The following is a 57,671-nucleotide window of genomic DNA, read 5'->3' as shown; positions in this document are numbered from 1 at the left end:
CCGAAGCGGGCCAGTCGAATCCGACAGCGAAGGGAAACAGCAAGGTCAGAGCCAAAGGAGCGGCTAGACGGATGAGTGGACGTGAATACATGGGCGTTCTCGGCAGAGTCACGGTTGCTGTATCGGCAATACCCCCGTTGTCTTTAGCGACGATCGCCATATCGTCTTGCCCATGCGCTTGCGGCCGGCGCACGCTAGCGCCCGTTATAGGCGCCTGAAACCGCCTTGTTTGCGCTACTCAGCGCAGCACGCGGTCCACCGCTTCGCTCATCGCGCGTTTGGCGAACAGGAAGTCCCACAAGCTGCCCCCCATCTGCCGCCACAGGACCGCCGAGCGCACTGCCGCCAGCAACAGTGCGCGGATTTCCGCGACCACGCCTGCCTGGCCAAGGTAATGCGGGTTGCCCTGCACCATGACTTTGGGGCGCAGGTGGCTGATGGTCTGCGCGTACAGCCCGCCCAGCGAACTGAGTACATCCGGATGAGCGCTGTCGTTCAGGTTCTGCGCCTGGCGTGCGGCTGCCTCGATGCCGTTGGACACCGTCGACACGGTGGTGGTGTCGCGCACGAAACGGCGCTCCAGTTGCAGCACCGCCAGCGCCAGGCGCGGCAGCACGTCGTCCTGAGCCTGGTTGCGGAAGTAGTTGTGCAACAGGCGCAGACCGGGCGCCACCGCCTCAGCCGAGCCGTAAACGGCCTCTGGCGAGGCCGCGTCCACCCGGAACACGCTGTCCATGGCGGTGCGCACCGTCGCCGCTTCCGAATGCCCGGTTTCGGCGATCCGCCGCACCTGCTGCAACGCCTGGGCGACGCCGGCAAGCGCCAGCACGCGGTATTCCATGGAAACACTCATCAAGCCACACCCTCAGAGGAAAAAGAAGATCCCGCCAACTGGCGTTCCAGCGGCGCATCGGTGGCGGCAATGACCGCACCGCCCAGGCATTCCTCGCCGTCGTACAGCACCAGCGACTGCCCAGGCGTTACCGCCCGCTGCGGCCGCTCGAACCGCACCTGCACGCTGCCATCGTCCTGCACGTCCACCGTGCACGGCTCGTCCGGCTGCCGGTAGCGTGTCTGCGCAGTGCAACTGAAGCGGCGCGCAGGCGGTGCGTCGGTCACCCAGTGGGCTTGCTCGGACTGCAGCCAGCGCGATTGCAGCAAGGGGCTGTCGCGGTCCTGATCCACGTACAGCACGTTGCTGGCCACATCCTTGCCCACCACGTACCAGGGCGCTGCTGCTCGGCCACGCACGCCGCCGATGTTCAGGCCTTCGCGCTGACCCAGGGTGAAATAGAACACCCCCGGATGGTCGGCAATGCGCTGCCCCTGCGGGTCGCGGATCTCACCGGTGCGGGCGGGCAGGTAGCGCCCCAGAAATTCGCGGAAGTCGCGCTCGCCGATGAAGCAGATCCCGGTGGAATCCTTTTTGGCGTGGGTCGGCAGACCGGCGTCCTGGGCGATACGGCGCAGTGTGCTCTTTTCCAGATCGCCGATCGGGAACAAGGTCGCGGCCAGTTGGGTCTGCCCCAGTTGGTGCAGGAAATAGCTCTGGTCCTTGCCACGGTCCGCCCCACGCAGCAGCCGCCAGCGTCCGCCGCTGTGGGCCACCTGCGCGTAATGGCCGGTGGCGATGCGTTCGGCGCCCAGCGCCTGGGCAGCGTCCAGGAAATGCTTGAACTTGACCTCGCGGTTGCACAACACATCCGGGTTGGGTGTGCGTCCGGCGGCATATTCGGCCAGAAAGTGCTCGAACACGCCGCTCCAGTATTCGCCGGAAAAATCGCGAAAGTGGAATGGGATACCCAGCACGCCGCACACCGCCACCGCATCGCGACGGTCGTCTTCGGCGCGGCAATCGCCACTGCCGTCGTCGGCCCAATTCTGCATGAACAGCCCAGCGATCGCCTCGCCTTGCTGCGCCAGTTTCCACGCCGCCACCGACGAATCCACGCCACCCGACACGCCCACCACGATACGCGGCGTACTCATGCGACGTGCTGCACCAACGCCAGCGGGTAACGCTGCCCAGCCAGAAAGTCGGCAACCACCTGCCACACCAACGGGCTACGCAGCCGCTCGGGCGCGTCGCGCAATTCATCCGGTGTCATCCATAGCGCGCGCACCACACCGGTATCCAGGCGGCGCTCCGGGTGATGGGTCACCGCCTCGCCAACGAAGGCGAAGCGCAGGAAGCACTGGCCGCTCGGCGCCACCCACTGGTAGGTGCCGATGAAGTGGGTCAGCCGCACGTCCCAGCCGGTCTCTTCCAGGGTTTCGCGCACGGCCGCGTCCAGCAGGCTTTCGTCGGGCTCCAGATGGCCTGCGGGCTGGTTCAACAACAGCTTGCCGGCGATGGTTTCTTCCACCTGCAGAAATCGGCCGTCGCGCACCACCACCGTGGCCACGGTGACATCCGGGTGCCAGCGCTGTTCGGGCGTGCTCATCGGTCGAGCGCCTGGGCGGGCGACAGGCCGGCCATTGCATCGGTCACCGCATCGGTGCACGGGCGGGCGGCGCAACACCGCAGTGCAGGCAGGCGCACGCGGGCATGCAGGGATGCAGCAGCAGACGGCGCCTGTCGCAGCGCGATCGGGGTATCGGTCATCAAGGGCCAGCCGGGGAATCGGAGACAAATTGTGCGGGCCGCGGCGCAAATCGTCCAATGCGCGCGGCGATGAACCGTATAATGGCCGGATGCCCCGGAAGACATCTCACGAACACGATCATGGCCTCACGGTCGAAGCCAGCAAGCCTGAAGTGGCGCCACCGCCGCGGTATCAGGTGCTGCTGCTGAACGACGACTACACCCCGATGGACTTCGTGGTGACCGTGCTGCAGCAGTTTTTCAACCTCGATCTGGAGCGGGCCACCCAGGTCATGCTGCACGTCCATACCCGTGGACGCGGCGTTTGCGGGGTCTACAGCCGCGAAGTGGCCGAGTCCAAGGTGGCGCAGGTCAACGAGTTTTCGCGCATGAACCAGCATCCGCTGCTGTGCACGATGGAACAGACCTGAGCTGGCAGCGGGATCATTCCAGCAGCGCAACAGTGTGGCTGCAATCACGTGCTAACGCCGTCTGAACATGCCTATCCGATAGGGTTGTGGAAAATCCCAACAAAAGCCGCATATTGTTGGCAACAGCCGTTCGGAGTTACCAATGTTCAGCAAAGACCTAGAGCAAACCATCGGCCAGTGCTACAAGCGAGCACGCGAGGCGCGTCATGAGTTCATGACCGTCGAGCACCTGCTGCTCTCGCTGCTGGACAACCCTTCCGCGCAAGCCGTGCTCAAGGCCTGCGGCGCGGATCAGCTGCGGCTGCACAACGACCTGGAACAGGCGATCGAGGCCTCGGTCTCGCGTCTGGCCGAAGACGATGGCCGCGACACTCAGCCGACACTGGGCTTCCAGCGTGTGCTGCAGCGCGCGGTCTACCACGTGCAGTCCTCGGGCAAGAAAGAGGTCACCGGCGCGAACGTGCTGGTCGCCATCTTCGGCGAAAAGGATTCCCACGCGGTGTATTTCCTGAATCAGCAGGACATCACCCGTCTGGATATCGTCAATTACCTGTCCCACGGCATCGCCAAGCTGGGCGAAGACGGCGAGCAGCCGTCCGCGTCCGACGGCGAGCCCAAGAGCGAGGGCGGGGAGGGCGAGGCCAAGGGCGATGCGCTGGCCGAGTACGCCACCAACCTCAACGAGCAGGCGCGCAACGGCAAGATCGACCCGCTGGTCGGCCGCGCCGATGAGATCGAGCGCACCATCCAGGTCCTGTGCCGCCGCCGCAAGAACAACCCGCTGTACGTGGGCGAGGCGGGTGTGGGCAAGACTGCGATTGCCGAGGGCCTGGCCAAGCGCATCGTCGACAACGACGTGCCGGAAGTACTCGCCGACGCGGTGATCTTCTCGCTGGACCTAGGCGCGCTGGTCGCCGGTACCAAGTACCGCGGCGACTTCGAAAAGCGCCTGAAGGGCGTGCTGACCGCGTTGAAGAAGGTGCCCAATGCGGTGCTGTTCATCGACGAGATCCACACCATCATCGGCGCCGGGTCGGCCTCGGGCGGCACCATGGACGCCTCCAACCTGATCAAGCCGGCGCTGGCGTCGGGCGAGCTGCGCTGCATCGGCTCGACCACGTTCCAGGAATACCGCGGCATCTTCGAAAAAGACCGGGCGTTGGCACGGCGCTTCCAGAAGATCGACATCGTCGAGCCGACCGTCGGTGAAACCTTCGAGATCCTGCAGGGCCTCAAGCCCAGGTACGAGGCGCACCACGGCGTGACCTACGCCGACGATGCGTTGCAGGCGGCGGTGGACCTGTCGGTCAAGCACATCGGCGACCGTCTGTTGCCGGACAAGGCCATCGATGTGATGGACGAGGCCGGCGCGCGTCAGCGACTGCTGCCGGAGGGCGTGCGCAAGGAGCTGATCGACATCGAGGAGATCGAGACAATTGTCGCCAAGATGGCGCGCATTCCGGCCAAGCAGGTCAGCGCCACCGACAAGGACGTGCTGCAGCATCTGGAGCGCAACCTCAAGATGGTGATCTTCGGGCAAAACCCGGCGATCGAGACGCTGGCCGGCTCGATCAAGCTGGCACGCTCTGGTCTGGCCAACCCGGAAAAGCCGATCGGCAACTTCCTGTTCGCTGGCCCCACCGGTGTGGGCAAGACCGAGGTGACCAAGCAGTTGGCGTTGCAGTTGGGCATCGAACTGGTGCGTTTCGACATGTCCGAGTACATGGAAGCGCATTCGATCAGCCGCCTGATCGGTGCGCCTCCGGGCTACGTCGGCTTCGATCAGGGTGGTTTGCTGACCGAGAAAATCGTCAAGACGCCGCACTGCGTGCTGTTGCTGGACGAGGTGGAAAAGGCGCATCCGGACATCTTCAACATCCTGTTGCAGGTTATGGACCGCGGCATCCTCACCGACACCAACGGGCGCGAAGCCAACTTCAAGAACGTGATCCTGGTGATGACCACCAACGCCGGTGCCACGCAGGCATCGCGTCGCTCGATCGGCTTCACCAAGCAGGATCATTCCACCGACGCGATGGAGTCGATCCGCCGCGGGTTCACGCCTGAGTTCCGCAACCGTCTGGATGCGATCGTGCAGTTCCAGGCGCTGGGCTTCGACCACATCCTGCGCGTGGTGGACAAGTTCATCATCGAGCTGGAAATGTTGCTGCAGGAAAAGCACGTCTCGCTGTCGGCCACCCCGACCGCGCGCGACTGGCTGGCCCAGCACGGCTTCGATCCGCTGATGGGCGCACGCCCGATGTCGCGCGTGATCCAGGAGAAGATCAAGCGTCCGCTCGCCGACGAGCTGCTGTTCGGCAAGTTGGTAGAGGGCGGGCGGGTCAATATCGACGTCAAGGATGGCGAGCTGGTTGTGGAGGCGCATCCGGAGCCGGAGCGCTTGCTGCCAGCAACCGTCGACTGATCGACGCAGTTGATTCATGCGTTCTGGAATAAAAAAGCCGCTCGAATGAGCGGCTTTTTTTATGTCCGGGAGGGGGTTGCTCGATGCTGTCTGTGCGAGCAGCCAGTTAGCTCCCAACGCCCCACAAGCCGTCGAGCGCACCCCGCATCTGCTGAACCCCGCAATGCGCTATGGCGAGTAAGAAAACGGCGAGGGTGCTGCTGTATCGGCGCATGTCCGAGTTTGACGTGCGAATGCCAGCGCGCGCGTGGTCGATGCGGGCTCGTGGATACGCCCGTCAGCGGATTGCAGCCCGCGCCACATCGTGATGAGTCGCAGCACTGCCACCAGCAACGTGCCAAATCACAGGCACGACAAAAAGCGGCCATTGGCCGCCTTGCGTCTCAGCACCAGAACCGCTTACTTCATGCGGTAGGTAATACGGCCTTTGGTCAGGTCGTACGGAGTCATCTCAACCTTGACCCGATCGCCGGTCAGGATGCGGATGTAGTTCTTGCGCATACGGCCGGAGATGTGGGCGATGATTTCATGCCCGTTTTCCAGCTTGACCCGGAACGTGGTGTTGGGAAGCGTCTCGCTGACGCTGCCTTCGAATTCAATGGAGTCGTCTTTCGACATGTAATCCTGGCAATCAAAGCTGGCCCGGAGGGGCCGTAAGGGACGGCATTTTACGCTCCATCTCCCCGTGGTGCAAATTTTATGTTAAGCGGGCTTCACCCAGCGCCGTGACGGGCCGCTCGCCGTAGCGTTCGGACCAGCTGCCGGCCGGTTCCACCAGGGCAATCTGGCGCTGCACGTGTTGCACAAACTCCGGGCGTGGCATGTGCTGCGCACCCAGGCTGAGCAGGTGCGGGTTTTCCACCTGCGCATCGAGCAGCGGCCAGCCGCGCGCATGCAGGTCGGCGGCCAGGGCGGCTAACGCAACTTTCGAGCCGCCGCTGACTGCGCTGAACATGCTTTCCCCGAAGAACATCCTGCCGACTGCCACGCCGTAGATGCCGCCGACCAGACGCGCGCCATCGAACACTTCCAGCGAGTGTGCGTGGCCGCGATGGTGTAACTCCAGATATGCCGCCTGCATCTGCGCGGTGATCCAGGTGCCGTCCTGTCCGGGACGCGGGCTGGACGCGCAGGTGGCAATGACCTGTGCAAATGCGGTATCGGCACGCAGGGTCCAGTTGCAGTTGCGCAGCTGCCGTTTGAAGCGCGACGACAGGCGCACGCTATCGGTGCGGAACACCATGCGCGGGTCCGGGCTCCACCACAGGATCGGCTGCCCTTCCGAAAACCAAGGAAAGATGCCCTGCGCGTACGCGTTGAGCAGGCGTTGCGGGTGCAGGTCGCCGCCGAGGGCGAGCAGGCCGTCGGGGTCGCGTAAAGCATGTTCGACCGGAGGAAACGGACTGGCGGGGTCCGGTGACAGCAAGTGGGGCAGGGCGCGCGACATGGGTTGAGTCTAGCGGTGCGGCATGCGGGTGGCGCGCATTGGGTCAGTCGCGAAACGGGCTGTGGTCTGCCAGTTCGAGCGCGTGCCGCGCGACGGCCTCGCGCTCGTCGGCGCACCATTGCGCCAGTGGTTCGCGGAAGCCGGGGTCGGCGATCCAGTGACGGCTACGCACCACGGTCGGCAGAAAGCCGCGCGCAATCTTGTGCTCGCCCTGCGCGCCGGGCTCGAAGCGACTCAGGCCTTCGCGCAGGCAGTATTCGATGCCTTGGTAGTAGCAGGTTTCGAAGTGCAGCCCGGGCAGGGCTTCGCCGCCCCAGTAACGGCCGTAGAGCGTGTCGTGGCCGCGCAGGCACAGCGCACCGGCAATCGGTTGCCCGTCGAGGTCGGCCAAGAACATCACCAGCTGGCGCGGCAGGTGCTGCGCCAGGTGGCGCAGAAATTCGGGAGTCAGTGCCGGCGAATTGCCGTACTCGTTGAAGGTCTTGAGATAGAACCCGTACATGGCGTCCAGGTCGGCCTCGCTTGCCTCATCGCCATGCACCACGCGCAGCTGTATGCCAGCGCGCTGCACCTTGGCGCGTTCCTGGCGGATGTTCTTGCGGCGCTTGTGGTCCATCGCGGCCAGAAACGTTTCGAAGTCGCTCCAGCCGCTGGCGTTGTGCCAGTGGTACTGCAGATCGTGACGCTGCAGCCACTCGGCATCGAACGCGGTGTCTTCGTCGGCCAGATGAAAATTCACGTGCGCCGAGGACAAGCTGCTGCGCTCCACCAGCTCGCGCATCGCGGCCAGCAAGTGCCCACGCCACTTGGGCGCACCGAGCAGGCGCGGGCCGGTGACGGGCGAGTAGGGCACGCCGCACAGCCACTTCGGGAAATACTCCTGCCCGTAGCGCGCATACGCATGCGCCCAGGCATGGTCGAACACGAACTCGCCGTGCGAATTGTTTTTCAGGTAACCCGGCGCGGCGGCGACCAGCGCGTCGCCGGTCCACAAGGTCAGGTGCAGCGGATTCCAGCCCCAATCCGGGCGCAGGCAGCCTTCGCGTTCCAGTCCTTGCAGAAATGCATCGCTGACGAAGGGGTGGCTGCCGTCGTGCAACGCATCCCAGGCACCGGCAGGAAGCTCGTCCAGCCGGCAGCACCAACGGGCCGTCACGCTCATGCGCGCGGCCCGTTGGTGCTGCTGTCCGCGCGGCGCGGCCGGCGGTCAGCAGCCATCTCAGGCGCTCTTGTCGAGGTAACGCTCGGCATCCAGCGCGGCCATGCAGCCGAAACCGGCCGAGGTGATGGCCTGGCGGTAGTGCTGGTCGGCCACGTCGCCGGCGGCGAACACGCCGGCCACCGAGGTCTCGGTCGCTGCGCCGTTCAGGCCGGAGCGGATTTCCAGGTAGCCGTTGTTCATGGCCAGCTGGCCGTCGAACAGCTGCGTATTAGGGTGGTGGCCGATGGCAACGAAGAAGCCGTGCGCGTCGATGTCGCGGGTGCTGCCGTCGAGGGTGGACTTGACCCGCACGCCGGTCACGCCGGCATCGTTGCCCAGCACTTCGTCGATGGCGTGGTGCCAGACGGTTTCGATCTTGCCGGCGGCGACCTTGGCGAACAGCTTGTCCTGCATGATCTTTTCCGCGCGCAGGGTGTCTCGGCGGTGCACCAGGTACACCTTGCGCGCGATGTTGGACAGGTACAGCGCTTCTTCGACCGCGGTGTTGCCGCCGCCGACCACCACCACGTCCTGGTCCTTGTAGAAGAAGCCGTCGCAGGTGGCGCAGGCGGAGACGCCGCGGCCCTTGAAGGCCTCTTCGCTGGGGATGCCCAGGTACTTGGCGGTGGCGCCGGTGGCGATGATCAGCCCGTCGCAGGTGTACTCGGCGCTATCGCCGATCAGCCGGAACGGCCGCTGCGACAGATCGGCAGTGTGGATGTGGTCGAAGATGACCTCGGTCTCAAAGCGCTCGGCATGCGCCTGCATGCGGTTCATCAAGTCCGGGCCCATCAGGCCGTGGGGGTCGCCCGGCCAGTTGTCCACCTCGGTGGTGGTCATCAGCTGGCCGCCCTGCTGCAGGCCGGTGATCACCACCGGCTTGAGATTGGCGCGGGCGGCGTAGACCGCGGCGGTCCAGCCGGCCGGGCCGGAGCCGAGGATCAGCAGGCGGGAATGCTTGGCGGGACTGGCAGATGAGGCGCTCATGTATACTCGCGGTCTAGGAGTGGTAGGGACGGCGCTGATGAATTGCGCCCCCGTGGCGGCATAGAGTGGCGGTCCCCACCCGGTGAATCAAGGCGGCGCGATGGAACTGCTTGAACCGCAGATGGCATGGTCCGCCCGCAATGCATGTTCGACGCCGCCTTGTGCGGCGTTTTTCGTTGGCGGCCGGGCGCCCCGGCAGCCGGTGCTCATTCAACTGCTGAAACCGTGGCCTCAGTCGTTTATTATCAACCACTAACAGCATTTTTCTAAGGTCTGGCTACAGGTGGCAAAGCAGGTTCCCGAACGCAGCAAGCCCGCAGAGGGCAAATCGTCGTCGCGCAAGACGGCGGTGGCGGATAATCCGCGTCGGCAAAAGCTCTGGCGTGATCTGGCATTGATCGCGGTGGCGCCGTTGTTGCTGTATCTGCTGGCCAGCCTGTTCACCTATTCGGCAACCGATCCTGGCTGGTCGCGCACCGGCAATCTGGTCGCGCCGATCCACAACATGGGCGGCAGATTCGGCGCGATGGCGGCAGATGTGTTGTTGCAGCTGTTCGGTTATGTCGCCTTCCTGTTGCCGGTGATCCTGGGCGCGGTGGCCTGGATCGCGCTGATCGGCGAGCGCGAGGAGCAGAGTCAGAGCGATCTGGGGCCGGCGCTGCGGCTGGTCGGCATGGTGGGCTTTCTGATCTCTTCGACCGGCTTTTTGCATCTGCGTCTGTTCCAGGGCGAGGTCGCCGAGGCCGGTGGCATTCTCGGCAAGCTGGTCAGCGGGTCGCTCAGCTCGGGCTTTGGTGCGCTGGGCGCCAATCTGTTTGTGATAGTGCTGCTGCTGGTATCGATCACATTGGCGACCGGGTTGTCGTGGTTTGTGGTGATGGAGCGCATCGGTCAGTGGGTGCTGGCGCTGGGCCCGTTGATGCAGCGCAAGACCCATCAGGCGACCGAGTGGCAGCAAACCCGCGTGATGCGCGAAGAACGCGAGGAAGTGCGCAAGGTCGATGCGGTCAAGCAGGCCAAGCGCGAGCCGGTCAAGATCGAGCCGCCGCCGGCACCGGTGGTGGAAAAGAGCGAGCGCGCCAAGCGCGACACCCAGATCCCGATGTTCCAGGGCGTGAGCACCGACGGCTCGGATCTGCCGCCGCTGGCATTGCTGGACGACCCCAAGCCGCAGGCCAAGGGCTATTCGGAAGAGACGCTGGAAACGCTGTCGCGGCAGATCGAATTCAAGCTCAAGGATTTCCGCATCGAGGCGCAGGTGGTCGGGGCCTATCCCGGTCCGGTGATCACCCGCTTCGAGATCGAGCCGGCGCCGGGCATCAAGGTCAGCCAGATCAGCTCGCTGGACAAGGACATCGCGCGCGGCCTGTCGGTCAAGTCGGTGCGTGTGGTGGACGTGATTCCGGGCAAGTCGGTGGTGGGTCTGGAGATCCCCAACGTCACCCGCGAGATGATCTTCCTGTCCGAGCTGCTGCGTTCCAAGGAATACGACAAGTCGGCCAGTCCACTGACGCTTGCGCTGGGCAAGGACATTGCCGGGCGCCCGACCGTGGCCGATCTGGCGCGCATGCCGCACTTGCTGGTGGCCGGTACTACCGGCTCGGGCAAGTCGGTGGCGGTCAATGCGATGGTGCTGAGCCTGTTGTTCAAGGCCTCGCACAAGGAACTGCGGATGTTGATGATCGACCCGAAGATGCTCGAATTGAGCGTCTATCAGGGCATCCCGCATCTGTTGGCGCCGGTGGTCACCGACATGAAGGAGGCTGCCAACGGCCTGCGCTGGTGCGTGGCGGAGATGGAACGCCGTTACAAGCTGATGAGCGCGGTGGGCGTACGCAACCTGGCCGGCTTCAACAAGAAGATCAAGGACGCCATCGACGCCGGCCAGCCGATGATGGACCCGCTGTTCAAACCGAATCCGGAGCTGGGCGAGGCGCCGCGGCCGCTTGAGACGCTGCCGTTCATCGTCATCTTCATCGACGAATTCGCCGACATGATGATGATCGTCGGCAAGAAGGTCGAAGAGCTCATCGCACGCCTGGCGCAGAAGGCGCGTGCGGCCGGTATCCACTTGATCCTTGCTACGCAGCGGCCGTCGGTGGACGTGATCACCGGTCTGATCAAGGCCAATATCCCGACCCGCGTGGCGTTCCAGGTCAGCTCCAAGATCGACTCGCGCACCATCCTGGACCAGTCCGGCGCCGAGGCGCTGCTGGGCAATGGCGACATGCTGTATCTGCCGCCGGGCACCGCGCTGCCGGACCGTGTGCACGGCGCCTTCGTCAGCGACGAAGAAGTGCATCGCGTGGTCGAACACCTGAAAGCCAGTGGGCCGGTCTCCTATGTCGAAGGCGTGCTGGACGAAGTGCAGACCATGGGCGATGGCACCGTGGTGGGCGCAACCGGCTTGCCGGAGAGCAGTGGCGGCGGTGGGGATGAATCCGACCCGCTGTATGACGAGGCACTGCGCATCGTCACCGAAACCCGGCGCGCATCGATTTCCGGTGTGCAGCGTCGCCTGAAGATCGGCTACAACCGCGCTGCGCGCTTGATCGAGGCGATGGAAGCGGCCGGTGTGGTCAGCCAGCCCGAGCACAACGGCGATCGCACCGTGCTGGCGCCGCCGCCGCCCAAGTAAGCGCGGCGGCTCTCGTCGCTGCGCAGTGCGGTGCGGTGGCACGCGGCTGCGGCAGTCGCTGCGCGGTACGGTGGCACGCGGCGCAGCGAGAGGGCGAAGGGCCATTGCCTGGATTCGGCGTGTGCAGGATGCGTTTCGATTTCCGTCCATTGACGTACACGCGCCGGCGCAAGACGCCGTATTGCGCGTCTGCGTGGACTGCGGCGTGTGAGTTGCCCCAACGAGCGCTGCCGCACGTATCAATGCGGCATTGTTGGAAGTCGATACCTGTCATTGCCGGGCACACCGGCTACCCTATCGGACAACGGCCGCTCCGGCCCGTCGTGATCGAGACCCATGCTGCGTCGTCCTGTGTTGTTGCTCGTATTGTTGATCTGCGCCCCACTGCTCGCCCAGGCGCAACAGCGCCCCGCGCCTGCCGCGGCGGCGACGCGGACCCAGGCCGATACCAACTACAGCTTTGTGCGCTACCGCGCCGACTACGAAGTGCGCGCCGATGCCAGCAGTGTGGAAACCGACGAGTACGAAATCCTGCTCAAGACCAAGTCGGCGGTGGAGCAGTTCAGCCAGGTGCGGTTGAGCTATAGCGAAAAGATGGAGACGCTCGACGTGCTGGATGCGTACACCGTCACCGCCGAAGGGCTGCGCCAGGACGTGGCGGCTGACAAGATCTACACCCAGGAAAGCTATTCCAGCGCGTCGGCGGCGATGTACGCCGACCGCAAGGTCAAGGTGGTGGTGTTCCCGAACCTGGCGCCGGGTGCGCGTATCGTCTATCGCGTGCGACGCGCACAGAACACGCCGTACTTCCCAGGTTATTTCAGTCTGTGGGAAACCTTCAGCGTGTTCGCGCAATACGACGATGCAGTGGTCACCTTGGTTGCGCCCAAGTCGCTGCCGATGCATCTGTCCGCACGTGGTTTGCAGGGCAGCACCAAGCCGGTGGTGCGTGGCGATCAGGCGCGCTGGGAATGGCGCTACCAGCGCGCCACGCCGATGAAGAACCAGAACTGGAGTGCGGCGACCTGGGAATTCAGCCCCACGCTGATGGCCAGCACCTTCGACAGCTGGTCGCAGATGGGCCTGGCGTATCACGTCAAGGGTGGGCGCGCCGCTACGGTCACACCCGCGATCCAGGCATTGGCCGACCAGGTGACCAAGGGAATCGATGAGCCGCGTGCGCAGGCGGCGGCGTTGTATGCCTGGGTCGCGCGCAATATCCGCTACGTGGCGGTGTACCTGGGCAATGGCGGTCTGGAGCCCAACAGTGCCGACAGCATCCTGGCCAACCACTATGGCGACTGCAAGGATCACACCGTGATTCTGGAAGCGCTGCTGGCGGCCAAGGGCATCGCCAGCACGCCGGTGCTGATCGGCGCGGAGGGCGGGCCGACATTGCCGGCAATCCCGGTGCTCGGGCGCTTCAATCACGCCATCACCTACATCCCGGCGTTCGATCTTTACGTCGATTCGACCAACCCCTACGCGCGCTTCGGCCAGCTGCCGGCCGGCGATCTTGGCGCGCCGGTGGTGCATACGCGCGATGGCAAGGTCACCCAGACCCCGCCGAACGATCGCAAGGTCAACCGCTACGTCGCCCGGACCGAGTACCGCTTCACGCCGCAGGGCGGATTGCAGGGCCTGACGACCCTGGACAGCGGGCAGACCGGCGAAGTGGGCTTGCGCGCGATGTTCGTGCAACTCAATGCGCAGAACCGTAACCGTATCGAGGAATCGATCATTGCCCAGTCCGGTTTCGTCGGGACCGGCGATCTGCTGATTCAGGGCGATCCGCTGGATCTGGAAACGCCATTCAACTATCGCTACAGCTTCCAGGCCAACGATGCGGTGGATTTTTCGGTGGTCGGCGGCATGACCTTGCCGGACATGCCGGGGGCCGAATCGACGCGCGGGATCTACGCCACCACCTCGGCCGAAGACAATCTGACTCCGTTCTACTGCAACGACAGCGTGCGTGAGGAAACCTACGTGGTGACCTTCCCCGAGACGGTGCCGATCATTGCCATCCCGCGTAGCAGCAAGTTTCGCAATGCGGCTGGCGAATACGTGGTGGACTGGTCGCGCCAGGCGCAAACGGTCACTGCGGTCCATCGTCTGCAACGTGCGGCGGTGCATGGGCCGCAGGCCTTATGCCAGCCGCAGGATTACCGTGCATTTCGCGAGTTGTATCAGCAGGTGCGACGCGGCTTTCGTGGGCAGATCGTTTACGGCGATCTGTCCAAGGTGCAGACCAATGATTGAGGCAACCCGCTGCCGCTTCATGAACGCGTCCGTGCAATAGCGCTCGCCCATTCATCTATGAAGCTTCAGAATTGGCGTACTCCTTTCTGGAAGACCGCGATGCATCGCCAGCTCCGTTATGCCGTCCTCGCCACCGCTCTGTTCGCCGGCACCGCGTTTGCCGGTGCGCGCCAGGAGCTGGACACGTTCACCCGCGGCCTGAAGGGCCTGGATGGGCAGTTCGATCAGCAGGTTGCCGATGCCAACGGCCGGGTCAAGGAGCGTTCGAGCGGGCGGGTGGCATTGTCGGCACCGCGTCAGTTCCGTTGGGAATACGCCAAGCCTTACAAGCAATTGATCGTGGCCGACGGCAAGAAGGTGTGGGTGTTCGACCCCGACCTGGAGCAGGTCACCGTGCGCGCGCAGGGCAACGAAGAGCAGAACAGCCCGCTGGTGGCATTGATCGACCCCGCGCGTCTGGACAAGCAATACGACGTCAGCGAAGAAGCCGCGCCGCGTGACGGCCTGCAGTGGCTGTCGTTGACGCCCAAGGTCGACACCGAAGCCAGCTTCCAGATGGCCTCGCTCGGCTTCGGCAAGGACGGCCTGGCCAAGATGGAAGTGGTCGATGCGGTGGGTCAGCGCACCGCGATCAGCTTCAGCGGCTGGAAGCGCAACCCCGCGTTTGCGGCCGACACCTTCCGCTACACCCCGGCCAAGGGAGTGGATGTGGTGGGCGACGCGCAGTAAGGTCATGCCCGATTGAGGGCGACCGATTCATTCGGGGCGCGAGGCTGCACGTTGCAGCTTGCCAGCAGATGCGTTGAGGCAATATTGCAGACGCCTTCCTACGGGGAGGCGTCTTGCGTTGTGCCTCCTGTGATCCAGCTGCGCTCGCCAACCCGCATCGTCGCTGCGGTGGCCTTCCGGAACGTGAGAGATCTGCCGCTTTCGCGCGGCAGCTCACCGCTGCAATGCGATAACGCCCCGTCGCGATAGAATGGGGCGTGGCACGAACCAGATCCACCATCGATAGCACCGCCGATCTGCTTAGCGTGGACGCAGACCATCTGCGCCCGCTCGCAGAGCGCATGCGTCCGCGGACGCTGGACGAAATGGTGGGCCAAAAACGCTTGTTGACGCCCGACAGCGCACTACGCCGCGCGGTGGAATCGGGGCGCGTGCATTCGATGATCCTGTGGGGCCCGCCAGGATGCGGCAAGACCACGCTTGCCTTGCTGCTGGCGCACTACGCGGATGCCGAGTTCAAGGCGATTTCCGCCGTGTTGTCGGGGCTGCCCGAAGTCCGCCAAGTGCTGGCCGAGGCCGCGCAACGGTTTGCCAGCGGCCGACGCACGGTGTTGTTCGTCGATGAGGTGCATCGCTTCAACAAGGCGCAGCAGGATGCATTTTTGCCGCACATCGAGCGTGGCACCATCCTGTTCGTCGGCGCGACCACGGAAAATCCGTCGTTCGAGTTGAACTCCGCATTGCTGTCGCGTTGCCGCGTGCACGTGCTCGAATCGGTGTCGCCGCAGGACATTGTTGAAGCGCTGCAACGCGCATTGCACGATTCCGAGCGCGGGCTGGGACAGGAGACCATCCAGGTCAGCGACGCGTCGCTGCTGGAAATCGCCAGCGCCGCCGATGGCGATGTGCGGCGTGCGTTGACCCTGCTGGAAATTGCCGCCGAGCTGGCAGGCGGCGAGGGCGGGGAGATCACGCCGCAGACGCTGCTGCAGGTGCTGGCCGACCGCACCCGCCGTTTCGACAAGAACGGCGAACAGTTCTACGACCAGATCTCGGCGCTGCATAAATCGGTGCGCAGCTCCAATCCGGATGCAGCGTTGTACTGGCTCACCCGCATGCTCGACGGCGGCTGCGACCCGGCGTATCTGGCGCGGCGGTTGACCCGCATGGCGATCGAGGATATCGGTCTGGCCGACCCGCGCGCGCAGAGCATGGCACTGGAAGCCTGGGATATTTACGAGCGCCTGGGCAGCCCGGAAGGCGAGCTGGCGTTTGCACAGTTGGTGCTGTACCTGGCCAGCACCGCTAAATCCAACGCCGGCTACGCTGCCTTCAATCAAGCCAGGGCCGAGGTGCGCGCCACCGGCACGCAAGAGGTGCCGCTGCACCTGCGTAATGCGCCGACCAAGCTGATGAAGACGCTCGGTTACGGCCAGGACTATCAATACGACCACGATGCCGAGGGCGGCATCGCGCTCGACCAGACCGGCTTTCCGGACGCGATGGGCGAGCAGGTGTATTACAAGCCGGTGCCGCGTGGACTGGAAATCAAGCTCAAGGAAAAGCTCGACCGGCTGCGCGAGGCGCGTGCGCAGGCGCGGGCTGACAAGGCTGGAAAGCCCACGGCATAATCGGCGATACGGGAGATGGCATTCCTCCTTGAACCGCACGCAGTCTGCGCGCTGATGATGCCTGTCCACCCCCGCCGGGGCGGCAGGCCTGTGCCCCGGCATCGCTTCTCGACTCAGGATTGATGATGCCGAACGCGCATACGTTTTTTTCGAAGACCCCACTGGGCGGTTGCGGAGTACGTGCATGAACGCACCGGTGTGGTGGCAGCAATTATTGTTGGCGATGACCGGCGGCGCATTGGGCTCCGGGCTGCGTTTTACGATCGGTGCAGCGCTGCTGCAGCGCTTTGGCGCCGGCTTCCCGTGGGGAACGTTGACGGTCAATCTGCTTGGTTCGTTCCTGGCTGGAGTGCTGCTGGTCTGGCTGGACGCGCGCGGTCCGTCGAGTTGGCCGCTGCGGGCGCTGCTGATCGTCGGCGTGATGGGCGGGCTGACCACCTTTTCGTCGCTGATGATGGAGTGTCTGGTGTTTGCGCGCACCGATCGCTCCACGATGATCGGCGTGTATCTGGCGGTGACGCTGGTGGCCGGGCTGGCGCTGATGTTTGCCGGTGCGCGTGCAGGCCAGTGGCTGGTGGCACGCTAGACCGCTACGTTGTCTGCAAGATTTTTATAGCCGTTGAACTGTGAGGGCGTCGGTTTCTGCCAGCGGCGCTGCGCATTGCGCGCGGCGATCCTGTCGGGATGTGCTGCCTGGTTCGTACTGTAGTTCCCGCGATCGCGCCAACAGCGGCCGCTCAACGTGCGCACGGGCAGCCTAAGCGCTGCGTTCACCGGGTGCATCGACTGGGGCAAGCGAATCCGCATGCGATGCAGATCCGGCCGACGGCGGTTTTCAGCCGCCCAGAAAGAAGGCGTGCTCGCGCACGCCTTCGGTCGGCTCTTCCTCGCGTTCGCGAGATCGGCGCGGTGGCCGATCCCGAATGAAAACGACTTACAGCGCTTCGATAATGCCCGCCGCACCCATGCCGGTGCCGATGCACATGGTGACCATGCCGTACTTTTGCTGACGACGACGTAGGCCGTGCACCAGCGTGGCCGCACGGATCGCGCCGGTCGCACCGAGCGGATGACCGAGTGCGATCGCGCCACCCAGCGGATTGACCTTGGACGGGTCCAGCCCGCTGTCGCGGATCACCGCCAACGCCTGTGCGGCGAAGGCTTCGTTGAGTTCGATCCAGTCGATCTGGTCCTTGGTCAGGCCGGCCTGCTTGAGTGCCTTGGGAATTGCCGCGATCGGGCCGATGCCCATCACTTCCGGGCGCACGCCTGCCACCGAGAAGCTGACAAACCGCGCAAGCGGGGTCAGCCCGTAATCCTTGATCGCCTGCTCGGAGGCCAGTAGCACCGCGCCGGCACCGTCGCTCATCTGCGAGGAGTTGCCCGCAGTGACGCTGCCGCCGAACTGCCCGTTACGGAACACCGGACGCAGCTTGGCCAGGCCTTCCAGCGAACTGTCCGGACGCGGGCCTTCATCGGTGTCGACCAGGCGCTTGCGCAGCGCGATGACGTTGCCGGCCAGGTCGGGCTGGTGCGAGAGGATTTCGTACGGGGTGATTTCATCGCGGAACTCGCCTGCGGCAATGGCTGCAATCGCCTTCTGATGCGAGGCCAACGCGAACGCGTCCTGATCTTCGCGCGAGACCTTCCATTCTTCGGCGACCTTCTCAGCGGTGATGCCCATGCCATAGGCAATGGCCACGTGGTCGTCGGCGAAGACGTTCGGCGACATCGCCACCTTGTTGCCCATCATCGGCACCATCGACATCGACTCGGTGCCGCCGGCCAACATCAGGTCGGCATTGCCCAGGCGGATCTGGTCGGCCGCCATCGCCACGGCTTGGATGCCCGACGAACAAAAACGGTTGATGGTCTGACCAGCCACGGTGTTGGGCAGGCCAGCCAGCAGCACGCCGATGCGCGCCACGTTCATGCCTTGCTCGCCCTCGGGCATCGCGCAGCCGATAATGGCGTCGTCGATCCGCGACAGATCGATGCCCGGCGCCTGCGCCACGACCGCGCGCAGCACGTGCGCCAGCATGTCGTCGGGACGGGTGTTGCGGAACACGCCCTTCGGCGCCTTGCCGACCGGCGTACGGGTGGCGGCAACGATGTAGGCTTCTTGAATCTGCTTGCTCATTTGGCTATCTCCGATGGCCGGGAATCGAGAATGGGGAATCGGGAATCGCAAGTGCGGATTCGCCTGAGTTCGCCATCTTCATCGCCCGGCAGAATTAATGGGGAGAAGCGGGAAATCGGTGGGGCTTTTACCCATTCACGATTCCCCACTCCCGATTCTCAGTTCCTCAACGGCTTGCCCGTCTTGAGCATGTGGCCGATGCGCGCCTGGGTTTTTTCCTGCTGGGCCAGTTCAACGAAGTGCTTGCGCTCCAGCTTGAGGAGCCATTCTTCGTCCACCAGCGCGCCGCGATCGACTTCGCCGCCGCACATCACCGTGGCGATACGGGTGGCGATTTCATAGTCGTACTCGCTGATGAAGCGGCCTTCCAGCATGTTGACCAGCAGCATCTTGAAGGTGGCGATACCCACATCGCCGGCGACCTGGATGCGACGTGCCGGCAGCGGGGCGCGGTAGCCGCCTTCCGCCAGTGCACGTGCTTCGGCCTTGGCGATGTGCAGCGCCTCGTAGCTGTTGAACACGATCTTGTCGGTGGCGCGCAACAGGCCCAGTTCCTGGGCGTTGACCGCCGAGTTGGAGACCTTGGCCATCGCGATGGTTTCGAAGGTCTTCTTCAGTTCAGCGAACACGTCGCCGCCCGGACCTGCGGCGATCGAGGCGCGCACCGCGATCTCCTTCAACCCGCCGCCGGCCGGCAGCAGGCCGACGCCGGCTTCGACCAGGCCGATATAGCTTTCCAGCGATGCGACGGTCTTGGCGCTATGCATCTGGAACTCGCAACCACCGCCCAGTGCCAGGCCGCGCACGGCCGAAATCACCGGCACCTGCGCATACTTGATGCGCTGGCTGGTGGCCTGGAAGTTGGCGACCAACGCTTCGAACGCGTCCACCTTGCCGGCCTGCAACAGGCCCAGCGCGCCGGCCAGATCGGCACCGGCGGAGAAGGGCTCCTTCTGCTGCCAGATCACCAGACCGGCGAAGTCCTTCTCGGCGCGGCCAACCACGTCCTGCAAGCCGTTGAGCACATGGTCGGACACGGTGTTCATCTTGGTCTTGAAGCTCACCACCGCGATGTCGTCGCCGTCATGCCACATGCGCACGCCGTCGTTTTCGAACACGGTCTCGCCCGGCGAGAATTGCTCGCCCAACAGCGGATCGGGGAAGCGCTGGCGCTTGTAGACCGGCAGTGCCGAGCGCGGCAGCTTGGCGTCGTGCGCCGGGCTGTACGAGCCTTCGGCACCATGCACGCCGTCGCGGCCATCGAACACCCAATTCGGCAACGGCGCGCTGCTCATGCTCTTGCCGTTGGAGATGTCTTCGGCAATCCACTGCGCCACCTGCTTCCAGCCAGCGGCCTGCCAGGTTTCGAACGGCCCCAGCGACCAGCCGTAGCCCCAGCGGATCGCCAGATCCACATCGCGCGCGGTCTCGGCGATGTCGGCCAGGTGATAGGCGCTGTAGTGGAACAGGTCGCGGAACGTGGCCCACAGGAACTGCGCCTGCGGGTGCTGGCTCTCACGCAACTTGGCGAACTTCTCGGCCGGGTTCTTGATCTTGAGGATCTCGACCACTTCCGGTGCGGCAGTGCGATCAGCGGCGCGGTAATCCTGTTTCTGCAGGTCCAGCACCACGATGTCCTTGCCGACCTTGCGGAAGATACCGGCGCCGACCTTCTGGCCGAGCGCACCCTTGGCGATCAGTGCGTCCAGCCACTTCGGCGACTTGAAATACTGGTGCCACGGGTCGTCCGGTAGCGTGTCGCCCATGGTCTTGATCACGTGCGCCATGGTGTCCAGGCCGACGACGTCCGAGGTGCGGTAGGTCGCCGACTTCGGGCGGCCGACCAGCGGGCCGGTCAGGCCGTCCACTTCATCAAAGCCCAGGCCGAACTCCTGCGTGTGATAGATGGTGGACAGGATCGAGAACACACCAATGCGGTTGCCGATGAAGTTCGGGGTGTCCTTGGCGTACACCACACCCTTGCCGAGCGTGGTGACCAGGAACGCTTCCAGGCCTTCCAGCACGGCCTTGTCGGTGCCCTTGGCCGGAATCAGCTCGGCCAGGTGCATGTAGCGCGGCGGGTTGAAGAAATGCACGCCGCAGAAACGGTGGCGCAACTGCTCGGGCAGCACGTCGGACAGCTTGTTGATGCCCAGGCCCGACGTATTGGAGGCAAGTACGGCGTGATCGGCCACATACGGGGCGATCTTCTTGTAAAGGTCCTGCTTCCAGTCCATCCGCTCGGCGATCGCTTCGATGATCAGGTCGCAATCGCGCAACTGTTCCAGGCCGCTCTCGTAGTTGGCCGGCGTGATCGCCTCGGCCAGCGCCTTGCTGGCGAGCGGGGCAGGGCTGAGCTTGCCGAGATTGGCGATGGCCTTGAGCACGACGCCGTCGGCCGGACCTTCCTTGGCAGGCAGGTCGAACAGGACGGTGTCGACGCCGGCATTGGTGAGATGCGCGGCGATCTGCGCGCCCATGACGCCGGCACCGAGCACGGCGGCACGACGAACTAGCAACGGATTGGACATAGCAATTAGCCTCTTGTGGAGCGTTTACGGTGTGGAATGAGCGCGGAAACCAGGTTCCGCGAAACGAATGAGTTCGCGCGCGGCACGCGCACGATGGTCGGCCTCGCTGACGCCCGCCGGGCGCTTGATCAGCCCGAAGTCGGCCATGGCATAGGTGAGCGCACCGGCTAGAAAATCCAGCCGCCAATACAGCTCTTCCTTGCTCAGGCCCGGCACGCAGCCGGCGATGGCCTTGCCGAATTCGCGCAGGACATGGCCGTAATGGTCGGACAGGAATTTGCGCAGGTTGTCGTTCTTTTCCGCGTAGGCGCGTGCGATCACCCGCACGAAGGCGCCGCCGTTCTGGCGGTCCTGTGCCATCGCCAGCGCCGGCTCGACGAAGGCGGCCAGCACCGCGGTGAGCTCGCCCGGCTGCAATTTCTTTGCCGCCTCCAGCTGTTGCAGGCGCGCAGCGGTCATTTCGTCCATGCGACGGCGGAACACCTCGTTGACCAGGTTTTCCTTGGAGCCGAAGTGGTAGTTGACCGCGGCGATGTTGACGTCGGCCTGGGTGGTCAGCTGCCGCAGCGAGGTGCCGGCAAACCCGTGCTGGGCGAACAGCTCCTCGGCGGCACCGAGGATGCGGTCCTTGGTGGAGAAGTGGGCGGGCTTGGGCATGCGCTGGGGTCGGACTCAATCAAACGATTGTTTGAGTCTACGGGTTTGGTTGCGGGCAGGTCATGCGGCAATGCAGCACGATTCAGGGGGCGGTGTGCAAACACGGTGGCGAAGAGATAGAATTGGCTATCGCAAAGAAGCCTAAGCCCGCGTTTTGACGCGGGTTTTTTTCATGATAACCTCGGGTCTTTAGTGGCCCGCCCAACGGAGAACTTCCCATGGCGCTGGAGCGCACCCTGTCCATCATCAAGCCCGACGCCGTCGCCAAGAACGTCATCGGTGAAATCTACAGCCGCTTCGAGAAGGCTGGCCTGAAGGTCGTGGCCGCCAAGTACAAGCAGCTGTCGCGTCGCGAAGCCGAAGGCTTCTACGCCGTGCACCGCGAGCGTCCGTTCTTCAACGCGCTGGTCGAGTTCATGATCTCCGGCCCGGTGATGATCCAGGCGCTGGAAGGCGAAAACGCCGTTGCAGCACACCGCGACCTGCTGGGCGCGACCAATCCCAAGGACGCTGCGCCGGGTACCATCCGCGCCGACTTCGCCGATTCGATCGATGCCAATGCCGCGCACGGCTCGGATTCGGTCGAGAACGCTGCTAACGAAGTCGCTTATTTCTTTGCCGCCACCGAAGTGGTCTCGCGCTGAGGCCGAGAGAGTCGAATCGTGAATGAGGTTGTGATCCCATCCGTGTTGCAGGACGTTCCCGTCCGTTCCCCGGAACTGCGCAAGCAGAACTTGCTCGACCTCGATCGCGAGGGACTGGAGCGCTTCTTTGCCGACACGCTCGGCGAAGCGCGTTACCGCGCCCATCAGGTGATGAAGTGGATTCACCACCGCTACGTCACCGATTTCGACCAGATGACCGACCTCGGCAAGGCATTGCGTGCGAAGTTGCACCAGCATGCCGAGGTACTGGTTCCAAATGTCGTCTTCGACAAGCCGTCTACCGACGGAACCCACAAATGGCTGCTGGCCATGGGCACCGACGGCAAGAACGCCATCGAAACGGTCTACATCCCCGACAAGGGCCGCGGCACGCTGTGCGTGTCCTCCCAGGTCGGCTGCGGGTTGAACTGCACGTTCTGTTCGACCGCCACCCAGGGCTTCAATCGCAACCTCACCACTGCCGAGATCGTTGGGCAGGTCTGGGTGGCGGCGCGCCATCTGGGTAACGTGCCGCACCAGCAGCGCCGCCTCACCAACGTGGTGATGATGGGCATGGGCGAGCCGTTGATGAATTTCGATAACGTCGTGCGCGCGATGAGCGTCATGCGCGACGATCTGGGCTACGGCCTGGCCAGCAAGCGGGTGACGCTGTCGACCTCCGGCCTGGTGCCGATGATCGACCGGCTGTCCACCGAAAGCGATGTCTCGTTGGCGGTTTCGTTGCACGCCGCCAACGACACGCTGCGCGAGAGCCTGGTGCCGTTAAACAAGAAGTACCCGATCGCCGAGTTGATGGAGTCCTGCGCGCGCTACCTGCGTGGCAACAAGAAGCGCGACTCGGTGACCTTCGAATACACCTTGATGAAGGGCATCAACGACCAGCCGGAGCATGCGCGCCAGTTGGCCAGGCTGATGCGTCAGTTCGACAATACGGTGCAGTCCAAGGACGCCGGTAAGGTCAATTTGATTCCGTTCAACCCGTTCCCCGGTACGCGCTACGAGCGCTCTGGCGAGACGGAAATTCGCGCATTCCAGAAGATTCTGCTCGACGCGCAGGTGCTGACGATGGTTCGCCGTACGCGTGGCGACGACATCGATGCGGCGTGCGGGCAGCTCAAGGGGCAGGTCATGGACCGCACCCGTCGCCAGGCGGAGTTCCGCCGCACATTGGAAGGGCAGGCCGATCGAGATGCGGCAGCGTGAACTTGCGTTAATGGCGGCCGTGGCGATCGCGTTATGCGCGGTCGGCTGCGGTGGTCGCAATGCCAAGGCCGGTTCGGCCAAGAGTGTGGAAGAAGTCGCGCCGGTGTATTCGTTCCGCGACAACAAGGCCACCAAGGATCGTCTGGCGGTGCAGGAAAAGCTCGGCCTGGCCAGTAACAGGATGCAGACCGGCGACTATGTCGGCGCCGAAGAGCAGATCCGCGCCGCGTTGAAGAAAGATCCGCAATCGGTGGACGCCATCGGCATGTTGGCCCTGATCCAGGGTGGCCGCGGCGATGTCGCCGGTTCGGGCGCATCCTATCGCCGCGCCGCCGAACTGGCGCCGCAGCGCGGAGATGTGTTGAACAATTATGGCGCGTGGGTATGCGCCAATGGGTCGCCTGCCGAATCGCTGATCTGGTTCGATCGCGCATTGGCCGACCGCACCTACGCATCGCCTGCGTCCGCACTTGGCAATGCAGGTGGTTGCGCACTCAAGGCGGGGCAGCCCGAGCGCGCGGCAAGCGATTTACGCAAAGCGCTCGAGATGGATCCGAGCAATCCCTATGCGTTGGAGTCGATGGCGCGGCTGGAGGCCGGGCGCCGCAATTATTTTGAAGCACGTGCTTTTATCGAACGACGGCTTGCGGCTGCACCGGTAACGGCTTCCGTGTTACAACTCGCCATTCAGATTGAGCAAGGGCTAGGCGACAAGGTAGCTGCCAGCCGTTACCAACAGCGGTTGGTCAAGGAATTTCCTGACGCAGCGACCGCTAACCCCGGGGCCAATGCATTGTGATCAGTGATTCCAATCCGAACCCTTTCGAGCAGGAAAAGGGCTGCGGGCCGCAGTTACGCGACGCGCGCGAAGCGGCAGGCCTGAGCATCGACGATGTCGCCGGCAAGTTGCGCATGCCGGCACACGTGGTGCGGTCGCTAGAGCAGGAAGACTGGCAGCGCCTGGGCGCCCCGGTTTTTGTGCGCGGTCAGTTGCGCAGTTATGCGCGGCTGCTGCATATCGATCTGGAGCCGTCGCTGCAGCAAGCCAGCATCGCGCCGATCGAACCGGTGAAGCTGGTCAGCCATACCCACACGCCACGTGCGCGCCGCATTTTCGAAAGTACCGCGCGCAAGGCGATGTATGTCGTGATCACCGGTGTGTTTGCGGTGCCGGTCTGGTACGCAACACGCTCGCATCTGGACGGCAGGTCGCCGAGCACGGTGTCTCTGGACAGCATGCCGGTCGCAGCGAAGACAGGCACGGCCGGTAACGCTTCAGCGCAACCGGCCGCAGCGCCGCGCGAGCAGCCGGCGCCGTACATTGCGTCGATGACCCCGGTGCCGCGCGCAACGCCCGAAGCCGAGGCATTACCGGCAGTGGCGGATGCTGGCAAAAGTCTGTCGTTGAGTTTCAGTGGCGACAGCTGGGTGCAGATCCTGGCGCCGGATGGCAGCGCAGTCGAAAAAACGCTGATCCGTGCCGGTGAGCGTCGTAGCTATTCGCCGGGTCAGGTGGGCCGCATCGTGCTGGGCAATGCGTCGGCGGTAGAGGTTCAGCAAGGCGGCAGTATCGTCGATGTGAAACCGTTCCAGCGCGCTAACGTGGCACGTTTTGCGGTATCCTCCGACGGCTCCGTGGTACCTGCTTCCGAGTGAAGCGGACTGCGGTTTTTCATTTTTCCCTTTTGATGTTCCGCGCCTCCGGGATGACGGAGCGAGAGTACGCATGGCGATCGACGATCTGCTGGACGAACACGAACAAGGCGAACGCGTTCGTTCCTGGTTGAGAAAGAATGGCGCGGGACTGGTGGGCGGCGTCCTGCTCGGTCTGGCCCTGATCCTGGGCTGGCAGTGGTGGCAGAAGCACACCACCACCGAATTGGTCGAAGCCAACTCGCGTTACGAGGCGGTGGTGAAGTCGATCCAGGGCAAGGACCTGGACAAGGCGGCCAAGGACATCGTGGCGCTCGACGACGGCAAGGGCGGCATCTATGCCGAGCTGGCGGCGCTACGTCTGGCCAAGGCGCAGGTTGATGCCGGCAAGAATGCCGAAGCGATCAAGACGCTGCGCGACGTGCCTGCACAAGGCGAGCTCAAGCAGATCGTGCAGCAGCGTCTGGCACGCGTGCTGACCGAGAGCGGCAAGCCGGACGAGGCGATCAAGCTGTTGGCCGAGGCGCAGGATCACACCAGCCTGGAGATCCGCGCCGACGCGCTGGTCGCGCAGGGCAAGGCCGATGAGGCGCGTGCGCTGTACGCCAAGGCATTGACCACGGTGGATGTGGCCTCGCCGCAGCGCCGGTTGCTGGAAACCAAGCTGATGGATGTGGGCGGCAAAGTGCCCGATCCGGCGGAGCAGATTTGATGAAGCAGGACACCATGTACAAGCGCATTGCGTTGATCGCCCTGATGGGTATGTCGTTGGCGGGTTGCAGCACGGTCAAGGGCTGGTTTGCCGGTAAGGATGCTGCTGCCAAGAAGGCGCAGGAGCCTGCCGAGCTGGTCAAGTTCGAACCGTCGGTCAAGGTCGACAAGATCTGGTCCACCGGCGTCGGCAAGGGCGAAGGGCACATTGGTGTGCGTCAGCGCCCGGCCGTGGCCGATGGCAAGGTGTACGTCTCGGCGATCACCGGCGGCGTGCAGGCGCTGGACCTGCAGACCGGCAAGCGCGTGTGGGAATACAAGCCGAAGAAAGAAGAGCGTAACGATCGCAAGTTCAAGCAGCGCCTGTCCGGCGGTCCCGGTGTTGGCGAAGGCCTGGTGGTGATCGGGACGCTGTCTGGCGATGTGATTGCGTTGAACCAGGCCGACGGCACCGAAAAGTGGCGCGCCAAGGTACCCAACGAAGTGATCGCCGCGCCTGCCATTGCACAGAGTCTGGTACTGGTGCGTAGCAACGACGGTCGCGTCAGCGCCTTCGATGCGGCGACCGGCGAGCGTCGCTGGTTCCATGCCGAGGAAGGCCCGACCCTGTCGGTGCGCGGCAATGCGCCGATCGTGACTGGCCCGGGCGTGGTGTTCGTCGGCAACGATAGCGGCACCTTGAGTGCGCTGGCGCTGCAGGATGGCCGCCCGTTGTGGGAGCAGGCCATCGGCGTGCCGGAAGGTCGCACCGAGCTGGAGCGCATGTCCGACGTGGACGGCGCACCGGTAGTGGATGGCACCACGCTGTATGCCACCAGCTTCAAGAACGAAACGCTCGCGCTGGAAGGCCCGAGCGGCCGTCCGCTGTGGACGCGCGATCACGGCGGCGCCGGTGGCGTTGGTGTGTCGTCCGCCATGGTGGTGGTGTCCGACAACGCCGGTTCGGTGTGGGGCCTGGACAAGAGCAGCGGTGCGGCGATGTGGTCGCAGGCTGCCTTGGCGCGTCGCTCCCTGACCGGTGTGGCCATCCAGGGCGATTACGCCGTGGTTGGCGATTACAAGGGTTATCTGCACTGGCTGAAACTCAGCGATGGTGCACTGGCCGCGCGCGCTCGCGCTGGACGCGACACGCTGCTGGCGCAGCCGATAGTCGTCGATGGCATTTTGCTGGTACAAAACACCGACGGCGATCTCACCGCCTTCCGGTTGGCACAATAAGGACCTTGCGATGCTGCCCCTGGTCGCCCTGGTTGGACGGCCCAATGTCGGCAAGTCCACCATCTTCAATGCGCTGACGCGCACCCGTGACGCGCTGGTCCATGACCAGCCCGGCGTCACCCGCGACCGTAACTACGGCGTCTGCCGTCTCGACGAGGAGCGCCCCTTCATCGTGGTCGATACCGGTGGTATCGCCGGCGACGAGGAAGGCCTGGCCGGTGCGACTGCGCGTCAGGCACGCGCTGCCGCAGGCGAGGCGGATCTGGTGCTGTTCGTGGTCGATGGCCGCGAAGGCGCCTCATCGCTGGACGACGAAATCCTGGCCTGGTTGCGCAAGCTCGCGCGGCCGACTGTGCTGGTGATCAACAAGATCGACGGTACCGACGAAGAGACCGTGCGCTCGGAATTTGCGCGCTACGGCTTCTCCGATGTGGTTGCGCTGTCTGCTGCGCATCGGCAGGGGATCGACGAACTGCTCGAAGAAGTCGGTACCCGACTGCCTGCGGAAGGTGCCGGCGAGTTGTTGGATACCGATCCGGCACGCGTGCGTATCGCCTTTGTCGGTCGCCCGAACGTGGGCAAGTCGACGCTGGTCAATCGCCTGCTTGGCGAAGAGCGCATGATCGCCTCGGAAGTGCCGGGCACCACGCGTGACTCGATCGCAGTGGATATGGATCGCGACGGTCGCCAATACCGTTTGATCGACACGGCAGGCCTGCGTCGCAGGGGCAAGGTCGAAGAGGCGGTGGAGAAATTCAGCGCGTTCAAGACGCTGCAGGCGATCGAACAATGCCAGGTCGCAGTGCTGATGCTCGATGCCGGCGAAGGCGTCACCGATCAGGACGCGACCATTCTTGGTGCAATCCTGGACGCTGGCCGTGCGCTGGTCGTGGCGATCAACAAGTGGGATGGACAGAGCGACTATCAGCGTGCGCAGGCCGAAGACCTGTTGTCGCGCAAGCTGGGCTTTGTCAGCTGGGCCGAGGCGGTACGGATTTCCGCGCTGCATGGCTCGGGCATGCGCGAGCTGTTCCAGGCGATCCATCGTGCGCATGCATCGGCCACGCATGAGTTCAGCACCAGCGAAGTGAATCAGGCGCTGGAAATCGCCTACGAAACCAATCCGCCGCCGAGCATTCGTGGCCACGTCTCCAAGTTGCGCTATGTGCATCCGGGTGGCGCAAATCCGCCGACGTTCATCGTGCACGGCACGCGATTGAAGGTGCTGCCGGAATCCTACAAGCGCTATTTGGAAAACTTCTTCCGCAAGCGCTTCAAGCTGGTGGGGACGCCGGTGCGTTTCATCTTCCGCGAAGGCTCTAATCCGTACGAGGGCAAGAAGAACACGCTTTCGGACCGTCAGGTTGCGCGCAAGCGGCGTCTGATGCGGCACGTCAAGGGCAAGTAAATCTTTGCCGTATGCCATGGCGCCTCGGCGCCGTGGCATCGATGGATTGCAGTAGCGTGTGTTGGCTAGCGAGCGGCGGGTAATGCGCCCGCACGCGGCATCTGCATGACAGGCCGACGGGGTAGGCCCCGAGCAGTCATGGCACGCTGGTATCCTTCATGCCATGAACGACTATCCCACCCGTATTGCTTACGCGCAGGCGTTGCAGATTCTGCACGCCGTCGCCGGTGCTAATCGTCCGCCCGACGAAAACATTGCCACCGCGCGTGCCGATGGCCGCATCTCTGCCGCCGACCTGATTGCGCCACTGGCGTTGCCGCCATTCGCCAACAGTGCGATGGATGGCTTTGCATTTCGGCATGCCGATCTGGCTGGCGCGCAGACGCGCTTACACCTTGTCGGCGAGCAGTTTGCCGGCGAGCAGTGGGTCGGCACGCTGGCCGAAGGGCAATGCCTGCGCATCACCACCGGTGCTCCGCTTCCGGCAGGGGCCGACACCGTGGTACCCAAGGAAGACACCGAGGAACGCGACGGCGTGGTCACCATCCGGTCCACACCCAGCGCGGGTGCATCGGTGCGCTTGGCCGGCAGCGATGTGCGTGCAGGCGATCTGGTAATCCAGACCGGGCAGGTGCTGACTCCCGCACGTATCGGACTGGCTGCGGCGCTGGGCATGTCGCGACTGGCGGTGGCACCGCGGCCGACCATCGCGGTGCTGGCCACTGGCGATGAGTTGGTGGAGCCGGGCATGCCGCTTGGCCCCGGCCAGATCTACAACAGCAACCGCGACATGCTGATGGCGCAGCTGCGGGCGTTGGGCTATGCGCCGACCGCGTGGCCGACCTTGCCGGACGACCCGCAGCGCATCCGCACAATGCTGGAAGATGCGGCCGCCGCCTTCGATGTGGTGATTACCTGCGGCGGTGTGTCGGCCGGCGAAAAGGATTATCTGCCGGGACTGATCCAGGAGTTGGGGCAGATCCATTTCTGGCGTGTGCGCATGCGTCCGGGCATGCCGGCGGTGTTGGGGCAGATCGGGCGCTGCCTGGTGTTGGGGCTGCCGGGTAATCCGGTATCTGTCCTGGCAACGTTGATCGCCTACGGTGTGCCGTTGCTGGACGGGTTACAGGGACGCAGCGAGCCGCGCCCGGTGTGGCACGCCGCGCTGGCCAGTCCCTGGGAAAAACGTCACGAGCGCCTGGAATTCCTGCGCGGCCGATTGGAATGTGGCACCGACGGACGTCTGAGCGCGCAGCCGCATCGTGGCGACGCTTCGCATCTGCTGCGTGGCGCGGCCGACAGCAATGCCCTGATCGTCCTGCCGGAGCAAGCGCGTCGCTTCGAGGCGGGCGAGATCGTGCGGGTGATTCCGTACGCGTTGTAGGCATACGACCAAGAGCCGCTCACTCAACGTGGTGAGCAGTCGTCAAGTGGGTATGGACGGCGCGCTCAGAATCGGTGTGTACGAGTGATTCCGAGCACGGGTTGCGCCTGCCTGGTGGATACAACGTCGTTTTACTAGCTGCTCTAAATGACTTGTCTGCGCGGCGACACTGCTGTCGCGAGGGTAAGGAGTAAGCGTTGCGGAGAACGTGTGCCGCTTGGCTTCGCCGCGCTGCAAAAGCCGCTGTGGTACGCCGGCGCTTCAGGCGGGTTCGCTCAACGCGCTAGCGCGTCAACCGACGTTGATTGGCCGCCGAGTCGCGCCGGCGCATCTGCGCCGCTAGCGCGATCAAGGCGCTGATCGGACGTTGCAGACCTGCAATGCCGCTTCAAAAGCTGCGCTCAGCCGACTGCGCTGCCGCAAAAGGACGCGTAGTCTGCATAACCGGGAAATGCGACACCCGGCGCGCACACCGGGCAGTGCGGATCCGGCGGCAGGCGGATCTCGCGAAACCGCATCGACAGCGCGTCGAAGCTGAGCAGGCGGCCGCTCAGGCTGTTGCCGATGCCAAGCAGCAACTTGAGCGCTTCGGTGGCTTGCAACAGCCCGATCACGCCCGGCAGCACGCCGAGTACGCCGGCTTCCGCGCAGCTGGGCGCAAATTCCGGCGGCGGCGGCTCGGGGAACAGGCAGCGGTAGCACGGCGCCTGCCCGCGATTGCGGCCGGCATCGAACACGCTCACCTGGCCTTCGAACTGTTGCACCGCGCCGTAGACCAGTGGCTTGCCGAGTTTGACGCAGGCATCGTTGAGTAAATAGCGCGCCGCAAAGTTGTCGGCGCCATCGACCACCACATCGACATCCTGCAACAACGCTTCCACGTTGTCGGCGGTCACGCGTGTCTGTACCGCCTCGACGTGCACGCGGGGATTGAGCGCGCCGATCCGCTGTACCGCCGAGTCAACCTTGGCAGTGCCGACGCTGTCTTCGGTATGCAGGATCTGCCGCTGCAGATTGCTGCGGTCGACGACATCGTCGTCGGCCAGGCGCAGGTGGCCTACGCCTGCGGCAGCGAGATAAAACGCAGCCGGCGAGCCCAGCCCGCCAGCGCCGATCAGCAGCACGCGCGCACGTGCCAGCCGCTGCTGGCCTTGCAGGCCGACCTGGGGCAAGCGCAGATGCCGCGAATAGCGCTCAAGAAAATCCTGCTCGTCCGCCGGCAGCGTCGGGCGCACCAACGGCAGGCCATCGCTCAGCCATGCAGTGGTCCCTCCCAGCACCGATGCCACCTGCATGTATCCCTGTGCACGCAAGACCTCGGCCGTGTGCGCGGAGCGTTTGCCACTCTGGCAGATCAACAGGATTTCGCGTGCTTGGTCGGGCAAATGCTGGGTGGGGGCAGTTTCAAGATCGTGTTGCGCAATCGCCAACGCACCTTCGGCCTGGCCGCTGGCGCGCTCATGCAGGTGCCGGATATCGATCAATAAGGCACCTTGCAGGGCGCGTGCACGCGCATCGGCGGGGGAGAGGTCATGGCTGCTCATGGCGCCATTGTCGCGCAAACATCAGGGGTTTGATGTGCAGCGGCTGGCGGCGGGAATCGAGCGTACCCAGGCCGATCCTCTGGCCTTCGAGCGCGATGTCGAAGAACCCTTTACAACGCCATCTTGGCGATGACTGTACGAAGTCTTCTTCAGGTGTGGCCCGCACCTGGCGCAGAAATTCTGCGGCACGCTTCCGACGATCAACTAGAGCAGATCGATCAGCATCGCGAAGTGGCTGGACCTTGCGTTCAATCACGAGCTCAACAACAACCCGACGCTGTTGGCCGGAGCGCGCAAGTTACTAGGAACCAGGGCCAATCACTGCCTGGATTGCCAACGCGCAGATTTCCCGCGCGAGATTGCAGCGCTGGTACGTCCGTAGCACTGCGGATTTTCGTTTCTGCCGATGACGTGGCGTGCTGCATTGTCATCAGGCTCACCCAGGCGGCGGTAGCGTAGCGAAATGGTCTTGCGTTGGATGTTCGTCAGACAGATGCGGACGGTCTCTGGAATCTGCGTGTTCGCGTCAACGCGCAAGTTGTGCGCCGTCCGAATCCACCTGAGCATTCTTCGCCACGTCTTATCAGCCGCGTTTGGCTACAGAAGGAGATCTCGATGACACCCGATATCGATGCGCAGTTGAAACAGCTGGCAGAACACTTGCCCGAGATTCGCAGCCAGCATCCGGACGATTTTTGGGACGTGTTCCACGCACGTGCCGAAAAAATTACTGCTGCTGCCCAGTCGCAGGAAGAGGCCGCGCAGATTGCCAAACGGGTCGATGAAATTCTGGCCGCCAATCAGCTGGGACCAGCAGACCCTGGGGCGTGAAATCGTCGCTGCTCGGTTGCCAATCGCGGGCGATAACGCATGAGGTGGTGCGACCTATCGATCGATGTGCATGTCTTGCGTGATTGAAAGCGGCGCTGCGTCAGTACTGCCTCGGCGCTGGTTTCGTCTTCATGCTGCTGCTTGTTCGTGATGCACGTATCCGGTTTCGACTCGGTGAAGCGCGGTGCGTTGCGTGGTGCGTGCGGGGGCATCGTATGGTTGTGTGTGCGACCGCATCGCCAAACGCCGGTCTTCCAGGCGTGGTAGCAGACCGGTGGAGGCGAAACTGGCACCTTCTTGCACGCCTGGCTTGATGCCTCGCCTGTCATGGTCGGGCGCGTGCGGCGAGGCGTGTGCGCCCGTGCATGCCTGCGCGGCAGCTTCACCTCGCTTGGGCATCGCCTTCATGTGACCGCCGCCATGCTGCGATTTCATCGAGCGCGCAACAAGCGGGCATTTCCATGGCAAGCACCACACGCAAGATCGCCACCTTCAACGTCAACGGAATCGCCAGCCGGTTGCCGCACCTGCTGGAATGGCTCACGCGCGAGCAGCCGGATATTGTGGGTCTGCAGGAGTTGAAAGCCACACAAGAGGCGTTTCCGGAGCAGGCGGTTCGCGATGCTGGCTACGGTGTGATCTGGCAGGGACAGCGCGCCTGGAATGGCGTTGCCTTGTTGGCGCGCGGCGCCGACCCTGTCGAGATTCGCCGTGGCCTGCCCTGGGACCCGAGCGACACCCAGAGTCGCTATCTGGAAGCGGCGATTCATGGGGTGGTGGTGGCGTGTCTGTATTTGCCCAACGGCAACCCGCAGCCTGGTCCGAAGTTCGATTACAAGCTGGCTTGGTTTCAGCGTCTTATCCGGCATGCGAAGACGTTGGTGGAGTTGCCGCATCCGGTGGCCTTGATCGGCGACTTCAACGTCGTGCCGACCGATGCGGACATCTACGACCCCAAGGGCTGGCGCAAGGATGCATTGCTGCAACCGGAAAGCCGGCAGGCGTACCAGGCGCTGCTGGAGCAGGGCTGGACCGATAGTCTGCTGGCGGTGCATGGCGATGCGCCGATCTATACGTTCTGGGATTATTTTCGCCAGCATTTTGCGCGTGATCGCGGGCTGCGTATCGATCATCTACTGCTCAATCGCGCATTGGCGGCCGGCTTGCAGGATGCGGGCGTAGACAGATGGGTGCGGGCCCTGGAAAAGGCCAGCGATCACGCGCCTACCTGGATCAGCGTGCGGGTACCGGACGCGATCGCCGAGACCATGGCGAGCGATGAAACCGCATCGACGACGCGCAAACGTGGGGCGACGAAAAAAACGCCAGTGCGCAAACCGGCAGCAAAGACCGCGGCGAAAAGCGGTTCAAAGCGCGCTGCGAAGCAGTCCGCTACGGTAGCGGTGGCGAAAAAGAAAAATGCAACGCGCACGCCGGCAGGCAGTTCCGCAAACGCTGGCAAAGCAGCAGCGAAGAAGGCTGTGCATACGGTTGGCAAGACGTAACGGAAACGGCTACGCCATGCGTCCAGTTACCAGCTGGTTGCTGTGCTAAGTCAATCATGCCGTCGCGCTACGACGCCTGCGAATGAGCATGGGGTACGGAGATGCGGCTTCAGCATCCTTCTTTGACATTGCGCTGTACTCCAGTTGGAACTGCACTGCAGATCATGCACTGCACGTGCGTTGATCCTTCAGTCGATGCCTGTTTGTGCAGTCGACACTCAGAGGCTCCGCCAGCCACTCCTCAGTCATTCCGTCCAGCCGACGATGTTTGATCCGCTGCGGCACATCACCGGTGCTTACGGTCAGCAGGACCAAGACATTGCTGAGGATAGACGCAGGATTACCAACCAGCGCGCTATAGAGGCAGCTCGATCGCGGCGCCCAGGTTATGGCGCTACCAGAACGCCACTGCCCACGCTGTACCGGCCACGCTGCAGGCCGGTATCCTAGCCAGGTCATCCACCGGTCGGCATCGCATTGCTCATGATCAGCTACGCCGAAGCACTTGCCATCGTGCACCAGCAGGTCGCCACGCTAGCCAGCGAGTGGGTGGACAGCGCCGATGCCGAGGGCCGTGTACTTGCGCAGGCGTTGTCGAGCCCGGCCGAGCTGCCACCATTCGATAACAGCGCCATGGATGGGTTTGCCATCGCCACACAGGGGCTTGGTGCTGCAGCAGGCAGCGAGCATGTGGTAGCGGGCACGGTCGCAGCAGGGACAGATGCCGGTGCGGCGGAGTTGGGTGCGGCGTGGGAGATCATGACCGGCGCTGGCGTACCTGCGCATGCCGATGCGGTGGTGCCGATCGAGCAGGTAGATGTTCTTGCGTACCACGACGCACGCCCCAGCCGCATCCGGCTGCGTGCCGATGCACGCGCGGGGCAGCACATCCGCTGCCGTGGGGAAGATGTGCGGCTGGATGATGTCGTGATCGCTGCGGGTACCGTGCTGCGTGGTGCGCATTTGATGTTGCTGGCCGGTCTGGGATGCGCGCAAGTTCGGGTCGTGCGGCGACCACGGGTTGCGCTGATCGCGACCGGCCGCGAGTTGATCAGCGACCCCACGCAACCGCTGCAACCCGGACAGATCCGCGATGGCACCAGCAGCTATCTGCGCAGCCAGGTGCACGCAGCGGGCGCGGAGTTGGTGTGGCAAGGGCAGGTGGGTGACGACGATGCGGCGTTCGACGCCGCACTTGCACAGGCGCGCAACGCTGGCGCCGACGTGATCTTGAGTACGGGTGCGGTGTCGCGTGGTCGCTATGACTTTGTGCCCGATGCACTGGCACGGCACGCAGCGTGCCTGCTGTTTCACAAGGTCGCCGTGCGACCGGGCAAGCCGGTGTTGCTGGCACGGTTTGCCGACGGCGTGTTATACGTGGGCTTGCCGGGCAATCCAATGGCCAGCGCGGCCGGGCTCCGGTTTTTTGTCGAACCGGCCTTGCGCGGATTACTGGGCATGCCGGACGAGCGCGGCCTGCGCGTGGAATTGGAGACGCCGCTGCAAGCGCGGCCGATCTGGCGCCAGTATCTGCGTGCGCGTTTGTACTGCAACGCGCTGGGCGCGCTGTGTGTGCAGATCCTGCCGCAGCAGGAATCGTTCCGGGTGGCGCCCTTGCTGCAGGCCAATGTCTGGGCGGTGCTGGAGCCGCAGGACGACGCAGCTGCGCCACATACGACCGCGGAGGTGTTCGGGCTGGGCCATCTGCAGCCGGCAGCACCGGTGTTGATGGCATGAGCCGGCATGCGGACCGCACGACAGGCGCGTGCACGGCATGAGCGCCGCATCTCCATGGACCGGTGTGGTGCTGGCCGGCGGCCGCTCGTCGCGGATGGGGCAGGACAAGGCCATGCTGCTTTGGCGCGGGCGTCCATTGATTGTGCAGATGCAGGCGCTGCTGCGCGATGCGGGTGCGCAGGATGTGCTGATCAGCGGCCAGCGCCCGGACTATGACGGCATCGCCGACACGCATCCGGATCTGGGGCCGCTCGGCGGGTTGGTCAGCGTGATCGATCAGGTCGCCGATCTGACCACGCTGGTGGTGGTGCCGGTGGATATGCCGCTGCTGTCCACGCAGTTGATCGCGCGGCTACTGACACCCGCGCAGCAGCGCTGTGTCACTTTCGACGAGCAGATGTTGCCGATGCGCCTATGCATCGACGCCACTGTGCGTGAAGCGTTGTCGACGTTGATGCACGGTGCGGCCTCGTCACGCTCGCTGCGCGCCCTGCAACGTTCACTGCAGTGCCATCGCGTGGCTGTCACAGACAGCGAACGCGCCGCGTTCGTCAATTGCAATACGCCCGAGCAGTGGAGTCAGCTCATTCATGAAAATCCAGATTGAAGGTCAGAACGTGCGGTTCCGTATCGACGAAGACGAACTGGCTGTTTTGCTTGCCGGGCGCAGCGTCGACAATCTCAGCCGCTTGCCAAGCGGGCAGGGCGCGCGGTTGGTGCGGCATAGCGTCAGCCTGACCGGCGGTCACGCTGCATGCAATTGCGCCACCGATCACTGGCAATTGCTGGTGCCGCGCGACGCTTTGGAACAACACGCCCGCCAACTTCCGAGCCGCGAGGGATTGAGCTTCAGTTTCGATGCGGGCGCCGGGCATGCAGAACACATGGCGTTGCACGTGACCTTCGATATCGATGTGCGCGACAGTGCGCGCAAGCGGTTTCCGAAGGAGTGAGTTGACGTCTTATATGCGCCGTTGCTGCATGCGCGTGATGGGCCGACACAGGGACAGAATGCGGTAAGCGCTCGTCCTGCGGTCTGCCCAGCACCGACACGGCCGCAGTCTGCTTGCGAATTGAAGCGGCTAAAAATGTGGTGAGCAGTCGTCAGGCGAGTGGGGACGGCACACCGGAAGCTGAGTGCATGTAGAGATACATACGCACTCCGAGCACCGACCGCGCCGCTTGGGTGCTGCGTAGACGTTCCTGTTAACCGCTCTTGGTCACGGCGTGAGCCGCTTGCACCGTTCGGTGCAAATGCCTGGTACGCGCTCGCAGGCCAGTCCGCGTTCCTGCAGTGCGGCTTCGATCGTTGCTGCTGCCGTAGGGCAGTAGCCGGTACCGCTGCGCAGCGCGACGACATGCAGGCCTTCGCTTGCCAGTTCCAGCAGCAATGCGTGCTGTGCCTGAGGCTCGGGCGGCAGTGCGCGCCGCGAGGCGTCGCGGCGTGCCAGCTCGAGGATCGCGTCGGGCACGTCCGCGCCAATAAGCAGCACATCGGCCAGATTCATTGCACGCAACGCCTTCAAGGTCAGCAGCCCTGGATCGCCGGGGCCGGTGCCGACCAGCTGCACGCTGCCGCGCGCCGGGACGGTGTCAGCGTCGTCCAATGCCGCGTTGAACGCAGCTTCGGCTGCGGCATCCTCGCCGGCCTGCAGCAGCAACGGCACCTGCCCATCGATCACGCGATCGAACCAACGCCTGCGCCGGTTCATGTCGGGAAATTGGCTGCGGATACGCTCGCGATGGCGCGCAAACAAACCAGCAAAGCGGCCCACCGATGCATCCAGCTCGCGCTCAAGCCGCTCGCGCAGGCGGCGTGCCAGCATCGGCGCCGCACCGGCCGATGAAATGGCGATGACCAGCGGGTCGCGATCCACGATCGCCGGCACCTGGTACGTGGACAGCTCGGCATCATCCACCACGTTGACCAGCCGCTGACGCGCCCCCGCGGCCGCAGCGACGCGTTGGTTCAAGTCGGTGTCGTCGGTGGCCGCGACCACCAGCCAGACCGTGTCGATCCAGGCCGGATCGAACTCCCCGCCCAGCTGCTCGAAGCGCCCGGCCTGCATCAGTTCCGCAAGCTCGGGCGACAGCGCGTGCGCATACAGGCGGATCTGCGCGCCTGCCTTGAGCAGCGCGAGCACCTTGCGCGTGGCGACCTCGCCACCGCCTATCACCAGCACGGCACGCCCCTGCAGATTTGCGAACAACGGGAACAACGGCATCAGGCCCACTCCAAAATGATGACTCGCACCAACGGCATGTTGCATGGCACCATCGGGTCACGTCCACACGCCTCGCCGCCGCCAATGCGTGTTTTGCTGGTCAACGATACCGAAAAGCCCATTGGCGAACTGCGCCAGGCGTTGACGCGCGCCGGCTACACGGTGCTCGACGATGTGGCATCGGTCGGTGCGTTGCTGCATGCGGTGCAGAGCCAGCAGCCGGATGTGGTGGTGATCGACGTGGATTCGCCGTCGCGCGACACGTTGGAGCAGTTGTCGATGCTGCACACCCATGCGCCGCGCCCGGTGGTGATGTTTTCCGGCGATGGCGACGACGCGCTGATCCACGCGGCGGTAGGCGCAGGTGTCACCGCGTATGTGGTGGATGGCCTGGCGCCGGCGCGGCTGGCGCCGATCGTGCAGGTGGCGCTGGCCCGGTTTGCGCACGAAAGCAGCATGCGCAAACGCCTGGACGATGTGCAGCAGGCCTTGCAGGACCGCAAACAGATCGACCGCGCCAAGGGTCTGCTGATGGAAAAACGTGGCCTCAGCGAGGCCGATGCGTACGCCGCGCTGCGCCAGCAGGCGATGAAGCAGGGCGTCAAGCTGGCCGAAGTGGCGCGACGCATCGTGGCCATGGCCGAGTTGTTGGGATGAACAGATGAGCCAAGCCGATCTCCCCATATTGCGCGTGGCCTACATGCCGCTGATCGACTGCGCGCCGTTGATTGCCGCACACCGGCTGGGCCTGGATCGCGTGCACGGCCTGCAGCTGGACCTGCACCGGCAGGCCTCCTGGGCCGGCGTGCGCGACCGTCTGCTGGCGGGCGAGGTGGACGCAGCGCATGCGCTGGCCAGCCTGGTGTATGCCATCGATTTGGGCGTTGCCGGGCCGCAGTGCCCGATGGCGTTGCTGATGACGCTCAACCACAACGGTCAGGCGATCACCATGGCGCCGGCATTGGCGCAGGCGCTTGTCGACGGCCAGGCGCTGCCGCAGGTACTGAAAAACCTGGGACGACGCGCGGTGTTTGCGCAGACCTTTCCCACCGGCACGCACGCGTTATGGCTGTATTACTGGTTGGCCGCGGGCGGCGTGGACCCGATGCGCGATGTCGATGTGCTCAGCATTCCACCGCCGCAGATGCCCGATGCACTGGCCAGTGGATTGATCGATGGCTACTGCTCCGGGGAGCCCTGGGCGGCCGTGGCGCAGGCGCAGGGCAGCGGCGCGCGGGTGATCCGCAGCGGTCAACTGTGGCCCGGTCATCCCGAAAAGGTACTGGCCTGCCGGCGTGAGTTTGCCGCCCTGCAGCCGGAGCTGACCGAGCAATTGACCGCCTGCGTGCTGGAAGCGTGCCGCTGGCTGGATGCCTCCGCGGACAACCGCGCGCACTGCGCGCAGTGGTTGGCGGAGCCGCAGCATATCGGGGTGTCGGCGGCGCATCTGGCAGCGTGCCTGGATGCTGATGCAGATGCCGATGGTCTAGCGCGCGATGCCACTGCGCTGGCGTTCCATCGCCACGGCACGGTGAACATGCCGTGGCTATCGGATGGCGAGTGGTTCCTGCGCCAGTTCCAGCGCTGGGGATGGCACGACATCCAGGACGACGATATCGCGCGGCTGCGCGACATCCATCGCTTGGACAACTATCGCCGTGCTGCGGCCCGCGTGGGGGTGGCTGTGCCGGATGGCGATCATCGGCGCAATCGGTTGTTCGATACACCCATAGGCGACTGACACGGTTTTCTTGCAGGGCCCTTACCCGCCCACCATCGCGGGACACGCCGTGCATCCTTCCGGGGAGGCCCTTATGCGGCATCCACGCCGCATAAGGGCCCGCGACGGTAAGCGCGCAAGGACCAGGGCAGAGGTTTGGTGTGTTGTTCTTCAATACAGCGACCGACCAACGGTCTGGCGTGGTGTCCTTGCCGCTCGCGGGACCGTGTGGCGGCATGGATGCCGCCACCGAGTCTCCACGGACGGATTCACGGCGTGTCCCGCGAGCGGTGAGGGCACCGCGCCCTCGACGCACACAGCACTTGCCTGAATTTACAAGGATGTGACGAATCGACACATCTTCTGCACCACAGTGGTCGGATAGCGCAGATGCATTCTTTGCAGGGCTACAGGTCCACGGCTTCGCTGCGGCGCAGACGATGCGTGCAGCATGTTGATCTTGCCTAGGTAGCAACCTGGATGGCCGGCGCACGCTATTGGTGCGTAGCCGCACGAAAGACGGGAGTGGCGAGCCGCATCGGCCCACCAGAAAGCCGCGAAGCATTCTCGCGAAACTCAATGAAACGTCAATTTTTCAATGGCTTGCAGCAATGTGACGCGGTGATGAAAAAGTTGGCACGTTGATTGCTTGGCAGTCACGTGCAGGTACAACGGCGTGCCTGCAACAAACACGTACACGGTGCAGCGGTTCAACGGCGATCCGCACGCATCCAGGACAACGGCGTCCTTCCGGTTTACCGGAGGGGCGCCGTTTTTTTTTGGCCATCGCATTCGAAGAGGTCTCTATGCAGCGCTCGTTCTGGCGATCCGGGCACACGCCCACCTTGTTCGCATCCTTCCTGTATTTCGACCTGAGCTTCATGGTGTGGTATCTGCTCGGGCCGTTGCAGGTGCCGATTGCGCAGGCGCTGGGATTGGATACGCAGCAGCGCGCCTTGATGGTGGCGGTGCCTATCCTGTGCGGCGCAGTGCTGCGCCTGGTGCTGGGCATGTTTGCCGATCGCGTCGGTGCAAAGCGTGCCGGCTTACTCGCGCAGCTCGCCGTCATCGCCGCGTTGTTCGGTGCCTGGCAACTGGGCGTCAACAGCATGGGGCAGGTGTTGATATTGGGTGTGCTGCTCGGCATTGCCGGCGCCTCGTTTGCAGTGGCATTGCCGCTGGCATCGCGCTGGTATCCGCCCGAGCATCAGGGCACTGCGATGGGCATTGCCGGTGCAGGCAATTCCGGCACGGTGCTGGCCGCGTTGTTCGCGCCGATGCTGGCCGCCGCATTCGGCTATCAAAACGTATTTGGACTGGCGTGCATCCCCTTGGTGCTGACGCTGATCGTGTTTGCGTCGATTGCCAAGGAAGCGCCAACACCGGTCGCACGAAAGCAATGGGCCGACTACGGCCGCGTGCTGGTGGGCAACCGCGATGCATGGCGCTTCATGTTTTTCTACGCGATCACCTTTGGCGGGTTTTCCGGCTTTGCGAGCGCGTTGCCGGGCTACTTCCATGACCAGTTCGGCTTCGATGCGCGCACTGCCGGGTGGGCGACTGCGGCCTGCGTGCTAGCCGGTTCGGTGATGCGCCCGCTCGGCGGCGTGATTGCCGATCGCGTCGGCGGCACACGTGCCTTGTTGACGGTGTATCTGCTGGTGGCCGTGCTGGTGGGCATTGCCGGGTTCGGTGCGGGTGGGGCCACGCTCACGCTGGCGTTGTTCGTACTGACCTTGCTGTGCCTTGGTGCTGGCAATGGCGCTGTTTTTCAGCTGGTGCCGCAGCGATTTGGCCAGGACATCGGGGTGATGACCGGCTTGATCGGCATGGCCGGCGGCATCGGCGGGTTTGCGCTGGCCGCGAGCCTGGGTGTGCTCAAGCAACACACCGGCAGTTATGCATTAGGCATGTGGCTGTTCGCCGCTTTCGCTCTGGGTGGCTGGGCACTGCTGGCCGGGGTCAAGACCCAGTGGCGCAGCGAATGGTCTACCGCCGGCGCGGCGCGCGTCTGACATGTCGACAGGAATCCAGGCAATGAAGCAACCCAGACTCGTCGTCATCGGCAACGGCATGGCCGGCATCCGCACCGTGGAAGAACTGCTCAAGCTGATGCCGGGCATGTATCACATCACCGTGTTCGGGGCCGAGCCGCATCCCAACTACAACCGTATCCTGCTCTCGCCCGTGTTGGCCGGCGAGCAGGAGTTCGACGACATCGTGTTGAATCCGCTGCAGTGGTACCGCGACAACGGCATCCATCTGCACTTGAACAAGGAAGTGACGCGCATCGATCGCGTGCGCCGCCGCGTGATCGCCGCCGATGGCACCGAAGCCGAGTACGACCGGTTGTTGATCGCCACCGGCTCGGTGCCGTTCGTGCTGCCGATTCCTGGCAATACGTTGAAAGGCGTGATCGGGTATCGCGATATCCAGGACACCCGCACCATGATCGACACCGCGCGCAGCAGACAGCATGCGGTGGTGATCGGTGGCGGCCTGCTCGGTCTGGAAGCGGCCAACGGGTTGAAAGTACGTGGCATGGACGTGACCGTAGTGCACCTGGCCGGCTGGTTGCTGGAGCGCCAGCTCGACCCGGTGGCCGGCAACCTGTTGCAACAGGCACTGCGCGCACGCGGGCTGGAGTTCCGCCTCAATACCGTCACCAGCGCGCTGCTGGGCAATGCGCAGGGCGAAGTGATCGGAGTGAAGTTTGCCGACGGCAGCGAGATCCCCGCCGATCTGGTGGTGATGGCCGCCGGTATCCGCCCGAACACGCGGCTGGCCGAAGAAGCCGGCATCCATTGCTCACGCGGCATCGTGGTCAACGACAGCCTGCAGAGTTTCGACCCGCGCGTGTATGCGGTGGGCGAGTGCGCCAACCATCGTGGCATTGCGTATGGCCTGGTCGCGCCGTTGTTCGAGCAGGCCAAGGTCTGCGCCAACCATCTGGCGCAGTTTGGCATCGGTATCTATCGCGGCTCGGTGGCATCGACCAAGCTCAAGGTCACCGGCATCGACCTGTTCTCGGCCGGCGACTTCATGGGCGGCGATGGCTGCGAAGAAATCGTGCTGTCCGACCCGGCCGGCGGCGTCTATAAAAAGCTGGTGATCCGCGACGACGTGCTGGTGGGGGCGTGCCTGTACGGCGACACCAGCGATGGCGGCTGGTACTTCAAGTTGCTCAAGGACGGCACGCCGATCCAGGCGCAACGCGACCAACTGATCTTCGGCGAGAGCGCGTTGGGCGACTCGGGCACCGGCGGCCAGGACCGTGCCAGCGCGATGTCCGACAGCGATGAGGTCTGCGGTTGCAACGGCGTGTGCAAGGGCACGATTGTCAAAGCGATCAGTGAGCAAGGCCTGTTCACTGTGGACGAGGTGAAAAAGCACACCAAGGCGGCCAGTTCCTGCGGTTCGTGCACCGGCTTGGTCGAACAGATCCTGATGAACTGCCTGGGTTCCAACTTCCAGGAAACCCCGAAAACCAAGGCGGTTTGCGCGTGTACCGACTTGAGTCATGGCGAAGTGCGCCGTGCCATTCGCGAACACAAGCTTCTGACCCACGCACAGGCCTATGCCTTCATGGAGTGGCGCACGCCCAATGGCTGCGCCACCTGCCGGCCGGCGATCAACTACTACATGCTCTCGACCTGGCCGCATGAAGCCATCGACGACCCGCAATCGCGTTTCATCAACGAGCGCGCACACGCCAACATCCAGAAAGACGGCACCTTCTCGGTGATTCCGCAGATGAAAGGCGGGGTGACCAACGCCAGCGAGCTGCGCCGCATTGCCGATGTCGCCGACAAGTACGCGGTGCCGATGGTCAAGGTGACCGGCGGCCAGCGCATCGATCTGCTTGGCGTCAAGAAAGAAGATCTGGTGGATGTGTGGCGCGATCTGGGCATGCCGTCCGGTCATGCCTACGGCAAGTCGATCCGCACGGTAAAGACCTGCGTGGGCAGCGAGTTTTGCCGCTTCGGCACCCAGAACAGCACGCAGATGGGCATCGATCTGGAAACCATGCTGGCCAACATGTGGAGCCCGCACAAGGTGAAGCTGGCGGTGTCTGGTTGCCCGCGTAATTGCGCCGAATCCGGCATCAAGGATGTGGGCATCATCGCGGTGGAGTCGGGCTGGGAACTGCATGTTGGCGGCAATGGCGGCATCAAGACCGAGGTTGCGCGCTTCCTGGTCAAGGTGACCACAGCTGAGGAAGTACGCGAATACACCGGTGCGTTTTTGCAGCTGTATCGCGAACAGGCCTATTACCTGGATCGCACCGTGCACTACATCGCACGCGTGGGGCTGGATTACATCCGTGCGCAGGTAGTCGACGACGCCGCCAACCGGCGTGCGCTGTACGAGCGGCTGTTGTATTCGCTGGAAGGCCTGGTCGATCCCTGGAAGGCGCGCATCGCCGGCGAGCGGCGCCAGGAATACCAACCGCTGCGCATCGCCGCGCCAGCCGCAACGGTGGAGGAATGAGCATGCACAACGCCGCATGGGTGCGCGTGTGCGCATTGCAGGACCTGCCGGCACTGGGCGCACGCGTGCTGGAAGTCGATGGGCTGCCGCCGATCGCCATCTTCCGCACTGCCGGCGACCAGGTGTTTGCGCTGCGCGACCGTTGCCCGCACAAGGGCGGGCCGTTGTCGCAAGGGATCGTGGCCGGCGACACCGTGACCTGCCCATTGCATGGCTGGGCGATCGGCTTGCAGAGCGGGCAGGCCCACGCACCGGACGTGGGCTGCGCGCCGCGCTACCCGGTCAAGGTGGAAGCCGATGCCGTGTGGATCGTGTTGCAGCCGGTGTCGCAGCCGGATGCCGTGACCGAGCCGGCGACATGAGCGAAGGCCTGCAGGCCGCGTCGTCTGCCACGGCAGCGCAGTCGCACATGGCAGCGCCGATGCATCGCATCACGCGTTCGACCTGTTGCTACTGCGGTGTGGGTTGCGGCGTGCTGATCCACAGCGAGCACGACGCCGATGGCGAGCGCATCGTGGGCATCGAAGGCGACCCGCTGCATCCGGCCAATCACGGCCGTCTGTGCAGCAAGGGTCTGGCGTTGCCGCAGACCGTTGCAAGCACGCAGGGGCGTGTGCTTGCGCCGGAGTTGCGCCGGCATCGGCAGGCACCGCGTGCGCCGGTGAGCTGGGATCAGGCCCTGCAGCATGTCAGCAGCAAGCTGGCTGCCATCGTCAAGGAACATGGCCCGGATTCGGTGGCGTTCTATCTGTCCGGGCAGCTGCTCACCGAGGACTATTACGTCTTCAACAAGCTGGCCAAGGGCCTGCTCGGCACCAACAACATCGATACCAATTCGCGCCTGTGCATGTCCAGCGCGGTCACCGGGTACAAGCTTGCGCTCGGTGCCGATGGCCCGCCGACCTGCTATGAAGATCTGGAGCTGGCGCACACGGTGCTGTTTGCCGGCAGCAACATGGCGTACGCGCATCCGGTGCTGTTTCGCCGGCTCGAAGACGCACGCGCACGCAACCCGGACATTCGCTGGATCGTGATCGATCCGCGGCGCACCGATACCGCGGCCATGGCCGACCTGCACCTTGCAATCGAACCCGGTACCGACGTTGCCTTGTTCAACGGCATGCTGCATCACCTGATCTGGGAGGGTCTGGTGGATGCGCGTTTCGTTGCGGCGAGCACGCAGGAGTTCGATGCCCTCAAGCGGATGTTGCGCGAGTACACCCCGCGCATGAGCGCCGAGATCTGCGGAATCTCGCACGAGGACCTGGTGCAGGCGGCCGAGTGGTTCGGGCGCAGCCCGGCGGCGCTGTCGCTGTATTGCATGGGCTTGAATCAGTCGGCGCACGGCACCGACAAGAATCTTGCGTTGATCAATCTGCATCTGGCCACCGGTCAGATCGGCAAGCCGGGCGCGGGGCCGTTTTCGCTGACCGGCCAGCCCAATGCGATGGGCGGGCGCGAAGTAGGCGGCATGGCGACGATGCTGGCGGCGCACCGCGAGATCGGCAACGCGGAGCATCGTGCCGAAGTGGAGCAGCTCTGGGGCGTGCCGGCGGGGCGCATCTCGCCGAACCCCGGCACGCCGGCGGTGGAGTTGTTCGAGCGCCTGCGCGCCGGCACCTTGAAGGCAGTGTGGATCGTCTGTACCAACCCCGTGCATTCGATGCCGGAAGTGGCCGGCATTCGCGCCGCGCTGGAACAAGCCGAACTGGTGATCGTGCAGGATGCCTTCTCCGGCACCGACACCGTGCCTTATGCCGACGTCTTGCTGCCGGCGGCCAGCTGGGGCGAGAAGGACGGCACGGTGACCAACTCCGAACGCCGCATCACCCGCGTGCGCAAGGCAGTGGAAGCGCCGGGGCAGGCGCGTGCCGATTGGTGGATTGCCAACGAAGTTGCGCGTCGACTGGAGGCACTGCTGGCGCCCGCCGCAGGCGCCGGCCTGTTTGCATTCGACAGCACCGCACAGGTCTTCGATGAGCATCGTGCGCTGACGGTAGGGCGCGACCTGGACATCGGTGGCCTGGATTACGCAGTGCTGGACAATGGCCCGCAGCAATGGCCGTTTCCCGCAGGGGCCATGCAAGGGCAGGCACGGCGCTACACCGATGGAGTGTTCGCCACTGCCGATGGCCGTGCGCGGTTTCATGCAACGCCGTATCGCAAGGTGGCAGAAGCCACCTCGGCACGCTTTCCGATGCGCCTGCTCACCGGTCGCCTGCGCGACCAATGGCATGGCATGTCGCGCACCGGGCGCGTAGCCGCGGCCTATGCGCACAGCCCGGAACCGTCATTGCGCATGCACCCGGACGATGCCGTACGCCGCGGGCTGGTGGCTGGCGAATTGGTACAGGTGGCCAGCAAGCGTGGTGCGCTGGTGCTGCCGCTGGAGTTGTCGGACGAACTGCGCTCCGGAACCGTCTTTGCCGCAATGCACTGGAGCGGGCAGACGCTGTCCAGCGGCGGCATCAACGAGGTCAGCACGTCGGCGGTGGATGCGCGCTCGCACCAGCCGGAGCTCAAACACGCGGCAGTACGCGTGGAGAAGGCGGCGTTCGGCTGGCATCTGCTGGCGGCACGCCGCGGTGATGCGTTGGCATTGCAGCAGGCACTGCAACCGCTGCTGCGCGAGTGCGGCTACGCGAGCTTGCGTCTGCATGCCGAACCCTTGGCCGATGCCGGTGGGCAGTGGGCGGTGCTGCATGCGGCCTGTGAGCGCGCGCCCGATCCTGCCTGGATCGATCGTCTGGTGGCTGCGCTGCAGTTGCCGGCCGGCGCCGACGTCCTGGAATACCGCGATCTGCGCCGCGGATTGATGCGCCGCGTTGGCTGGCGCACACAGGACGGGCAGAGCCATATCGATGGCCTGCTGTTGACTGCCGCATACCCCAGCGATGCCAATCAGTCGCTGCTGACGGTCGCCTTGGCCGGCAAGCCCTGGCGGGGTGCACGGCTGGCCGTGTTCGCACCGACGCCTTCCGCGCCCAGCGACCCGATCGTGTGTACCTGCATGCAGGTGTCGGCCGCCGCGATTCATGCGGCCATCGACGATGGCGCCGACGTGGCGCAGCTCAAGCAACGCCTGGGCTGCGGCACCGTCTGCGGTTCCTGCGTTCCGCAACTGACCAGGCTGTGCCGCCAACCGCGGCTGGCCTGATGCACCTCATCCCTCCACACACTGCGAGATCTCTCATGTCAGTCACACCTTCCTGCGCGCGTGATGTGGTGTTGTTGTCGGCCGGTCCCGGCGATCTGGAGCTGCTCACCATCAAGGCGGTCAAGGCGCTGGCAGTGGCGCAGGTGCTGTTGCTCGACGACCTGGCCAACCCCGACATCGTCACGCTGGCACCGCAGGCGCGCGTGATCCGCGTGGGCAAGCGCGGTGGTTGCCGCTCCACGCCGCAGGAGTTTATCTGCCGGCTGATGCGGCGTTATGCGTTGCAGGGCTTGCGCGTCGTCCGCGTCAAAGGCGGCGATGCGTTGTTGTTCGGCCGTGCGGGCGAAGAAATCGGTTTTCTGCGACGCGCCGGCGTGGGCGTGCAGGTGATCAATGGCGTCAGCGCCGCGTTTGCCGCCGCAGCGTCGCTGGAAGTGTCATTGACACATCGCAGCCATTGCCACGGCATCACGTTTGTCACCGCGCACACGCACGACCATGGTGAGCCGAACTGGGGCGCGCTGGCGGCCAGCGGCACAACCCTCGGCATCTATATGGGGTTGCGCCGTGCAGACGCGCTAGCGACGGCGTTGCTGGCGCATCTGCCGGCCAGCACGCCGGCCGCCATCGTGCAGGCGGCCACGCGGCCGGAGCAGCAGCGCAGGCTGACCACACTGGGCGACCTGGGCAATGCCGCGGCAGCGCTGTTGCCCGGTCTGCCGACCCTGCTGCTGGTGGGCGATGCGTTGTCCGAAGCGTCGGTGGCCTGCGACGATCGCTTTGGTGCGGTACTGCAACACAGGCAGTGGGGTAAGCGCTACGCGGCGCATCGTGGCGCACTGCATGATGCGTGTGCTGTCTAGCGTGCGCACGTTCTAATTGCAGCACGACGCGAGCGATTTTGCTCGAGCAGGCTTATCCGCCGATGCTGGGTGTGTGTGGTTTTGACTGCTTATCGCTGACCGCTGATCGGTCAGCCAGCTTGAAGACACAACGATCAGCGGCCACCGGACACGCTGAGGCGGTTTGGAGCGGCTGAAAACCTCAGCGAGCAGTCGTCAGGTAGGTGTGGACGGCGCGCTCAAAACCGAAGGTGCGCGTGGTACATGCCGATTCCTCGCACCGGCCGCGCCCGCCTGGCGGCTGCACAATCGTTTTGTCAGTTGCGCTTAGAGCAGGCATTGCGCACTCAAGCCGATCCTGCATGCCGGCTGCGCGCAACTGACGACGGCTCGTTCTGTCAGTCCCTGCAGTGCAGGGTGCATCAACCATCCGACACGGCAGGATGTAGCGCAGACCATGCTGGTCCGAATCGTGGCTCCCGTCGTGGACGCTCGTCCGTCGGTACGCGCTATCGCCGCGGCCGACCTGTCGTTGGCGACATCTGTTTCGTCATTTTTGGTAGCGCTACCCATCCTGCAGCGTGATGCGGCGGCTCCAGGCGCGTGAGGTGTGCAAGATTTGCGCAGCGAGCGCAGCCGTTTTTTCCTGCATGTGCTCGTCTGCCCCCATTTGGCCTGTGTTTTGGGTTGGCACGAATGTTGCGTTAAGCCCCTCACCGAATGACGTACCCGATGCATCGAGAGGAGGCACAGTGGAAGACGGACAGAACAGTACTCGTAGCCGGCGTGGCTTTGCCGCATTGGACCCGGAGAAGCGTCGCGTGCTGGCCAGCAGCGGTGGCAAGGCTGCACACGCCAGCGGTAATGCGCACGAATTCACCAGCGACGAGGCACGCGAAGCCGGTCGTAAGGGTGGCCAGGCCGTGAGCCGCGATCGCGATCATATGTCGCGTATCGGCAGCAAGGGCGGGCGGTCCAAGCAGGCCAAGCCGCAGGAAGAATCCGCGTAGTCAACGGTTGGGCATGCAATAGCATGCCGTCATTGATTCAGGGGATGCAGGCCCTGCGCCGTCACGGCGCAGGGCCTGCTTTTTTAAGGCGCAAGCCCACGAAGCGCACGCGCCGACAAGCAATCGATTGCACGCAAATGACATCGGCACACGCGATCGCTGCACTGTTCGCGCTGCCAAGTCCATAACTGGTTGATGCAAAACGCATTACAAGTGCCCAGGAAATTTTTGCAGACCTGCACGTGCTCGCCATCGATTGCAGTGCAAATTTTCCGCCTCTGGTGATCAAACAGTCTGGCGTCGGCAGAATTTGCAGACCTTGCAGAATCTGCAACGCGATGAGGCGAGTGCTCAGAACGGTCTCGGCAGCGAATCACAAGACCGACAACGCGCCCGCCCGCGTGCGATGCCTGGTCCAGAGCGCAGATGCGATAGCGCTATGCACGGGTTGCGCGACGCGTGCGCAACGAAGCGGCAGGCCGGACCGCCGGGCAAGGCCCAGGCCGGGCGCATCGAGCAAGAGCGGCAACTCAAGGCGCGCGTCGAGCAGCATCTTGAGCAACCTCGCGGCCAGCAATACCTAGTGGGATCGTGCATCGAACGCTTGACGGATCGCCATCGGCGGTCAAGGACACAATGAGCACAACAGGGCTGTGTTCGGCCCGGCCATGGGGTGTGACGACCTTCGATGAGGTCGTCGAGAACGTGCTTGCCAGCTAACTGCTCGAGAACCTGGAGATCGCCGCGTCCACCGCGTTACCGAGTGCAGCCAAGACCATGCGCGAAGTCCAGGCACAACGTGTCTGCTGGCAGACTCTGCCGCAGGAGCAGGAGCAGGAGATTGCCGACTGGCTGCTTGCACTTCTGCCCGCGCTGATCGAAGAGTTCTTGGTTCGCGATGCCATCCCACACCTTATTGCCATACAGTGGCCGCCAGCGCTGATGCTCTAGGTATCTTGAGAATGCGGGCTTTTTCTTTCTGCGCGGCGAGCGCTTACCCTTGGACGCTCTTTGGCAACCCGGCTCGATCATGACAACGCAGCTCGATTATCCGATCGGTACTCCTGGCCAGGCGTGGGGCGATGGCGAACGCAGCGCATGGCGCGCGCAACAAGTGGTGCAACGCAGTTACGCCGCCGAGGTTGTGCAGGTCATCGATGCACTGGATGAGCGCTACCAACGCGTGCACTACGGCAGCATCGTGGCGGATTCCATGCAGTACCCGCTGCTGGCATTGCGCAGTGCCGCGTGGGACGACACGCTGCCGTGCGCACTCGTCACCGGTGGCGTGCACGGCTACGAGACCAGTGGCGTGCAAGGCGCGCTGCTATTTCTGCAGCAACGCGCTGCAGAGTATGTGGGCAGGATCAATCTGCTGGTGGCGCCATGCGTCAATCCCTGGGGCTATGAGCGTATCCAGCGCTGGAACGCCGACGCGGTCGACCCGAATCGCTCATTCCGCGACAACAGCCAGGCTGCAGAGTCGGCGGCCTTGATGCAACTGGTCGCCGCAACCGCTGGCACAATGCTGGTGCATATCGACCTGCACGAAACCACCGACAGCGATGAGAGCGAGTTCCGGCCTGCGCTGGCGGCACGCGATGGCGTACCGTTCGTGCCTGGCAGCATTCCGGACGGGTTCTACCTGGTGGGCGATAGCGAAGACCCGCAGCCCGCATTTCAGCAGGCGGTGATCGCGGCAGTGGAGCAGGTCACGCATATCGCGCCAGCCGATGCGCAGGGTCAGATCATCGGTGCGCCGGTCGCGGGTCATGGGGTGATCAACTACCCGGTGCGACGCCTGGGCCTGTGTGCCGGCGTCACCGCTGCGCGCTATCGCACCACCACCGAGGTGTACCCGGACAGCCCACGCGCCACGCCGCAGCAATGCAACGCCGCACAGGTCGCGGCGATTTGTGCGGCACTGGATTACGCACTCTCGGAAGGGTGAAGACACTTAGGCAGCAGCGTGAGCGCGGGCTTGGGACGCGCTTCAGCCGCCAGCGTGCTGCATGCGAGCAAGCGGTGCCGACTGGCATGTAATCCAGCGCAATCACGCGGCTTTTGCTTAAGGCAGGCGTTGCTGCACCCTGGCGTCCTGCACATAGGCCGCCACCAGCTGCGCCTCCATCGGCCTGGACAGTAGATATCCCTGCGCCTCATCGCAGCCCCAGCTGCGCAGCAACGCAATCTCGTCGGCATGCTCGATGCCTTCGGCAACGGTGCGATAGCCCAGCGCGCTGGCCAGTCGCACCACTGCTTCTGCGCGCATCTGCATGCCGGCCTTGTTGGCAATGCCGGTAACCAGCGAGCGGTCCAGCTTGAGCACGTTGACCGGCAACTCGGTGAGATACCCGAAATTGCTGTAGCCGGTACCGAAGTCGTCGATGGCCACGCTGACGCCGGCATCGCGCAGGGCGCGCAGGCGCGGGACGGCTTCCACGTTGCTGCGCAACCAGCGGCCTTCGGTGATTTCCAGCTCGACCCGCGTGGTCGGAATGGCCAGGTCCTTGCAGCGATTGATCACGTCGGCGGCCAGATTGATGTTGCCGAAATCGCGCGACGACAGATTGATCGAGATGGAAAAATCCAGGCCTTGCGCTCGCCATTGCGCCAACTGCAGCAATGCGCTTTCGATCACCCAGTTGGTGACCGTGCACATCAGTGCGGTCTTTTCGAACAACGGAATGAACTCGTCCGGACCGATCGGCCCCAGGCTGGCATGCTGCCAGCGCAGCAGTGCCTCGAACCCGACGACCGACAGATCGTCCAGATCGATACGCGGCTGGAACACCAACCGGAAATCGCCGGCTTGCAGCGCCTTTTCCGCATCCAGCGCCAACCGATACGAACGCTGGATGGCATCGTCCTGCGAGGCGCTATACCAGCACACCACGGCATTGTTGCCGATGGCATCGCCCAGCGACACCAGCCCCTTGCGCATCACATCGTTGGTATCTGGTTGTTGCGGTGCAAAGCGCACCACGCCGGCATGGAAGGTCAGCGACATCGGCACCCCGGCGGCATCGAACGGCTTTTGCAGCATGTCGCGTAAATCCAGCAGCAAGTCTTCCATCTCGTCGGGCGCCGAGTTGAGCAGAAAAAACGCAAAACGCATCGACGCAACGTGATAGACGGTGGCCTTGCCCCGCAGGGCGCGGGTCAGCACATAGCTGGCGTGACGGATCAGCTCTTCCAGCGGCTGCATGCCCAGTGCCTGGCGCGCCTCGTTGGCCGCCTGCGTGTCGTAGACCTCGATAAAAGCTGCAATGGTCGGCACGCTGTGGCTGCCGAAGGCCAGCGCATCCAGATCCGATTGCAGCTGCCGCGTGTTGAGCAGGCCGCTGTGCGGCTCACGCCGGCCCGCGCCGAATTGCAGCTCCAGCTGCGCTGCCGTCACATTGGCAAACATCAGTAGCTGCTGATGTTCCTGGCTGGCGAGGCGGCGCTCGCGCGTGTCGATCACGCATAACGTGCCGGTGATGCCGGCCTGCGGCGCACCGACCGGCACGCACGCAATAAAGCGTGCTGGCAATCCGGGAAACGCCGCATCGCCCAATTGAATCGGCGCGAGTGCGGCGCCTTCGATCAACTCCGTCACACCATTGGCAGCGGCCGGTGCGCGTTGACACAGCGCGATGGCTTGTTCGACCTGGGTGGTGCTGATCCCGCGCGCCGCAAGCACCCGCATGCGGCCGGCTTCGGTAATGGTCAACGCCGCCGCTGGCGCGACCAGCGCATGGCACAGCAGGCGAGCGATCTGTTCGAGCGGCTCCATCCCGCCGAGATCGATTGGCACTCCGGACCAATCGAAGTGGCGTTCCTGTGTTTTGTCTGCCGAAGCAAGCGTCATGTCGTCAGGTTCCGTGTTGAAGATCACACACTGCAGGGCCACTAGAAACAATTCGAGGTCACCAATGGGTGATGAGCCGGGAGCGTGATGCCGCCATCACGCACGAATCCTGCGCGCAATAGCGCGCACTTCCGTAAGCAGGCACAACAAGTAATCGATAAAGGCTGCTCGTCTCACTTTGGGCTGGTCTCTACAAATACCGCATTCCACCGACCGGCGTCGAGAGTGGATTGGTTATATCGATCCAACCGGACTCAGGCAGACCACTGGCAGTGATTCCGTTCTTTCGCAACACGACATATTCGCTGCCTCTTCTATTCATAAGGTTCGGACCGCTATCACGCGGTGTAATGCGTATTGGCTGGTTCGGTGATTCGGACTCAACCAATGCATTGGCATGGATCACCGTGAAATGCGTCTTGATTTTAGCTGTTTCGCCCGTCTGGCAGGGCTGTGGCTGCTTTAAAGGCGGCCGTTCAAGCGTTTGAAGCGGGCGCAAGTAAACACGTCGACAGTTTATGCCCGTGTAACGCGCGAGTGCGTGGTTAGTGATACTCCGCACAGTTCAATTGAGGCGATTCGCCTATTAATTTGGCAACGTGTTTACCAGGGATTGGTATTAACCACTCTCATTCATGAGCGAGCGGGTTGAAGCGAGTCACGCTTTAAATCCACCGAATCTTTAATCCACTTTCGTCTTTTGAAGGCGCGCATGTGTGCGCGCTGATCTATCGCGCGGCAATCAGGGGAATCAAAATGAATCGTGCATTTGCGCTGGTCTGGAACGCAGCCATTGGCAATTGGGTCGTGACGCATGAACTGGTGCGGCGTCGACGTAAGCCCGGAGCGACGCGCCGTGCATTGCCCAGCCTGGTGGTTCTGGCGGTGGGGGCCGCCGCACCCGCATTGGCCTGGGGTGCGTGCACACCCGCATTGCCGACTGCCGGCGCAACCGTCACCTGCACCGGTCTGCCGATCGTCAGCAATGCTTTTTCTAGTAACGCGAATAATCTGACCGTCAACGTTGCGGCAAGCACGCAGATGACGGCTGGCTTGCTGGGCGGTACCGCCATCGCGCTCGGTGGCACCAATGCAACGCTCAACAACAGCGGCACCATCGATCCGTCCGTGCTGGGTCTGCTGTCGGTGTTGAGTACCGGCGTCACCATGGGCAACGCAAGTTCGACATCGGTGATTGCCAACAATCTGTCCGGCGGCACCATCTACGGGACCGGCGGGTTGCTGGGCGCCAATCTGCTCAATCTCGATGGAATGGCGTTGGGCCTGACCTCTGCCAGCAATGGCGTCGTGCAGATCAACAATGCCGGTTTGATCAGCAGCCGGACGTTGCTCAATCTCTCGGTGCTGGGTGCCGACACGCCGGTGATCGCGGTCAGTGGCGGCGGCACCGTCAATGCGGTCAATACCGGCACCATCGATGGACGCGTCGGCTTTCAGAGCTCGGCTACCGGCAACAGCTTCGTCAATTCCGGCACCATCAACGGCAGCGTGTCGATGGGCGCCAACAGCACCAATACCTTCACCGCAGTGACGGGCGGAAGCATCAACAGCGCTGGCGGACTCGGACTGGAATTGCTTGGTCCAGGCGGTTTGCTGAGCTTTGCACGTACCGGCGTGGTGGATGGCGGTGCGGGCGGAACCAACACGCTGATCCTGCAGAATTCCGCCACAGGAACCGGTAGCGGCATTACCGGTGTCGGCGCGGCAAGCACCGATCAGTACATCAATTTCGGCAGTCTGCGCGTCAACAGCGGGACCTGGACGCTGGGCGGCGCAAGCAACTTTGGCAGCAGCGCACTCAATGGCGGTGTCCTGCAATTTGCGATACCCGCGCAGTTGGGCACGGCGATCACAGCCAACGGCGGCACGCTCGAAGCCACCGCTGCCGGTCTGACGCTGGCACCGGCCGGCGGTATTGCGATCGCGGCGGGCGGTTTGACGGTGCAGGGCACCAATGCGCTGACCATCGGCAGCACGCTGACAGGCACGGGGGCGCTGACCAAGGCCGGTACCGGCGGACTGAATCTGACCGGCGCCAATACCTTCAGCGGTGGCGTCAACCTGAGCGGCGGCGCGCTGACCGCGGGCAATAGCGCCGCTTTGGGAACAGGCACCGTCACAGCGTCCGGCGGCAGCCTGCTGGCCGGTGCCGCACTTAACCTGGCCAACGCCTTTGTATTGAACAGCAACCTGGGCATTGGCGGGACCAATGCCGTGCGGCTCGGCGGCGTGGTCAGCGGAGTCGGTGCACTCAACAAGACCGGCACTGGCACGCTCACACTTGGCGGCGCCAATACCTATTCCGGCGGCACCACGCTGAGCGCGGGCAGCACGGTGCTGGAAACCTCCGGCGCGCTCGGCACCGGCACCGTCACTGCAGCAGGCGGTCTGCTGGACACCACTGCACCGTTGACCTTGAGCAATGCGTTTGCGCTCAACACCACACTGGGCCTGGGTGGCAGCGGCAATGCACTCACCTTGACCGGTGCGCTTGCCGGCACCGGCGGTCTCAACAAGACCGGCACCGGCACACTGGCGCTCAACGGCGCCAACACCTATAGCGGCGGCACAACGCTGGCAGCGGGCACCCTGCAATTGGGGACTGCGTCCGCACTGGGCACCGGCGCGTTGAATGTCACCGGCGCCTCCAGTCTCAGCACCAGCGCACCGTTGGCGGTAACCAATGCGGTCAATCTTTCCGGGCCATTGAGCTGGACCGGCGCGCAGGCGCTCACCCTTGGCGGCGCCATCAACGGCAGCGGTAGCCTGATCAAGAGCGGTGCCGGCGATCTCACGCTGACCAATATCAACGGCTATACCGGTGGCACCACGCTGAGCACCGGGCGCCTGGTGGTCGGCTCCAATGCTGCGCTGGGCACGGGGACCTTGACCGCCAGCGGCGGTGTGCTTGATGCAAGCACTGCAGCGACGCTGGGCAATGCGCTTGCGCTCACCGGCACGCTGGGCGTAGCCAGCAATGGCACCGCGCTGAATTTGAGTGGTGCGATCAGCGGCACCGGTGCGTTGAGCAAGCTCGGCACCGGCACGCTCACCTTGGGTGGTTTGAACACCTATAGCGGTGGCACCACGCTTGCCGGCGGCACCTTGCAGGTGACCAATAACGGTGCGCTCGGCACCGGTGCGCTGAGCTTGACCGGCAACGCCAATCTGCAGGGCACCACGCCCACCACGTTGACCAATGCAATCGCATTGAACACCAATGCATTGACGCTCAATGGCACGCAGGCGCTGACGCTGGGTGGCGGCATCAGCGGTGCCGGCAGCCTGGTCAAATCCGGGAGCGGCGATCTCACCCTCACTGGCAACAACCTCTATACCGGTGGCACATCGCTAAGCGCGGGCAGGCTTGTCGTCGGCAGCGACACAGCGTTGGGTGTGGGCGCATTGACCGCAGCAGCCGGCACCACGCTGGATAACGTCGCGATAAGCACGCTTGCCAACGCCATCGCGCTGACGGGTTTGGTCAGCATCGGCGGCAGCAACGCGCTGACGCTCAATGGCGGCATCAGCGGTGTCGGCAGCCTGGACAAACTCGGCCCCGCCAGCCTGACCCTGGCGGGAAACAACACCTACACCGGCGGCACGCTGCTGACTGCGGGCAGCCTGGTGCTGGGCAGCGATGCCGCACTGGGCACAGGCAGCCTCACCGTTGCCGGCGGCCTGCTCGATAGCACCGCTGCACGCGTGCTCGCCAACGACGTCGTGCTGAATGCCGATCTGCAGCTTGGCGGCAGCCAGGACCTGGCGCTCAATGGCGTCGTCAGCGGTGTCGGCGGCCTGGTGAAGAACGGCAGCGCTGCGCTGACGCTGACCGGCGCCAACACCTTTGCCGGCGGCGTGGATCTCAATGCAGGCGCCTTGCTGATCGACAGCGGGGCGGCATTGGGAAGCGGCGTGTTGACCGCTGCCAACGGCACGCAGTTGCAGGCGACCACTGCAGCCACAGTGGGCAATGACGTCGTGTTGAACGGTGCGCTGTCGCTGACCGGCAACAACGCGCTCGATCTGACCGGCACAGTGAGCGGTGCGGGCAGCCTGATCAAACAGGGCACTGGCGCGTTGACGCTGACCGGCAACAATGGCTATGCCGGCGGCACGCTGTTGAATGCCGGTTCGCTGATCGTCGGCAGTGACACGGCGCTCGGGAGCGGCGCGCTCATCGCGGCCGATGGCACGCTGCTCAGCGCCGCTATCGCCGCGACCTTGCAAAATGCCGTCACGGTGAATGGCGCGCTCGGCATCGATGGCCAGGCGCTCACGCTCACTGATGTGATCGATGGTGCGGGAAGCCTGATCAAGAGCGGCACGCAGACGCTCACGCTCACCGGCAACAACACCTGGAGCGGCGGGTTGCAGCTGCAATCCGGCGGGTTGGTGGTTGGCAGCAACACCGCCTTGGGTTCCGGCACGCTCACCGCTGCGGGCGGCACAACGCTCGATGCCACCACGGCGGTGACGCTGGCCAATGCGCTTGCCTTGAACGGCGCATTGACGCTGCCCGGCACGCAGGACATCACGCTGGACGGTGTGATCAGCGGCGCCGGTAGTCTCGCTAAACAAGGCACGACAACATTGACCTTGGGCAACGCCAACACCTTCAGTGGCGGCGTCACGCTGGACGCCGGCCGCCTGGTGCTTGGCAACGCTGCAGCCTTGGGCGTGGGCGGCCTGGTGGTCAGTGGCGTCAGCGAACTGGATGCCAACACTGCGCTGGCTTTCGGCAATAGCGTGCAATTGAACAGCCAGCTCTCGCTGATCGGCAGCAACGACCTGGGCTTGAACGGCACCATCAGCGGCACCGGGAGTCTG

Annotated in this window: 46 protein-coding genes, 1 other RNA gene, 1 pseudogene and 1 riboswitch (2 of these 49 running past the window's edge); of the genes and pseudogenes, 31 read left to right on the top strand and 17 right to left on the bottom strand. The window is 64.1% G+C overall.

Annotated elements, in window-relative coordinates:
- From RQH86_RS04780 to RQH86_RS04760, 5 genes are all read right to left on the bottom strand, one after another.
- Nucleotides 1–91: the start of a methyl-accepting chemotaxis protein gene (locus tag RQH86_RS04780; RefSeq protein ID WP_055854408.1), read on the bottom strand. 1,100 nt of this gene lie to the left of the window's left edge; the window shows 91 of its 1,191 coding nt (coding positions 1–91); its start codon is at nt 89–91; its stop codon lies beyond the left edge, outside the window.
- A gap of 147 nt (nt 92–238) precedes the next feature.
- The gene (gene hflD, locus RQH86_RS04775) at nt 239–853 is read right to left on the bottom strand and encodes a high frequency lysogenization protein HflD (protein WP_055854405.1); all 615 of its coding nucleotides are present in this window, start codon (nt 851–853) and stop codon (nt 239–241) included.
- Entirely contained in the window at nt 853–1,989 is a 1,137-nt protein-coding gene (gene mnmA / locus RQH86_RS04770; RefSeq protein WP_311238845.1) for a tRNA 2-thiouridine(34) synthase MnmA, read from the bottom strand. The genes hflD and mnmA overlap by 1 nt, the downstream gene beginning before the upstream one ends.
- Nucleotides 1,986–2,444: an NUDIX hydrolase gene (locus RQH86_RS04765; protein ID WP_311238846.1), complete on the bottom strand. Its 459-nt coding sequence runs from the start codon at nt 2,442–2,444 to the stop codon at nt 1,986–1,988. Before RQH86_RS04765 ends, mnmA begins: the two co-directional genes overlap by 4 nt.
- Nucleotides 2,441–2,605, bottom strand: a complete 165-nt coding sequence (locus RQH86_RS04760; protein WP_311238847.1) for a hypothetical protein — start codon at nt 2,603–2,605, stop codon at nt 2,441–2,443. The genes RQH86_RS04765 and RQH86_RS04760 overlap by 4 nt, the downstream gene beginning before the upstream one ends.
- An 89-nt stretch (nt 2,606–2,694) precedes the next feature.
- On the opposite strand from RQH86_RS04760, the gene clpS reads away from it, so the two are divergent.
- A complete protein-coding gene (gene clpS / locus RQH86_RS04755; RefSeq protein WP_016901748.1) occupies nt 2,695–3,015 on the top strand; it encodes an ATP-dependent Clp protease adapter ClpS in 321 nt (106 codons plus the stop codon).
- Nucleotides 3,016–3,157: 142 nt separating this feature from the next.
- Entirely contained in the window at nt 3,158–5,440 is a 2,283-nt protein-coding gene (clpA, locus tag RQH86_RS04750; RefSeq protein ID WP_055854392.1) for an ATP-dependent Clp protease ATP-binding subunit ClpA, read from the top strand.
- 399 nt (nt 5,441–5,839) lie between these two features.
- Here the strand turns inward: clpA and infA are convergent, their stop codons facing one another.
- From infA to trxB, 4 genes are all read right to left on the bottom strand, one after another.
- Nucleotides 5,840–6,058, bottom strand: coding sequence for a translation initiation factor IF-1 (infA, locus tag RQH86_RS04745; protein WP_002813418.1), 219 nt, complete (start codon nt 6,056–6,058; stop codon nt 5,840–5,842).
- A gap of 79 nt (nt 6,059–6,137) precedes the next feature.
- A complete protein-coding gene (aat, locus tag RQH86_RS04740; protein WP_311238848.1) occupies nt 6,138–6,887 on the bottom strand; it encodes a leucyl/phenylalanyl-tRNA--protein transferase in 750 nt (249 codons plus the stop codon).
- Nucleotides 6,888–6,930: 43 nt separating this feature from the next.
- A complete protein-coding gene (locus tag RQH86_RS04735; RefSeq protein ID WP_311238849.1) occupies nt 6,931–8,049 on the bottom strand; it encodes a GNAT family N-acetyltransferase in 1,119 nt (372 codons plus the stop codon).
- Nucleotides 8,050–8,106: 57 nt separating this feature from the next.
- The gene (gene trxB, locus RQH86_RS04730; RefSeq protein ID WP_055854385.1) at nt 8,107–9,075 is read right to left on the bottom strand and encodes a thioredoxin-disulfide reductase; all 969 of its coding nucleotides are present in this window, start codon (nt 9,073–9,075) and stop codon (nt 8,107–8,109) included.
- Nucleotides 9,076–9,358: 283 nt separating this feature from the next.
- Here trxB and RQH86_RS04725 point away from each other — a divergent pair, with 283 nt between their 5' ends.
- From RQH86_RS04725 to crcB, 5 genes are all read left to right on the top strand, one after another.
- Nucleotides 9,359–11,713 (top strand): DNA translocase FtsK, encoded by a 2,355-nt coding sequence (locus RQH86_RS04725; RefSeq protein WP_115512948.1) that lies wholly within the window; start codon nt 9,359–9,361, stop codon nt 11,711–11,713.
- A 336-nt stretch (nt 11,714–12,049) separates the two neighbouring features.
- Nucleotides 12,050–13,975 carry a DUF3857 and transglutaminase domain-containing protein gene (locus RQH86_RS04720; protein ID WP_311238850.1) on the top strand — a complete coding sequence of 642 codons (1,926 nt, stop codon included), beginning with the start codon at nt 12,050–12,052 and terminating at the stop codon, nt 13,973–13,975.
- Between the two features lie 57 nt (nt 13,976–14,032).
- Nucleotides 14,033–14,704 (top strand): outer membrane lipoprotein chaperone LolA, encoded by a 672-nt coding sequence (gene lolA, locus RQH86_RS04715; protein WP_055854377.1) that lies wholly within the window; start codon nt 14,033–14,035, stop codon nt 14,702–14,704.
- 341 nt (nt 14,705–15,045) lie between these two features.
- Nucleotides 15,046–16,335, top strand: a complete 1,290-nt coding sequence (locus RQH86_RS04710) for a replication-associated recombination protein A (RefSeq protein ID WP_311238888.1) — start codon at nt 15,046–15,048, stop codon at nt 16,333–16,335.
- Nucleotides 16,336–16,337: 2 nt separating this feature from the next.
- A riboswitch (Fluoride riboswitch) is annotated at nt 16,338–16,406 on the top strand.
- A gap of 113 nt (nt 16,407–16,519) precedes the next feature.
- A complete protein-coding gene (crcB, locus tag RQH86_RS04705; RefSeq protein ID WP_311238851.1) occupies nt 16,520–16,921 on the top strand; it encodes a fluoride efflux transporter CrcB in 402 nt (133 codons plus the stop codon).
- Between the two features lie 348 nt (nt 16,922–17,269).
- Here the strand turns inward: crcB and RQH86_RS04700 are convergent, their stop codons facing one another.
- The 3 genes from RQH86_RS04700 to RQH86_RS04690 form a co-directional block, all read right to left on the bottom strand.
- Nucleotides 17,270–18,475 (bottom strand): acetyl-CoA C-acyltransferase, encoded by a 1,206-nt coding sequence (locus RQH86_RS04700; RefSeq protein ID WP_055854369.1) that lies wholly within the window; start codon nt 18,473–18,475, stop codon nt 17,270–17,272.
- Nucleotides 18,476–18,633: 158 nt separating this feature from the next.
- Complete coding sequence (locus tag RQH86_RS04695) at nt 18,634–21,006, bottom strand: 3-hydroxyacyl-CoA dehydrogenase/enoyl-CoA hydratase family protein (protein WP_311238852.1); 2,373 nt, start codon at nt 21,004–21,006, stop codon at nt 18,634–18,636.
- Nucleotides 21,007–21,030: 24 nt separating this feature from the next.
- On the bottom strand, nt 21,031–21,663 hold the full coding sequence (locus RQH86_RS04690) for a TetR/AcrR family transcriptional regulator (protein WP_115527758.1): 633 nt from the start codon (nt 21,661–21,663) through the stop codon (nt 21,031–21,033).
- Between the two features lie 218 nt (nt 21,664–21,881).
- Here RQH86_RS04690 and ndk point away from each other — a divergent pair, with 218 nt between their 5' ends.
- The 8 genes from ndk to glp all read left to right on the top strand — a co-directional run bounded on the left by ndk (nt 21,882) and on the right by glp (nt 29,905).
- Complete coding sequence (ndk, locus tag RQH86_RS04685; protein ID WP_002812972.1) at nt 21,882–22,307, top strand: nucleoside-diphosphate kinase; 426 nt, start codon at nt 21,882–21,884, stop codon at nt 22,305–22,307.
- 18 nt (nt 22,308–22,325) lie between these two features.
- A complete protein-coding gene (gene rlmN, locus RQH86_RS04680; RefSeq protein ID WP_055854364.1) occupies nt 22,326–23,531 on the top strand; it encodes a 23S rRNA (adenine(2503)-C(2))-methyltransferase RlmN in 1,206 nt (401 codons plus the stop codon).
- Between the two features lie 10 nt (nt 23,532–23,541).
- Complete coding sequence (gene pilW / locus RQH86_RS04675) at nt 23,542–24,330, top strand: type IV pilus biogenesis/stability protein PilW (RefSeq protein WP_311238889.1); 789 nt, start codon at nt 23,542–23,544, stop codon at nt 24,328–24,330.
- Nucleotides 24,327–25,187, top strand: coding sequence for a RodZ domain-containing protein (locus RQH86_RS04670; protein ID WP_311238853.1), 861 nt, complete (start codon nt 24,327–24,329; stop codon nt 25,185–25,187). The genes pilW and RQH86_RS04670 overlap by 4 nt, the downstream gene beginning before the upstream one ends.
- A gap of 70 nt (nt 25,188–25,257) precedes the next feature.
- Nucleotides 25,258–25,896: a tetratricopeptide repeat protein gene (locus RQH86_RS04665; RefSeq protein ID WP_311238854.1), complete on the top strand. Its 639-nt coding sequence runs from the start codon at nt 25,258–25,260 to the stop codon at nt 25,894–25,896.
- Nucleotides 25,896–27,113, top strand: a complete 1,218-nt coding sequence (bamB, locus tag RQH86_RS04660) for an outer membrane protein assembly factor BamB (protein ID WP_311238855.1) — start codon at nt 25,896–25,898, stop codon at nt 27,111–27,113. Before RQH86_RS04665 ends, bamB begins: the two co-directional genes overlap by 1 nt.
- 10 nt (nt 27,114–27,123) lie before the next feature.
- Nucleotides 27,124–28,521, top strand: coding sequence for a ribosome biogenesis GTPase Der (gene der / locus RQH86_RS04655; protein WP_311238856.1), 1,398 nt, complete (start codon nt 27,124–27,126; stop codon nt 28,519–28,521).
- A gap of 163 nt (nt 28,522–28,684) precedes the next feature.
- Nucleotides 28,685–29,905: a gephyrin-like molybdotransferase Glp gene (glp, locus tag RQH86_RS04650; RefSeq protein WP_311238857.1), complete on the top strand. Its 1,221-nt coding sequence runs from the start codon at nt 28,685–28,687 to the stop codon at nt 29,903–29,905.
- 401 nt (nt 29,906–30,306) lie between these two features.
- On the opposite strand, the gene moeB is transcribed toward glp, so the two are convergent.
- Nucleotides 30,307–31,449, bottom strand: a complete 1,143-nt coding sequence (moeB, locus tag RQH86_RS04645; RefSeq protein WP_311238858.1) for a molybdopterin-synthase adenylyltransferase MoeB — start codon at nt 31,447–31,449, stop codon at nt 30,307–30,309.
- Complete coding sequence (locus tag RQH86_RS04640; RefSeq protein WP_311238859.1) at nt 31,436–31,705, bottom strand: hypothetical protein; 270 nt, start codon at nt 31,703–31,705, stop codon at nt 31,436–31,438. Before RQH86_RS04640 ends, moeB begins: the two co-directional genes overlap by 14 nt.
- A 359-nt stretch (nt 31,706–32,064) precedes the next feature.
- Between RQH86_RS04640 and RQH86_RS04635 the strand changes: the two genes are divergently transcribed.
- The 5 genes from RQH86_RS04635 (at nt 32,065) to RQH86_RS04615 (ending at nt 36,475) form a co-directional block, all read left to right on the top strand.
- The gene (locus tag RQH86_RS04635; protein WP_311238860.1) at nt 32,065–32,280 is read left to right on the top strand and encodes a hypothetical protein; all 216 of its coding nucleotides are present in this window, start codon (nt 32,065–32,067) and stop codon (nt 32,278–32,280) included.
- 461 nt (nt 32,281–32,741) lie between these two features.
- Nucleotides 32,742–33,785: an exodeoxyribonuclease III gene (xth, locus tag RQH86_RS04630; RefSeq protein WP_311238861.1), complete on the top strand. Its 1,044-nt coding sequence runs from the start codon at nt 32,742–32,744 to the stop codon at nt 33,783–33,785.
- A gap of 483 nt (nt 33,786–34,268) precedes the next feature.
- Nucleotides 34,269–35,522, top strand: a complete 1,254-nt coding sequence (locus RQH86_RS04625) for a molybdopterin molybdotransferase MoeA (protein WP_311238862.1) — start codon at nt 34,269–34,271, stop codon at nt 35,520–35,522.
- A 37-nt stretch (nt 35,523–35,559) separates the two neighbouring features.
- Complete coding sequence (locus tag RQH86_RS04620) at nt 35,560–36,129, top strand: molybdenum cofactor guanylyltransferase (protein WP_311238863.1); 570 nt, start codon at nt 35,560–35,562, stop codon at nt 36,127–36,129.
- Nucleotides 36,113–36,475, top strand: a complete 363-nt coding sequence (locus RQH86_RS04615) for a hypothetical protein (protein ID WP_311238864.1) — start codon at nt 36,113–36,115, stop codon at nt 36,473–36,475. The genes RQH86_RS04620 and RQH86_RS04615 overlap by 17 nt, the downstream gene beginning before the upstream one ends.
- A 267-nt stretch (nt 36,476–36,742) precedes the next feature.
- Here RQH86_RS04615 and RQH86_RS04610 read toward each other — a convergent pair whose 3' ends face one another.
- Nucleotides 36,743–37,747 carry an NAD(P)-dependent oxidoreductase gene (locus RQH86_RS04610; RefSeq protein ID WP_311238890.1) on the bottom strand — a complete coding sequence of 335 codons (1,005 nt, stop codon included), beginning with the start codon at nt 37,745–37,747 and terminating at the stop codon, nt 36,743–36,745.
- A gap of 84 nt (nt 37,748–37,831) precedes the next feature.
- Here RQH86_RS04610 and RQH86_RS04605 point away from each other — a divergent pair, with 84 nt between their 5' ends.
- The 7 genes from RQH86_RS04605 (at nt 37,832) to cobA (ending at nt 47,978) form a co-directional block, all read left to right on the top strand.
- Nucleotides 37,832–38,404, top strand: coding sequence for an ANTAR domain-containing protein (locus RQH86_RS04605; RefSeq protein ID WP_055854586.1), 573 nt, complete (start codon nt 37,832–37,834; stop codon nt 38,402–38,404).
- A 4-nt stretch (nt 38,405–38,408) separates the two neighbouring features.
- Nucleotides 38,409–39,488: a CmpA/NrtA family ABC transporter substrate-binding protein gene (locus tag RQH86_RS04600; RefSeq protein WP_311238865.1), complete on the top strand. Its 1,080-nt coding sequence runs from the start codon at nt 38,409–38,411 to the stop codon at nt 39,486–39,488.
- Nucleotides 39,489–40,312: 824 nt separating this feature from the next.
- Nucleotides 40,313–41,482 (top strand): nitrate/nitrite transporter, encoded by a 1,170-nt coding sequence (locus tag RQH86_RS04595; RefSeq protein WP_311238891.1) that lies wholly within the window; start codon nt 40,313–40,315, stop codon nt 41,480–41,482.
- Nucleotides 41,483–41,540: 58 nt separating this feature from the next.
- Nucleotides 41,541–43,958: a nitrite reductase large subunit NirB gene (gene nirB, locus RQH86_RS04590; RefSeq protein WP_311238892.1), complete on the top strand. Its 2,418-nt coding sequence runs from the start codon at nt 41,541–41,543 to the stop codon at nt 43,956–43,958.
- Nucleotides 43,955–44,320, top strand: a complete 366-nt coding sequence (gene nirD, locus RQH86_RS04585; RefSeq protein WP_311238866.1) for a nitrite reductase small subunit NirD — start codon at nt 43,955–43,957, stop codon at nt 44,318–44,320. Before nirB ends, nirD begins: the two co-directional genes overlap by 4 nt.
- Entirely contained in the window at nt 44,317–47,115 is a 2,799-nt protein-coding gene (locus RQH86_RS04580; RefSeq protein WP_311238867.1) for a molybdopterin-dependent oxidoreductase, read from the top strand. The genes nirD and RQH86_RS04580 overlap by 4 nt, the downstream gene beginning before the upstream one ends.
- 65 nt (nt 47,116–47,180) lie before the next feature.
- Nucleotides 47,181–47,978, top strand: a complete 798-nt coding sequence (gene cobA / locus RQH86_RS04575; protein WP_311238893.1) for a uroporphyrinogen-III C-methyltransferase — start codon at nt 47,181–47,183, stop codon at nt 47,976–47,978.
- A gap of 170 nt (nt 47,979–48,148) precedes the next feature.
- Here cobA and RQH86_RS04570 read toward each other — a convergent pair.
- Nucleotides 48,149–48,223: non-coding RNA, sX9 sRNA (locus RQH86_RS04570), on the bottom strand.
- A gap of 486 nt (nt 48,224–48,709) precedes the next feature.
- Here RQH86_RS04570 and RQH86_RS04565 point away from each other — a divergent pair.
- The 3 genes and pseudogenes from RQH86_RS04565 (at nt 48,710) to RQH86_RS04555 (ending at nt 50,918) form a co-directional block, all read left to right on the top strand.
- A complete protein-coding gene (locus tag RQH86_RS04565; protein WP_005990975.1) occupies nt 48,710–48,967 on the top strand; it encodes a KGG domain-containing protein in 258 nt (85 codons plus the stop codon).
- A gap of 406 nt (nt 48,968–49,373) precedes the next feature.
- A pseudogene (locus RQH86_RS04560) lies at nt 49,374–49,918 on the top strand (DUF892 family protein).
- 79 nt (nt 49,919–49,997) lie between these two features.
- Complete coding sequence (locus tag RQH86_RS04555) at nt 49,998–50,918, top strand: M14 family metallocarboxypeptidase (RefSeq protein ID WP_311238868.1); 921 nt, start codon at nt 49,998–50,000, stop codon at nt 50,916–50,918.
- Between the two features lie 117 nt (nt 50,919–51,035).
- On the opposite strand, the gene RQH86_RS04550 is transcribed toward RQH86_RS04555, so the two are convergent.
- Complete coding sequence (locus RQH86_RS04550) at nt 51,036–52,847, bottom strand: EAL domain-containing protein (RefSeq protein ID WP_311238894.1); 1,812 nt, start codon at nt 52,845–52,847, stop codon at nt 51,036–51,038.
- A 729-nt stretch (nt 52,848–53,576) separates the two neighbouring features.
- Here RQH86_RS04550 and RQH86_RS04545 point away from each other — a divergent pair.
- Nucleotides 53,577–57,671 carry the beginning of an autotransporter-associated beta strand repeat-containing protein gene (locus RQH86_RS04545; protein ID WP_311238869.1) on the top strand. 6,111 nt of this gene lie beyond the right edge of the window, so 4,095 of the gene's 10,206 nt are visible here — the first part of the coding sequence; it begins with the start codon at nt 53,577–53,579; its stop codon lies off the right edge, out of view.

Source organism: Xanthomonas sp. WCS2018Noco2-27 (assembly GCF_031843525.1).
GTDB lineage: Bacteria > Pseudomonadota > Gammaproteobacteria > Xanthomonadales > Xanthomonadaceae > Xanthomonas.
This window is presented reverse-complemented; position numbering and strand designations above follow the sequence as displayed.

Coding starts and splice junctions, on each gene's coding strand:
- RQH86_RS04610 (WP_311238890.1), bottom strand. CDS start 37,747: ATGCCGTTGTTCCCGTTGTTCGCAAATCTGCAGGGGCGTGCCGTGCTG.
- RQH86_RS04605 (WP_055854586.1), top strand. CDS start 37,832: ATGCGTGTTTTGCTGGTCAACGATACCGAAAAGCCCATTGGCGAACTG.
- RQH86_RS04580 (WP_311238867.1), top strand. CDS start 44,317: ATGAGCGAAGGCCTGCAGGCCGCGTCGTCTGCCACGGCAGCGCAGTCG.
- RQH86_RS04600 (WP_311238865.1), top strand. CDS start 38,409: ATGAGCCAAGCCGATCTCCCCATATTGCGCGTGGCCTACATGCCGCTG.
- clpS (WP_016901748.1), top strand. CDS start 2,695: ATGCCCCGGAAGACATCTCACGAACACGATCATGGCCTCACGGTCGAA.
- mnmA (WP_311238845.1), bottom strand. CDS start 1,989: ATGAGTACGCCGCGTATCGTGGTGGGCGTGTCGGGTGGCGTGGATTCG.
- clpA (WP_055854392.1), top strand. CDS start 3,158: ATGTTCAGCAAAGACCTAGAGCAAACCATCGGCCAGTGCTACAAGCGA.
- RQH86_RS04635 (WP_311238860.1), top strand. CDS start 32,065: ATGACACCCGATATCGATGCGCAGTTGAAACAGCTGGCAGAACACTTG.
- RQH86_RS04700 (WP_055854369.1), bottom strand. CDS start 18,475: ATGAGCAAGCAGATTCAAGAAGCCTACATCGTTGCCGCCACCCGTACG.
- RQH86_RS04710 (WP_311238888.1), top strand. CDS start 15,046: ATGCGTCCGCGGACGCTGGACGAAATGGTGGGCCAAAAACGCTTGTTG.
- pilW (WP_311238889.1), top strand. CDS start 23,542: ATGGCGGCCGTGGCGATCGCGTTATGCGCGGTCGGCTGCGGTGGTCGC.
- nirD (WP_311238866.1), top strand. CDS start 43,955: ATGAGCATGCACAACGCCGCATGGGTGCGCGTGTGCGCATTGCAGGAC.
- RQH86_RS04665 (WP_311238854.1), top strand. CDS start 25,258: ATGGCGATCGACGATCTGCTGGACGAACACGAACAAGGCGAACGCGTT.
- aat (WP_311238848.1), bottom strand. CDS start 6,887: ATGTCGCGCGCCCTGCCCCACTTGCTGTCACCGGACCCCGCCAGTCCG.
- der (WP_311238856.1), top strand. CDS start 27,124: ATGCTGCCCCTGGTCGCCCTGGTTGGACGGCCCAATGTCGGCAAGTCC.
- crcB (WP_311238851.1), top strand. CDS start 16,520: ATGAACGCACCGGTGTGGTGGCAGCAATTATTGTTGGCGATGACCGGC.
- infA (WP_002813418.1), bottom strand. CDS start 6,058: ATGTCGAAAGACGACTCCATTGAATTCGAAGGCAGCGTCAGCGAGACG.
- RQH86_RS04765 (WP_311238846.1), bottom strand. CDS start 2,444: ATGAGCACGCCCGAACAGCGCTGGCACCCGGATGTCACCGTGGCCACG.
- RQH86_RS04620 (WP_311238863.1), top strand. CDS start 35,560: ATGAGCGCCGCATCTCCATGGACCGGTGTGGTGCTGGCCGGCGGCCGC.
- glp (WP_311238857.1), top strand. CDS start 28,685: ATGAACGACTATCCCACCCGTATTGCTTACGCGCAGGCGTTGCAGATT.
- RQH86_RS04555 (WP_311238868.1), top strand. CDS start 49,998: ATGACAACGCAGCTCGATTATCCGATCGGTACTCCTGGCCAGGCGTGG.
- trxB (WP_055854385.1), bottom strand. CDS start 9,075: ATGAGCGCCTCATCTGCCAGTCCCGCCAAGCATTCCCGCCTGCTGATC.
- ndk (WP_002812972.1), top strand. CDS start 21,882: ATGGCGCTGGAGCGCACCCTGTCCATCATCAAGCCCGACGCCGTCGCC.
- RQH86_RS04760 (WP_311238847.1), bottom strand. CDS start 2,605: ATGACCGATACCCCGATCGCGCTGCGACAGGCGCCGTCTGCTGCTGCA.
- hflD (WP_055854405.1), bottom strand. CDS start 853: ATGAGTGTTTCCATGGAATACCGCGTGCTGGCGCTTGCCGGCGTCGCC.
- nirB (WP_311238892.1), top strand. CDS start 41,541: ATGGCCGGCATCCGCACCGTGGAAGAACTGCTCAAGCTGATGCCGGGC.
- bamB (WP_311238855.1), top strand. CDS start 25,896: ATGAAGCAGGACACCATGTACAAGCGCATTGCGTTGATCGCCCTGATG.
- lolA (WP_055854377.1), top strand. CDS start 14,033: ATGAAGCTTCAGAATTGGCGTACTCCTTTCTGGAAGACCGCGATGCAT.
- xth (WP_311238861.1), top strand. CDS start 32,742: ATGGCAAGCACCACACGCAAGATCGCCACCTTCAACGTCAACGGAATC.
- RQH86_RS04615 (WP_311238864.1), top strand. CDS start 36,113: ATGAAAATCCAGATTGAAGGTCAGAACGTGCGGTTCCGTATCGACGAA.
- RQH86_RS04625 (WP_311238862.1), top strand. CDS start 34,269: ATGATCAGCTACGCCGAAGCACTTGCCATCGTGCACCAGCAGGTCGCC.
- RQH86_RS04695 (WP_311238852.1), bottom strand. CDS start 21,006: ATGTCCAATCCGTTGCTAGTTCGTCGTGCCGCCGTGCTCGGTGCCGGC.
- moeB (WP_311238858.1), bottom strand. CDS start 31,449: ATGAGCAGCCATGACCTCTCCCCCGCCGATGCGCGTGCACGCGCCCTG.
- RQH86_RS04735 (WP_311238849.1), bottom strand. CDS start 8,049: ATGAGCGTGACGGCCCGTTGGTGCTGCCGGCTGGACGAGCTTCCTGCC.
- RQH86_RS04690 (WP_115527758.1), bottom strand. CDS start 21,663: ATGCCCAAGCCCGCCCACTTCTCCACCAAGGACCGCATCCTCGGTGCC.
- RQH86_RS04720 (WP_311238850.1), top strand. CDS start 12,050: ATGCTGCGTCGTCCTGTGTTGTTGCTCGTATTGTTGATCTGCGCCCCA.